Origin of the sequence: Kitasatospora sp. NPDC088160 (genome assembly GCF_044741445.1) — a bacterium.
Classification (GTDB): Bacteria; Actinomycetota; Actinomycetes; order Streptomycetales; family Streptomycetaceae; genus Kitasatospora.
Genome location: NZ_JBIUSS010000003.1, coordinates 406,936 through 461,626, shown reverse-complemented (window position 1 = coordinate 461,626; position 54,691 = coordinate 406,936). Strand labels below are relative to the sequence as shown.

Here is a 54,691-nt window from a genome sequence, read left to right as displayed (position 1 = left end):
GCGAAGGTCACCCGGCCGATCTTGGTGCTGTCCGCCAGGACCACCGACCGCGCGCTGGCGTGCAGGAACGCGCGGTCGGTCTGGGCCTCCATCTCGTCGTGCGTCGTGCAGCCGTCCTGCGCGGTCAGGCCGTCCACCCCGATGAACGCGAGGTCCAGGTGGTACTGGGCGAGCATCCGGTCGGCGGCCGGCCCCACCAGCTCGTAACTCGTGGTCCGGGCCAGGCCGCCGACCACCACCAGGCGGACCTCCGGCCGGACGATGAGGTCCGCCGCGATGTTGACCGCGTTGGTCACGATGGTGATCCCGCCGCGCTCGGCCAGCACCCGGGCCAGCTCGCTCGTCGTCGTGCCGCCCGTCAGGCCCACCACGGCGCCGTCCGGCACCAGCCGGTCGGCCGCCAGCGCGATCCGCCGCTTCTCCGCCTGCCGCGTCCCGTGCTTGTGGCGCAGCGGCAGTTCGAGGTTGACGGCACCGGTGACCGCCCCGCCACGGGTGCGGTGCAGCAGGCCCTGGTCGTGCAGTTCCTGGAGGTCCCGGCGGACGGTGGCCGGTGACACCTGGAGGAGGCCGGCCAGCTCGTGCACATCGGCGCTGCCCGCCTCGGTGATGTGGGTGAGGATCCGGGCGGTACGGTCGGCTTTGAGCATGGCCGAAGTCTAGGGCGTGTCCGTTGGATCACGTCGGGCCCGTGCGGCGGCGGCCTGTGCGCAGAACCGAACACCGGGCGGGCCGGAGCCGGCCGGGGCAGCCCGGAGCGGGGGCGTCACCGGGTGGCGAAGACCCAGCGGTTGGCGGCGAAGGCGTCGTGGGGTTCGGGCCGGGGGCCGCGGCCGTAGTGGCGGGTGAAGTCGAACGGGGTGTGGACGGTGGTGGACCAGCCGCGCGCGGTGAGATCGGCGGTGGTGTCGGGGCGGGGCCCGGCGTCGAACAGGGCGAGCAGGTCGACCCCGAGCCGCTCGCGAGCGGTCGTGTAGACGGGGTTGTCGCGGACCGCCGCGGACTCCGGTCCGAGCTTGGCCTCGTACGCCAAGGTGCTTCCTGCGGCGCCGAGTCGGTCGACGGCGGCCGCGAGTCGCTGTTCGGCGGCGGCGGGCAGGTAGGGCAGCAGGCCCTCGGCGAGCCAGGCGGTCGGCTCGGCGGGCTGGAAGCCGGCCGCGGTGAGGGCGTCGGCCCAGTCGCCGCGCAGGTCGGCGGCCACCGGTACGCGGCGCGCCGCCGGCCGGGCGTCGACCCGGTCGAGGACGCGCTGCTTGAAGGCGAGGACCTCGGGCCGGTCGACCTCGAAGACGGCGAGGTCGGCGGGCCAGTCGAGCCGGAAGGCCCGGGTGTCCAGGCCGGCGCCGAGCAGGACGACCTGGCGGACGCCCAGGTGGGCGGACCACAGCAGCTGGTCGTCCAGCGCCCTCGTCCGCAGGGCGAGGTAGCGGCCGAGCCGCCCCCAGAGCGGATCGGCCTCGCCGCCCGGGACGTCCCGGGGGTGCACCGGCCAGTGCGCGGAAGACCGGGCGGCGCGTACGAAGTGCTCGGCGTGGGCGTCCCGGGCGAGGGCGTCGGGGCGGTGGGTCTCGATCGCGCGGGCGGCGGCGACCATCAGGGCGGTCGGTCCGACGCCCTCGTCGACGCCGGCACGGGGGCGGGCGGCGGTGGCCATGATCCCTCCTGGTGTTCGGACTTCGGGAAGCCGCGACCAGGTCCTGTCCGGCAGGATCGGCCGGACAGGACCTGCCCGGCGGACCGGTCGTGGGTGGTGGCGCGGGCGGCCGTGGGCCCGGTGCGCGAAGCGCGGGACGGCGCCGCCGGGCAGGTGCGGGGCGGCGGCGCCGTCGCTCAGCCGATCCGGGGCGGGCGCGCCCCGGGGAGATCAGGCGGCCGGTTGGCCCACCAGCAGGTCGCCGGGGATGCCGACCTTGTCCGGGGCGTAGTAGTCGCGGATCCCGGCGGCCCAGACGGCCACCGTGATGCGGTCCTCGGGGGTGGGGCCGAAGGCGTCGAAGAGGGCGTGGACGTTGGCGTGCTCGAAGCCGATCGCGGACATCAGCGCCACGAACAGCGGGCGCTCGATCAGGCCGTCGCCGTCCGGGTCGCCGAGCGCGGCCAGGGCGTCGGCGAACTCGCCGGCGGTGGGGCCGAAGCGCTCGGGCGAGAGGACGAAGCCGCCGAACTCCTCGCGGCTGATCACGCCGTCGCCGTCGGTGTCCAACTCGCTGACCAGGGTGGTCCAGTAGCGCCGGAAGGCGGCGCGGATCGCGGCCTTCGCGGCGTCGTCCGAATCGGCGGCGGCCGCGACCACGCGGGCCGTCATCAGGTTGAAGTCGTCGACCTCGACGACGCCGTTGCGGTTGGCGTCGAACAGGGAGAAGACGAGGTCGATCCGCCGGGTGGCCTCGGTGGGCATGTGTCGCTACCTCTTTCCGTGGGTTCACGCGTGTCCGCGGGTCCACGCGTTCCGGTGGGACCGGATGGTGTGCGTCCGATCGGTCTCCCCACTATCGGCCACCCGGGTCGGGGCGGATGAGTCATGATCGAGTTCTTCACCTGATGGAGTGAACTATCAGCGTTCGAAAGCCAGTTGGCGCGCAAACGGCCCTGCTCGGGCCGCCGGGGCGGCCGGCCGCCAGTCGGCGGGGCCGGTGGGCGGGAGGTGCCGGGGCAGGCCGGGCGTCCAGCGCTTGGTCCCGTCGGGCAGGACGGCGAGGGCCTCGACGCCGGGCTGCCGGGCGGCCCAGACGAGCGCGCGGTCGGGGCCCATCGCGAAGGCGCCGGTGGCCCAGGCGTCGGTGCGGGCGATCCCGGTGCCGGGGGCGCCGACCAGGGTCAGCGAGGCGAGGCCGAGCGCCGGCCGGCCGGTGTGCGGATCGAGGATGTGCGCGCCGCGCTCGGCGGTGCCGGAGGTGGCCACCGCGAGGTCGTCGCCGCCCAGGACGGCGGCCAGCGCGTCCGGCCGCAGCGGGTGGGCGACCCCGATCCGCCACGGCCCGCCGGCGGTCTGCACGTCCCCGCCGCCGCTGACGCAGTACTGCCGGGCCCCGGCGGCGCGCAGCAGCCCCGCCGCCTCCTCGACCGCCCACCCCTTGACCCAGCCGCTCGGGTCGAGCCGGCCGCCGGGCCGCTCGGTGAAGAAGCCGTCGGTCTGCGCGGCGACCTCGCGGCAGGCGGCCAGGACGGCGCGGACCTGCGGATCGCAGTCGGCGAGGGCGAGTTCGCCCCGGTCGAGGCGGCTGATGTCGCTGTCCGGCCGGTAGGGCGAGAACACCGCGTCGATCCGGTGCAGCCGGTCGGCGATCCGGCGGAGCGCGGCGGGCGTGTCCGGGCCGGGATCGCGGACGGCGATCGAGAAGACGGTGCCCATGACGGGTTCGGCGTGGCGGAGCACCGTGCCTCACCGCCCGGCGCGGTCGAGCGCGCTCTGTAGGGAGCGGACGTAGCCGTCGCTGGTGAAGGTCGCGCCGCTGACCACGTCGATCCCGGCGCTCTGCGCGGCGATCGCCTCCTGGTTGAGCAGGGGCAGCGCGGAACTGTTGATCTCGCGGTCCCGGCGGTCCTCGGTGGGGTACTTGACGACGTCGACGGCGGTGATCCGGCTGCCAGCGAGGGTGACCTCGACCTGGACGGGGCCGTAGCGGGTGTTCACGGCGTCGCCGGTGACCTTCCGGGTGCCGCCGGTGCCGCCAGAGCCACCGGCGGCCGGTGCGGTGGGGGAGCCCGACGGCCCGGCGGTGGCGTCGGAGGCCCCGGCGGCGGTGCCGGACGAACCGGTGCCGGACGAACCGGTGCCGGACGAGCCCGTGGCACCGGACGAGCCCGTGCCGCCGGAGCTGATCACCGGCGCGGGCCCGGTGGCCCCGTGCGGTTTGAGGGAGAGCAGCAGGACGACTCCGGCCGCGGTGGCGGCACCGGTGACGACGGCTCGGCGCATGGGCGGGGCTCCTCGGGGTGTGGTGGAGGTGGCGTGGTGGGACGGGCTCGGCAGGTCCGGCGGGCTCGGCGATCGGGCTCAGAAGTCGAAGGACTCCCGGTGGATGCGCCCCGCCCGCACCCCGGCGGCCCGCAGCGAACGGACGGCCTCCTCGGCCAGCGCGTCCGGCCCGCACAGGTAGACCTCGTGCTCGGCGAGGTCGGGGACGAGCCGGGCGAGCGCGCGGCCGAGGTCGCCGATCCGCGCCCGCGGGCCGACCAGTTCGTGCACTGCGGCGCCCCGCCGCCGGGCCACCTCCGCCAGCTCCGCCCGGAACAGCACGTCCTCCGGGCGTCCGGCCCGCTGGACCAGGGTCAGCTCGCCCGGCAGCGTCTCGAACAGCGCCCGCAGCGGGGTGATCCCCACCCCAGCCCCGAGCAGCAGCACCCGGCGCCGCCGTTGCAGCCGCCCCGTGAACGCCCCGTACGGGCCCTCGGCGCGCACCGGGGTGCCCGGGCGCAGCGCGGCCACCGCGGCGCTGTGCCCGCCGAGGTCCTTGACGGTGAAGCGCAGGAAGTCCGGGCGCGGCGGCGCGGACAGCGAGTACGGGTTGGCGGCCCACCGCAGGCCGGGAGTCTGGAACTGGAGGCGGAAGAACTGGCCCGGCTCGGCCCGGAGTTCGTCCAGCCGCCGACCGGTCAGGAACAGCGACACCACGCCCGGCCCCTCCCGGCGGACCTCCGCCACCCGCAGCCGGTGCCGGCGGTCGAGCCGCCAGGGCCGGGCCAGCCGGTACCAGCCCAGCAGGGCGGCGGTGCCGAGGTAGAGCGCGTACCAGGCGGCGCGGGCCGGGCCGTCGCCGAGGTCGGCGCCGGTGGCCAGCTGGTGGCCGAAGGCGAGCGCCACCGCGAGGTAGGTGGCCAGGTGCAGGTAGTACCAGGCCTCGTACGGGAGGCGGCGCCGGGCGGCCCGGGCGGAGACGGCGCCGGTGCCCAGCATCAGCAGGGTGCCCAGCGCGGCCTTGAGCATCTCGGAGTAGTGGAGGACGATCTCCACGCCCTCGCCGAACAGGCCGCGCCCGTCCGTCAGCGCGTACCCCCAGACGACCGACAGCACGTGCACCGTCACCACGGCGACCAGCCAGCGCCCGCCGAACGCGTGCCAGCGGGCCAGCCGGTCGGCGCCGACCCCGCGCTCCACCGGCGGCAGCCGGGCCATCAGCAGGAGCAGCACCGGCGCCGCGTACCCGGCGAGCAGGCCGGTGATCCGGCCCGCCCCGGTCAGCCAGCCGGCCGCGCCGGCGACCGCCGGGGTGTCGGACCACCACAGCGCGAGGACGCCGAGCGCCCCGGCGGCGATCAGGCCCAGCACCGCGTCCGGCCGGGCGGCGGCCGGGCGGCGCGGGGCCGCCCGGCGGGTGCGGGCGGCGGGTCTCGGCGGGGCGGCGGTGGCCATCGGGGATCCTCCTTCGGGCCCGGCGGGCGAGCACCGCCGGGGCGCACCACGATCGCACCGCAACCTCTGAGCCGGCTCTGAACCGGGGCCGTCGCCCCCGTCGCCTCCGGCGATGTCGCCGCAGGTCAGGGTGGGTGGATCGGGTTTCCCGGGCGACTGCCGGTCTCACGGCTTTCTCATCGCGGTGGGCCAGGATGAAGGCGGCCGACCGCCTGCACCCAGGGAGCACCATGGACGACACCGCCGAGCGGGGCGCCGACCGGCAGGACTGGCGGGTCCTCGTCGTCGACGACGAACCGGACCTGGTGGAGGTGGTCTGCGGCGCGGTCCGCTACGAGGGCTGGCAGGCACGGGGCGAGACCACCGGTCTGGCCGCCGTCCGGGCGGCGGCGCACTGGCGCCCGGACGCCGTGGTGCTCGACATGATGCTCCCCGACCTCGACGGCATGGAGGTGCTGCGCCGCATCCACGCCGAGCGGCCCGAGGTGCGGGTGCTCTTCCTCACCGCCCGGGACGCCGTCGAGGACCGGATCGCGGGCATCGCGGCGGGTGGCGACGACTACGTGACCAAGCCGTTCAGCCTGGCCGAGGTGGTGGTCCGGCTGCGCGGGCTGCTGCGCCGCGCCACCCCGCCGGGGGCCGCGGGGCAACCGCCCGCGCACGCCCTGGTGCTCGGCGACCTCGTCCTCGACGAGCGGGCCCGCGAGGTCACCCGCGCCGGTGAGGTGGTCGACCTCAGCCCGACCGAGTACGCGCTGCTCGCCCACCTGATGCACCACCCGCGGCAGGTGCTCAGCAAGGCGCAGATCCTGGACGCCGTCTGGTCGTACGACTTCGGCGGGCAGGCGCACGTCGTCGAGCTGTACATCAGCTATCTGCGCAAGAAGCTGGACGCGGGCCGGACGCCGATGATCCACACGGTGCGCGGCGCCGGCTACCTGATCAAGGCGGCCCCGTGACCGGCCGGCCCACGACGGGCGGCCCCGTGACCGGCGGCCCCGTGACGGGCGCCGCCAGGGCGCGCCGCCGGGCCGCCCGGCTGGTGCCGCGGACGCTGCGGGCCCGGCTGATCGCCGGCCTGCTGGTGCTGCTGGTGGTGACCTGCGCCGCGGTCGGCCTCGCCACCACGGCGGCGCTGCGCCACTTCCTGGTGGACCGCCTGGACCAGCAGCTCGCCGACGCCGGCGGGCGCTACGCCGCCAGCCTGGAGCACGCCGGCCAGGGCGGCGGCACCGACACCCGGGCGCAGACCCCCGGCACCCTGGGCGCCCGGCTGCTGGATGGCCGGGTCACCGCGGCGGGCGTGGTCGACGGGGACGCCGACGACGCCAACGGCCCCAGCGCCGACGACCGGCTGGTGTTCTCGCCGGCCGAGCAGCGGGCCCTGGCCGCCCTGCCGGTCGGCGGGCCGGCCCGCACCGTCGACCTGGGCCGCGCGCAGGGCCACTACCGGGTGCGCGCGGTGGCCGGCCGGGACGGCGACGTGCTGGTCAGCGGACTGCCGCTGCGCCCGGCCGAGGACACCGTGGACCGGCTGGCGACCCTGGAGCTGACCGTCTTCGCGATCGCCGTCGCCGGGGCGGGGGCGGCCGGGGCGGTCTGGGTCGGCTGGTCGCTGCGTCCGCTGCGGCGGGTGGTGGGCACGGCCGAGCGGGTCGCCGCGCTGCCGCTCGCCAGCGGCGCCGTCACGCTGGCCGAACGCGTCCCGGACGACGATCCGCGGACGGAGGTCGGCCGGGTCGGCGCGGCGCTCAACCGGATGCTCGGGCACGTGGGCGACGCGCTGGCCCGCCGGCACGCGGTGGAGGAGCGGCTGCGGGCGTTCGCGGCCGACGCCAGCCACGAGCTGCGCACCCCCGTGGCGGCGGTCCGCGGCCACGCCGAACTCGCGCTGCGCCACCCGGGCGCGGTGCCCGGGCCGGTCCGGCACTCGCTGGAGCGGATCGACGCCGAAGCGGTGCGGATGGGCGCGATCGTCGAGGACCTGCTGCTGCTCGCCCGGCTGGACGCCGGCCGGCCGCTGGCCGACGCCGAGGTCGACCTGACCCGGATCGCGCTGAACGCGGTGGCCGACGCCCGGGCGGCCGGGCCCGGGCACCGCTGGCGCCTGGCGCTGCCCGAGGAACCGGTGCTGGTGCGCGGGGACGCGGACCGGCTCAGCCAGGTGGTGGTCAACCTGCTGGCGAACGCCCGGACCCACACCCCGCCCGGCACCGAGGTCGAGCTGAGCCTGGAGCCGGCCGGGGCGGGGGTGCGGCTGGCCGTCGCCGACGACGGCCCGGGGATCGCGCCGGAGCTGGCGGGCCGGATGTTCGAGCGGTTCGTCCGGGGGGACCGCGCCCGCTCGCGCTCGACCGGGTCGACGGGGCTCGGCCTGTCGATCGTGCGGGCGGTGGTCCGGGCGCACGGCGGCACGGTGGACGCGGCGAGCCGGCCGGGGCGCACCGTGTTCACGGTCCGGCTGCCGCTCTGACCGGGGGCGGCCCCCAGGGCGTGGGCGTGGCGGTGCGGAAGCGGTGGCGGTACTCGGTCGGGGTGGTGTCGAGCCGGCGGCGGAAGGCCCGGACCAGGGTGTCGGTGGTGCCGAACCCGCAGTCGGCGGCGACGCGGTCGAGCGTGGCATCGGTGGATTCGAGCTGGTGGCGGGCGAGTTCGACCCGGGCCGACTCGATGTAGGCGCTGGGCGTGGTGCCCAGTTCGGTCTTGAAGATCCGGGTCAACTGCCTTTCGCTGACGTGGGCGTGGGCGGCGAGATCGGGGACGGTGAGCCGGCCGGTGAGGTTGCGCAGGACGTGGTGGCGCAGCTCCTCGACCCGCCGGGTGGTGGAGACGGGTTCCAGCGGGACACTGAACTGGCTCTGGCCGCCGGGGCGTTTGAGGTACATCACGAGCTGGCGGGCGACCCTCAGCGCGAGCTCCTCGCCGAAGTCCTCGGCGACCAGGGCGAGGGAGAGGTCGAGGCAGGCGCTGATGCCCGCGCCGGTCCAGACGTCGCCCTCGCGGATGAAGATCGGGTCGGCGTCCACCTCGATCTCCGGGTACTCGGCGGCCAGTTGCGCGGCGGTCGACCAGTGGGTGGTGGCGCGCTTGCCGTCGAGGAGCCCGGCGGCGGCGAGCAGGTGCGCGCCGACGCAGACCGAGGCGATGCGGCGTGAGCGCCCGGCGAGGGTGCGCACCCAGTCGACCACGGCCGGGTCGGTGCGCGGGCGGACCCGGCGCGGGCCGTCCACCTCGACGGCGCCGGGCACCAGCAGGGTGTCGATGGCGCTCGCGGCGGCCTCGTCGAAGGTGAGGTCGGGCAGGATCCGCACGCCGGCGGCGGTGGTGACCGGGTCCGCGGTCGCGGCGGCGAGGACGACGCGGTAGCCGGTCGCGTCGCCGGTCTCCCGCCGGACGAGGGAGAACACCTCGGGCGGTCCGGTGACGTCGAGCAGGTCGACGCCCTCGAACAGGACGATGACGATCAGTCGTTGTACGGCGCCCACGGCCCCCACCTTGCTCTCTCGATGCTCTCTCGATGTCGGAATCTGCAGGTTAGACGGCATTGCCGACATCCGGTGGCCGGTCGTAGCGTTCCGGAGGCGGGCCGCCGCGGCCGTCGCAGCCGCCGCCCGCCCTTACCCGTGTACCGAACCGAAGGTGGTCCCCCCATGCCCACGACGACCCTGCGCGCCCTGAACGGCCTCGACGAGACGCCCGCCACGCTCGCCGCGTCCACGCTGATCCTGATCGACTACCAGAACACCTACGTGCGCGGCGTGATGGAGCTGGAGGGCTGGCGGGAGGCGCTCGACGCGGCCGCGGCCCTGCTCGCCCGGGCGCGTGCGGCGGGCGCCACGGTCATCCACGTGATCAACGACGGCGGCGCGGGCACCCCGTACGACGTCCGTGCCGAGATCGGGCAGATCCACCCCGCCGTGGCGCCGGCCGAGGGCGAGGCCGTGGTCGTCAAGCAGGCCCCGGACGCCTTCGTCGGCACCGGCCTGGGCGCCCTGCTCGACGAGGCCGGCCACCAGGACGTGGTGGTCGCCGGCTTCATGACCCACATGTGCGTGGCCTTCACCACCGCGGGCGCCTTCCTGCGCGGCAACCGGCCGACCGTCGTCGCCGACGCCTGCGCGACCCGCCCGCTCGCCTCGGCGGGTACCCGGGTGAGCGCCGCCCAGCTGCACCGCAGCGCCCTGGCGACCATCGGCGACCTGTACGGCGTGGTCGTGGAGTCCCAGGCCGCGCTGAGCTGAACCGTTCCCGCCGGGGCCCGGCCCGTCGGCCGGGCCCCGGCAGCGGCGGTGTCAGGCCAGCGGACGGCAGAGCAGCGCGTCCGGGACGCCGGCGTGCAGCCAGCGCCAGGTGAAGGCGACTCCCGCGACGTACTCGTTCGAGGCGCACTGCCCCTTGTAGGCCCCGGGAGCCCAGTCGCTGGCCGCCGAGTCGGCGCCGGTGGTGACCGGGGGCCGGTTGTCGCCGTGGTCGAACCAGAGCACCCGGTCGGTCGCGGCGGGCGGCGCGGCCGCGGCCGGGGCGCAGAGCAGGGCGGCCATCGCGTCGGCGCGGACGCTGTAGCCGACCGCGAACCGGCCGTCCGGGCACTGGAGTTTGTCGTAGCCGGGCGCCCAGTCGCCGCCGGTGACGTAGCGCTCGTCCGTGACGGTCGTCCAGGCGTCGGGCCCGGTGGCGGGCTGCCCGGCGTCGGTGCACAGGCCACGGCCGTCACCGCGGCCGAGGCCGATCAGGCGCTGGCCGTCCGGGCAGTTCCCCTTGCGGTTGCCGCTGCTCCAGTCGGGCAGGGCCAGCATCCGCCGGGAGGCGTTCTGGTCGGCGTGGTCGAGGTCGAGCAGGTTCCAGCGGGCGGGGACCGGGACCGGGCCGGTGTACCCGGGGGCGGCGACCAGTCGGTTCCAGTACGCGGCGCGCCAGTCGCCCGGGTCCTCGACGCTCAGCCGCCGGCCCGCCCGGTCGTAGTGGAGAAGTGCCCAACTGTCCTGTGGTACACCGTCGTTGTGCCACCCGACCAGCGGCCAGACGGCGAAGTCGGTGTCGTGCTCGGCCAGGATCGCGGTGAAGCGGTCGAACCAGGCCTGCTCCTTGGCGTCGGTCGAGCCCCGCCCGCCCGCACCGAACTCGCTGATCCAGACCGGGGCGGTGAAGTGCTGCCCGGCGCGGGTGACGAAGAGCGCCTCCTCGTCGACCACCGCAGCGAGTTGACCGGGCGTCAGGTCCTGGTAGCGCGGATCGCCGGTGGCGCCCGGCCCGCTGCCCGCGCCGGTGTTGGCCGAGCCGGTGTACCCGTAGAAGTGCGCCGAGTAGACCAGCTTGCCCGAGTCGATCAGGGTGTGGGAGAGCGTGGCCACCGGCTTGAGCATCGGACGGCCGTGCGGCAGGCCCGCCAGCGGGACGCCCTGCCAGTTGATGCCCTCCATGATGATCAGCAGGTCGGGGGCGGCCCGGAGGATCCGGTTGCCCGCCTCCTCGAAGGCGGCGTACGCGTCGTGGCCGTCGCCCAGGCCCCAGTTGGGGTCGTCCCAGGTGTCGCGGCGGACCTCGTTGCGCAGGTCGGCGCCGACCACGCGCTTGTTGGCCCGGTACCGGTTCACCATGAACAGCCAGTCCTGCTCCCAGGTCTCGGTGGACTGGCCGCTGTTCCACCGCTCGTTGCCGTCCAGGCCGCAGCAGAACCGGTACCTGGTGGTGTGGTTGTTGAGGATCACCGCGAACCCGTCGGCGGTGAGCGCCGCCACCACCGCGTCGTACACCTGGAGCGGGGTGCTGCCGCGCAGCCCGGGGTTGGCGGCGACGGCGGCGTCCGGGACGGCGGCGGTGTCCCGGATCATCGCGTCCGCGAACGGCAGCCGGACGCTGTTCAGCCCGAGGCTGTGGAAGCCCGCCATGATCTCGGACAGCGGCGCCCGGTCGAGGCCGAGCGGCAGGTTGTACGAGACCTGGCCGGCCTGGTTGTTCGCCGGATCGGTGGTCGAGCCGCTGCCCTGCCACGTGCCCTGCGCGCCGGACCAGTTGCCGGACTTCAGCTTGAACCGGTCGCCCGACGCGTCGACGACGTACCGCCCCCGGGTGCTGAGCGGCCCCGCCCAGGAGGCCGCCAACTGCGCGCCGCTGAGCGGCACCGGGGCGGCGGCGTCGGTGGCGGCGGCCGGGGCGGGGGCCCTCGCGGGGATGGTCGCCGCAGTGCCGGTCGCCGCAGTGGCCGCCAGCGCAACGAGCAACGTGGACAGCGCCGTTGCCGCGGACAGCGCGCGGAGCGCGAGTCTTCTCATGATGGTCCCCAGCGGTGAGGGTGGGTGGGTGTCCGTACACGGTCACCCGGGATCCTGGCACAGTCGCGCCTCGCCCGGCAGCCCTCCGGTCCACCCCGTCCGTCCTCTGGACGAATACCTCTCACTGAGAGCTAAAATCGGGGGTATGAGTGCGACACCGGAAACGCTCGCCCCCGCACCGGCCGCCGACCTCCCGGCGACCCCCGATCCCGACGTGGCCGACGAACTCTCCGCCCTGCTGGTCGGCATCCAGCGCCTGGTCCGCCGCCGGCTGCGGCAGGGACTCACCGAGCCGAGGCTGCGCGGGGCGCAGATCGAACTGCTCCGCCTGGTGATGGACACCCCCGGGCTGCGGGTGTCCGACGCGGCCGAGGAGCTGTGCCTCGCCGGCAACTCGGTCTCCACCCTGGTCAACCAGCTGGTCGCGCTGCGGCTGCTGCGCCGGGAGGTGGACCCGGCCGACCGCCGGGCCGCCCTGCTGTACGCCACCGACGAGGCCGTCGAACGCCTCGCGGTCTGGCGGGCCCGGCGCGCCGCGCTGGTGGGGGAGGTGGTGGCCGGGCTGCCCGCCGACTCCCGGGCGGCCCTGGCCGCCGCGGTGCCCGCGCTGCGCGAGGTGGCGACGGGCCTGCGCACCCGGCCCGGTGAGCCGGGGGAGGAGGAGCGATGACGTTCCCGGAGGACGGCGGTGACGCGGCGGTGGCCTGCCGCGGTCTGGAGTACACCTTCCACCACGGGCGCGGGAAGGGTGCCGGCACCAAGGCCGTCGACGGTGTCGACCTGACGGTGCGCACCGGCGAGGTGTTCGGCCTGCTCGGCCCCAACGGCGCGGGCAAGACCACCACGATCCGGGCGATCACCACCCTGCTGCCGGTCCGCGCCGGCATGGTGCGGGTCTTCGGCCACGACCCCGCCCGGCAGCGGATGGAGGTCCGCCGGCTGCTCGGCTACGTGCCGCAGCAGCTCTCCGCGGACGGCGGGCTGACCGGTCGGGAGAACGTCGCGCTGTTCGCCCGCGTCTTCGACGTGTCGCACGGCGAGCGCCGCGAGCGGGTCGCCCAGGCGCTGGCCGCCGTCGGCCTCGCCGAGGCGGCCGACCGGATGGCCGGCACCTACTCCGGCGGCATGGTCCGCCGGCTGGAGCTCGCCCAGGCCCTGGTCAGCGCCCCGTGCCTGCTGGTGATGGACGAGCCCACCATCGGCCTGGACCCGATCGCCCGCACCGGCGTCTGGGAGTGCGTCGAGGCGGTCCGGCAGGCCACCGGGATGACCGTGCTGGTCACCACCCACTACATGGACGAGGCCGACCGCTACTGCGACCGGATCGCCCTGATGGACCGTGGCCGGATCCGGGCGCTCGGCACCACCGAGGAGCTGAAGACCGTGGTCCGCGCGCAGGATCCGCAGCTCGCCGACCCCAGTCTGGACGACGTGTTCCGCCACTTCGCGGGCCGCGAGCTGGCCCCCGGCGAGGCTCCGGAAGGAGAGTTCAGCGATGTCCGCCGTACCCGCCGCACCGCCTCCCGCGTCGGCTGAGCCCCCGGGCCCCGCCACTGCCGCTGCCACTGCCGCCGCGACCGCCGCCCGTCCCGACCTCGGCCTGCTGCTGGTCCCCCCGCGCGCCCGCACCGGCTGGCGGCTGGTGCCCGCCCGGACGCTGGCGATGTGCACCGTCGAACTGCAGAAGCTGCGCCACGACCGCACCGAGCTCTACACCCGGGCCGTGCAACCCGCGCTGTGGCTGCTGATCTTCGGGGAGACCTTCACCCGGCTCAAGGCCATCCCCACCGGCGGCATCCCCTACCTGGACTTCCTGGCCCCCGGGATCATCGCCCAGTCCGCCATGTTCATCGCGATCTTCTACGGCATCATGATCATCTGGGAGCGGGACTCCGGGGTGCTCACCAAACTGCTGGTCACCCCCACCCCGCGCGCCGCGCTGGTGACCGGCAAGGCCTTCGCCGCCGGGGTGAAGGCGGTGATCCAGGCCGTCGTCGTGGTGGTGATCGCCGCTCTGCTCGGAGTCGCGATGACCTGGAACCCGCTGCGGCTGCTCGGGGTCGTGGTCGCCGTGCTGCTCGGCTCGGCGTTCTTCTCCTGCCTCTCGATGACCATCGCCGGCATCGTGCTCACCCGTGACCGCCTGATGGGCATCGGCCAGGCGATCACGATGCCGCTCTTCTTCGGCTCCAACGCCCTCTACCCGGTGGACCTGATGCCGGGCTGGCTCCAGGTGGTCAGCCGGGCCAACCCGCTCAGCTACCAGGTCGACGCCCTGCGCGGGCTGCTGATCGGCACCCGCGCCCACCTCCCGCTCGACTTCGCCGTCCTGACCCTGGCCACCGTGCTCGGCATCACCGCGGCCTCCGCGCTCCTCGGCCGCCTGGCCCGCTGACCCCGCGCGCCCGCCGGTCCGCGCCGGGTCAGTCGCGCGGCTGGCGGGGCAGGGCGAGGGTGAGGGCCTCGGGGGAGGCGGGCGGGAGGGCGAGGGCGGAGGCGGTCTCGGCGGGGAGCGGGCGCAGGCCGAGCAGGGCGGTGGCCAGGCGGGTGGTGGCCCGGTGCCAGTCGGGGATGCGCTGGAGCATGGCGTGGCCGCTGCCGGTGACGGTGTAGCCGCAGACGCGGGCGCCGGCGGCCCGGCTGCGGGCGGCGAAGGCCCGGGTCTCGGCGGGCGGGGTGACCTTGTCGCGGTCGCCGTGCAGCAGGAGCACGTCCCGTCCGGCCAGTTGCTCGCACGGGTCCTCGGCCGGGCACCAGGGGGCGAGGGCGACCAGGCCGGTGACGGCCGGGTGGCCGCCGGCCCGCAGGGCCGCGCGCCCGCCCATCGAGTGCCCGATCAGGACGGTCGGCACCTCGCCCAGCTCCCGGGCCAGCTCGTCGAGGGCGGCGAGGGCGTCCAGCGCGGCATCGGCGCGCTGCCCGTTCCAGCCCCGGTGGCGGTAGCGGACGGTGCCGACGGCCACGTCGGCGCCGGCGGTGTCCTTGGCGAGGGAGCGCAGGAAGCCGTGCATCCGCAGCAGCGGCAGGTTGACCGGACCGGGCCGGGAGAGGTTGTGCTCCTCGCCGCCGTGCAGCACCAGGACGGCGGCGCGCGCCGCCTCGGGCCGCACCCGCCAGCGCAGTGCCGGGTGCCCGGCCGTGCTGCCGGTCGTCGTGCCGCCGTCCACCGTGTCGCTGCTCACACCCGCACCGTCCCGTCCCGTCCCGCCCCCGTCCCGTGCCCTTGAACATCACTTTACGCGGGGCGTCTACGGGCCCGTTTCACCCGGGGGGAGCAGCCCGGGGACCAGGCGCGCGCGGGCCGGGCGGGGTGCTGCTATCCACGAAGGGTGGGGGGTCGCACGCGCCGCTCGTGGCGCCGTGTCACCGAGTGGAGGACTCCGTGGCTCAGCAGCTCGCACTCTCCGTGGACTTCGGATCGGGTTTCACCGACGCCTGGTCCAAGATCGCGAAATTCATCCCGCAGTTCATCGCCTTCCTGGCGATCCTGGTCATCGGCTGGATCGTGGCGAAGGCGATCGCCAAGGTCCTGGACCGTGTGCTGCGCAAGGTCGGCTCGGAGCGGGTCGCCGAGCGGGCCGGGATGGCCCGCCACCTGAGCGGGTCGAACTACGACATGACCGGCATCATCTGCAAGATCGTCTACTACGCGATCCTGCTGATGGTGCTGCAACTGGCGTTCGGTGTCTTCGGCCCGAACCCGATCAGCGTGATGATCCACAGCATCGTCGCCTGGCTGCCCAGGGGCATCGTGGCGGTCGCGATCGTGGTGGTCGCGATGGCCATCGCCAACGGCGTCCGCGACATCGTGCGCAACGCGCTCGCCGGCGCCTCGTACGGCCGGACGGTCGCCACGATCGCCTGGGCGTTCATCGTCGCGCTGGGCGTGATCGCGGCGCTCGGCCAGGCCGGGATCGCCACCGCGATCACCGGACCGGTGCTGATCGCGGCGCTCGCCACGATCGCCGGTGTGCTGGTGGTGGGTGTCGGCGGCGGCCTGATCCTGCCGATGCGCCAGCGCTGGGAGCGCTGGCTGGACCACGCCGAGCAGGAGAGCGCCAAACTGCGCGGCAGCGCCTACCAGGCGGGCCGGGCGGACGTGCTGGCCAACCAGCCGGCCCGGCCGACCACCCAGGCCGCTCCGGGCACCACCCCGCCGCCGCCGCCCGGCATCGACCCGGGCCGCCCGGGCGACCGGCCGAGCTAGGGCGTGTTTCATAATTCCCGCCGGGCGCGCGACGCCGGGCATCCCGCCTGGACGCACCGGCGAAACGTCCAAGTACGGCCCAGTACGAGGACGCTTCGCCGGCACGCCCAGCCGGGCGCCCAACGCCGCGCGCTGATCCGACGCGAATTATGAAACACGCCCTAGGCAGCGACCCGCGGCGGGTTCAGGCCCGCAGCAGGCCCTGCTCGCGCACCAGCCAGCAGATCGCGGTCAGCCGGTGCACCGCGTAGTCGTACCCCACCGGCTCCCGCCAGCCGATCTCGGTGAGCGCGTCCAGGAAGCCGAGCGCGTAGTCCGACAGTTCCTCACGGTCCAGGGGCCGGGGCGCCAGCTCCGGCCCCTGTGCGTACAGCAGTTCGCGCAGCATCGCGACGTGCTGGTCGACCATCGCGACGAAGCCGGGCTCGAAGGCGAACTCGGCCAGCCGTGGCGTGAACGCGGCGACGATGCCGGGCAGCGGGCAGCCGGCCGGCTCGTCGGGGGAGCGCCGGAAGGACTCGTCGGGGGTGGCGAACATCCGTCCACGGTAGGCGAGCGGGTCGGCCGGACCGGCGGCTCGTGACGGTTCCGTGCTGAGACCTTGGCCACCTTCGGGAGCTTCGGCGGCTTGGCCGGTTCTCTGCGCCGATCCGCGGGTGGTCTGTACCAGAATGGTCCGCATGGATCTCCGCATCTTCACCGAACCGCAGCAGGGCGCGAGCTACGACACCCTCCTGGCGGTCGCCCGGGCCGCCGAGGACCTGGGCGTCTTCAGTGCCTTCTTCCGCTCCGACCACTACCTGAAGATGGGCGACGTCGACGGCCTGCCCGGGCCGACCGACGCCTGGATCACCCTGGCCGGCCTCGCCCGCGACACCCGCACCATCCGCCTCGGCACCCTGATGACCGCCGCCACCTTCCGCCTGCCCGGCGTCACCGCGATCCAGGTCGCCCAGGTGGACGCGATGAGCGGCGGCCGGGTCGAGTTCGGCCTCGGCGCCGGCTGGTACGAGGCCGAGCACGCCGCCTACGGCATCCCCTTCCCGAAGGAGAAGTTCGGGAGGCTGGAGGAGCAGCTGGCGATCATCACCGGCCTGTGGAACACCAAGCTCGGCGACACCTTCGACTTCGCCGGCGAGTACTACACGCTGACCGGCTCGCCGGCGCTGCCCAAGCCGGCCCAGGACCGGATCCCGGTGCTGGTCGGCGGGCTCGGCCCGAAGCGGACCCCGGCGCTGGCCGCCCGCTTCGCCGACGAGTTCAACCTGCCGTTCGCCTCGGTGGAGGACAGCGCCGCCCAGTTCGGCCGGGTCAAGGCCGCCGTCGAGCAGGCCGGGCGCTCGGTCGGCGACCTGGTGTACTCCAACGCCCTGGTGGCCTGCGTCGGCCGCGACGACGCCGAGGTGGCCCGCCGGGCGGCCGTGATCGGCCGGGACGTGGACGAGCTGAAGGCCAACGGCCTGGCCGGTACCCCGGACGAGGTCGCCGAGAAGATCGGCCGGTACGCGGACGTCGGCAGCGAGCGGGTCTACCTGCAGATCCTGGACCTGGACGACCTCGACCACCTGGAGCTCATCGCCTCCCGGGTCGCCCCCCAGCTCGGCTGACCCGCCCGCACGGCACGCCCTGATCCGGCACCGGCCGGCCGGGCCCGGCGACCACCGCTCTTTACTCGCTCTTGGGAATGCGTAATGCTCCGAGGGAGGGAACGGCGCGGGGAGGACCGGTGACCAGGACGAGAACGGCGGAGGCGGCGGCACCCCGGGTGCCGCCGCCCCCTGGACGGGGCCTCGCCGCCGCCCGGCAGGCCTTACGGGTGCAGCCCGGCCTGCACGACCTGCGGGCCGGCCCCGCCCCCGTGGCGTTGCACTACCCCGCCGGCGACCTGCTGGTCGTCTCCGGGCTGCCCGGCAGCGGCAAGAGCACCCTGATGCGCCGCTGCGTGCGCGCCCCGCTGGTCGACTCCCAACTGGTCCGCGAGGAGTACGCGGCCAGGCTGCCCGGCCGCCTCCCGTACGCCCTCTACCGCCCGCTGGCGCGGATCGCGCACTACCGGCGGCTGCGGCGCGCGGTGCTGGCCGGCGGGCCGCTCGCCGTCCACGACTGCGGCTCGCTGTCCTGGGTGCGGTTCTGGCTGACCCGCACCGCCGCCCGGCAGGGCCGCCGGGTGCACCTGCTGCTGCTGGACGCCGAACCGGCCGAGGCGCGGGAGGGTCAGCAGAGCCGGGGGCAGGGCGTCTCCCGCTACGCCTTCCTCCGGCACCGGGCCGCCGTCGACAGGCTGCGGCGCCGGCTCACCGGGGCCGGGCGGCCGCCGGAGGGCTGTGCGTCGGCCGTGGTACTCGACCGGGCCGCCGCGCGCGCCCTGCGGGAGATCGTCTTCGCCGCGTCGTAGTCTCGGCGGGTCCGCGCCGAGCCGGGCGGGCCCGGGGCGCGGCCGACACTCCGTCAACTCCCTTGTCAGGAGCGCAGATGCGCCGTACTGCCCGGGTGCGCTCGCGTGCCCCCCGTTTGTTCCCCTGGGCCGCCGCGCTGGTCGCGGCCACCGGTCTCAGCCAGCTCGCCGCCCCGGCCCCGCACTCCGCCGCCGTGACCGCCGCGGCCGCCGTGACCGCGGCCTGTGCGGGCTCCGACTCCGACGCCGCCGCCCGCAAGCCGGCCGGCGGCCAGGCGGGGCAGGACCCGAACGCCGTCACCGCCGCCGAGGCCCGGGCGATGCAGGCGGACCTCGACGACCGGCTCGCCCAGCTCTCCTCCGCCCACGCCCGGATCGGCGCCCCGACGACGGTGCCGGTCTTCGTCCACGTGATCCACGCCGGTGACGCCGGCCGGCTCGACGGGGGCGTCGTCGCCGCCCAGATCGACCACCTCAACGCGACCTACGGCGGCCAGGGCGACGGCAACACCCCCAGCCAGTTCCACTTCGAGCTGGCTGGCACCGACTACACCGACAACGCCTCCTGGTACGACGGCATCACTCCCGGCTCCGGGGCCGAGGCGGCGATGAAGAGTGCGCTGCGCAAGGGCGACGCGGGCACCCTCAACCTCTACACCGCCAAGCTCGGCCAGTCCCTGCTCGGCTGGTCGACCTTCCCGGGCGCCTTCCGCTCGAACCCCGCCGACGACGGCGTGGTCGTCCTCGACGCCTCCCTGCCCGGCGGCGCCGCCGCCCACTACAACGAGGGCAGCAGCGCCACCCACGAGATCGGCCACTGGCTCGGCCTGTTCCACACCTTCCAGGGCGGCTGCCTGCCCCCGGGCGACTACGTGGACGACACCCCGCCCGAGCGCACCCCCGCCTACGGCTGCCCCGAGGGCCGCCACACCTGCACCGGGCCCGGCCTGGACCCGATCCACAACTTCATGGACTACAGCTACGACTCCTGCATGAGCCAGTTCACCCCTGGCCAGGTCCAGCGGATGGCCGACTCCTGGGCCGCTTACCGGAGTTGAGCCGTCAGGGATGGTCCGGTAAGCGGGCATCCTCGCAGAACCGCAGAACCGCAGATCGGCCAGGCCTATTGCCATCGATCTGAATGCAAAACGCCGATCACGGCGTGGCAAATATCGACCACACGCCCGATTTGATCTATGTTCGGGGTGTCGGGACCGAGCAGGAACTGAGCGCCAAGGAGTAACGCCATGAGTGCCAACCCCCGGATCGTCGTCGGCGTGGACGGCTCGCCCGCCTCGGAGCAGGCGCTGCGCTGGGCGGTCGACTACGCACGGGCCGTCGGCGGGACCATCACCGCGATCGCCGCCTGGGAGTACCCGGCGTTCTACGGCTGGGCCGCGCCGAGCGTGCCGTCCGCCGAGGTCTTCAACCCCGAGGAACTGGCCGGCAAGACCCTCTCCGACACCGTCGTCAGGGTCGTCGGCGACGACCCGGGCGTGCGGATCAGCGAGAGCGTGATGCCCGGCAACGCCGCCCAGGCCCTGCTGGAGGCCGCCAAGGGCGCCGCGCTGCTCGTCGTCGGCAGCCGCGGCCTCGGCGGCTTCTCCGGCGTGCTGCTCGGCTCGGTCAGCCGCCACCTCACCGAGCACGCGTCCTGCCCGGTCGTCGTCGTCCGGGAGGGCCAGGTGGCCGAGGCCGAGTAGCGCGCCGCCCCGCCGGGCCGCCGCGCGGTGGAGGATGGAGGCATGCCAGAAGGTGACTCCGTCTACCGCGCGGCGGCCCGGCTGCACGAGGCCCTCGCCGGGCAGGTGCTGACCAGCGCCGACCTGCGGGTGCCCGCGCACGCCACCGCCGTCCTCGCCGGCCGCCGGGTGCTGGAGGTCGCCCCGCGCGGCAAGCACCTGCTCACCCGCCTCGAAGGCGGCCTCACCCTGCACACCCACCTGCGGATGGACGGCCGCTGGGAGGTCTACCGGCCTGGCGAGCGCTGGTCCGGCGGCCCCGCCTGGCAGATCCGCGCCGTCCTCGGCACCGAGCGGGGCACCGCCGTCGGCTACCGGCTGCCCGTCGTCGACCTGCTGCGCACCGCCGACGAGCAACGCGCCGTCGGCCACCTCGGCCCCGACCTGCTCGGCCCCGACTGGGACCCGGTGGAGGCCGTCCGCCGGCTGCTCGCCCACCCCGGCCGCCCGCTCGCCGAGGCGCTGCTCGACCAGCGGAACCTCGCCGGCATCGGCAACGTCTACGCCGCCGAACTCTGCTACCTGGCCGGCGTCACCCCGTGGACCGAGGTCGGCCAACTCCCGCGCCCCGACCGGCTGGTGGAGCGGGCCCGGGAGATCCTCGACGCCAACCGGCTGCGCCCCGGCCACGTCACCACCGGCGACACCCGGCGCGGCCACCAGCACTGGGTCTACGGCCGGGCCGGCCGCCCCTGCCCGCGCTGCGGCACCCTCGTGCGGACCGCCCGCCAGGGCACGCCCCCGCAGGACCGGGTGGCGTACTGGTGCCCCTACTGCCAGCGCGGCCCGGCCCCGGCCGGTACGGGTGTCAGGTCCGCTCGACCAGGGCCGGATGACGCGGGTCGTCCACCCGGACGGTGACGTCGGCGGCCTCGGCCGGGCCGGTCTCCGCCTCGTAGCGGGCGAAGGCGGGCAGCGTCCACTGCTGGTCGGCGGGCGTGCGGCGGGCCAGGGCGGTCGGGGTGAGCGCGAGGTGGACGGCCAGCTCCAGCGGCAGCCAGCGGCCGAGCAGCAGCGCGCCGTCCAGCAACAGCACGCCGCCGGGCGGCAGTTCGGCGTACGCGGCGCGGGTCGAGCGGTCCGTCACCGGGTCGCGCAGCGAGGGCAGGACGCGGCCGCTGGCACCGGGCTCCAGCGGGTCCAGTACCTCGCGCAGCAGGGCGCGGTCGTCCAGCCAGAGGTCGTGGAAGGCGTCCGCGTCCTGGTGGCCGTACTCCAGCCGGATCGAGGCCGGGCGCAGGAAGCCCGCCGCCGACACCCGCAGCGCGGGGCGGCCGCGCAACCGCAGCGGCTCCACCAGGGCGTCGGCGAGCACGTCGGGGCGGGCGGCGGGCGCGCCGTCCACCGCGACCCGCAGCCACCGGCCGCCGGGGTCGGACAGCGCGGCGATGCGGTCGGCGAGCACGTCGGCCAGCCGGTCGGGGGAGATCGGGTGCACCTGCATCAGGCCATCCTGTCGTGCTGTCGTGCCGTCGTGGCTGTGGTGCCGGGCGGTCAGGTGAGCGGGAGGGCGTGCAGGACGTCGTCGTGGCCGACGTAGAGGTGGTTCGCGTCGATGGCGAGCGACCAGACGTCCTTGCCGGGGCCCGAGTCGAGGAACGTCCAGCGCGGCGTGCCGCTCGCGGTGTCGATCGCGCACACCCCGGCGGCCGCCGGGCCGGGGACGAACAGCGTGCCGCCGACCACCAGCGGATGGCTGCGGCGGTCCAGCAGGAACGGCAGCCGGTAGGCCCACTGCCGTGCGCCGGTGACCGCGTCGTGCCCGGTGACCAGGCCGTTGTCGCGGGTCAGGTAGACCCGCGGGCCGTCGGAGACCAGGGCCATCGCCCGCCACGACTCGCCCCGGGCGGGAGAGACCGTCCAGGCCGGCTCGCCGCCGGGGCGCAGCGCACGGACGCCGTCGGCGCCGTCGGGGACGTAGAGGTGCACCGGGCCGCAGACGCACCAGCTCAGGCCGCCGGTGTTGGGGGCCGTCCACAGCTCCCGGCCGTCGGCGGCGTCCCGGACCACCAGCTCGCTGCCGTCGCCCAGGTTGCGCAGGCACGGGAGGCGGCCGCCGGGCGCGGTGACCGGGGTGAACGGCCGCTCGTTGCGGTCGATGGAGAGGTGCCACAGCACCGAGCGGTCCGCGACCCGGACGGCGAAGAGCCGGCCGTTCGGCGTCGAGCTCTCCCGCGACCAGTCCCAGACGTACCCGTACAGGGTGCCGTCGTCGAAGCCGGACAACTGGACGGAGCCCTGTAGGTCGTCGGGCAGCGGCAGGCTCCAGTCGGCGGCGGGGTCGCCGAGGTGGCGGGCGTCCAGGTGGCCCGGGGAGGTGGTGAAGACCCGGTCCGGCCCGAGCACCACCTGGCCCAGCACCTCCAGGTCGCTCGGCCAGTTCCCGCGCGGTGGGTCGACGGTGAGCAGCCGCGCCGCCTCGCCGGTGGCCGGGTCCAGGACCTGGAGCCCGGCCCGGGACAGGAACACCGGCCGGGTCGGCGGGCCGGTCAGCCGCTCCGGGGTCATCGCCTCCGGCCCCCGGTACGTCCACAGCGGGGTCGGCCCGGACAACGCGGTCGGCTGCGGCTTCGGCGGCGGAGCCGGCTGGTCCGCACCCGAACGGCCGAACGCCCACACCGCCGCGCCCGCCGCCAGCACCCCGGCCCCCGCCAGCAGCCCGCGCCGGCTCAGCCGCGGCCCGTCCCCGCCCCCGCCGACCACGTCCACGGGCTCCCGCGCGGCGCCGTCCGCCTCCCCGTCCCACTGCCACGAGGCCTCGCGCACGGGCCCCTCGGACGACGGCGACTGCATACCGGCTCCCACCTCCCCCATGGCGCCCCACGCGCCACCACTCGCCCGGAGGATATCGAACAGCCCCCGAACCACCCGAAACCCCGACCGGGGCGTACTGGGCTGAGGCCCACAGCACAGGCCCGCCCAGCAGCCCCGGGGGAGGTACGGCGTGACGGCCGAGATGATCGCACCCGAGTGGATGCACCGGCAGATCACCAGCGAGCAGTACGACTCCTGGACCGTGGAGCAGTGCGAGGGCATCGAGATCGTCGACGGGACGGTGGTCGTGAGCCCGAGCGCCTCCAAACGGCACAACCGGCTCGCGCGGTTCCTGGCGAACGCCCTGGACGCGGCCGGCGGCGCCGAGTGGAATGCCGACACGGACTTCGACGTCAGGCTCCAGGACGTGCCGCTGAACAACCGTCGCCCGGACGTGGTGGTCTACCGGGCGGACACGATCGACGAGTCGCCCACCAGACCCGCGGACGTGCTGCTGCTCGTCGAGGTCGTCCCACCGGGTTCGGAGACCACCGACCGGGTGGTCAAGCCGGGCCAGTACGCCAAGGCGGGCATCCCGTTCCACTGGCGGGTCGAGCAGGTCTCCGGCGGCGTCCCGATCGTCCACACCTACGTGCTGGACGCGGCGAGCGGTTCGTACCGGGTGGGCGAGTTGTTCACCGGTCAGGTCGAGGGCGTGGTGCCGTACGCGGTGGAGGCCGATCTCTCCGGGCTGTGAGGCGCGCGCCCGTCAGTGCTGCGGTGGGTGGTCGGCCAGGTCGGCGAGGACGTCGGCGTGGCAGGGGAGCGGGGCGCACCAGCAGCCGAGGCGGTGGCCCCGCAGGGGCGGGACGAGGGCGAGCAGGTCGGGGCGGGCGAGGAGGTAGGCGCGGTAGTCGGCGACCATCTGCTCGCGGGTGAGGTCGGGGCCGGGGCGGTAGGGGCAGTGCAGCGGGGATTCGGACAGGTGCCAGCCGCCGCGGTGCATGGCGCGGCCGACGTAGACGACGTCGGCGCAGGAGGGGTCGTCGCGGTGGCCCTTGAGGTTGACCACGGTGGTGCGGCCGGAGGTGGTCGGCATGCCGTCCATGCTGGCGCAACCGGGGCCGACGGGCATCCGGGGTCCCGGAGGGCTCGCCTTGACACGCCCCGGGGCCCGGCGTAGCAAAAGAGCATGCGCCATCCGCACGCGGGCGGCCGTGACCGGGCGGCGCCGCCCGGCCCGCACCGGCCGCTGGAGCCCCACGCCGCCCCGGCGGCGGCCGAGCGGGACGACCTGCTGGCGGGCGCCGTCCGCCGGGCGCTCGGCGGCACCGGGGCGTACGGGGCGATGGTGTACCTGCGCTCGCGGGACGGCCGCTCGCTGGTGCTCTGCACGATCGCGGGCGTACCGCTGTCGATCATGAGCCCGTTCCGGCGGATCGCCGCCGCCGGCCCGCTGCCCGTCGCCGTCAGCTTCCGCACCGGGCGGACCGTCACCCTCGCCGACACCGAGGACACCATGCGGCGCTTCCCGCAGCTCGCGGTCGGCATGCCGTACGACTTCGCCTCCGCCTGCGTGCCGGTGGCGGGCGGCGAGGAGCGGTTCGGGGTGCTCAGCGTGTTCTGGCCGGCCTCCGACGACGGCGTCCCGGAGGACGCCCCGTCGCGGCTGGCGGAGGTGGCCGAGCGGCTGGCCGCAGGGCTGGCGGGCCTGGCGGCGGCCGGGCACCCCGTGGAGCCGGGCGGCGACGCGGCCGTGGTCGAGCTGCCGCCGCCGTCCGCGCCGACCTGCCGGGTCGGGATGTTCGACTGGAACGTCGCCACCGGGGCGCTGGCCGCCGACGAGCAGTTCCTCGCGATCTTCGGCCTCGAACCCGACGAGTTCGACGGCACGGTGGCCGCCCTCGGCAGCCGGATCGCCCCCGGTGACCTGCCCGAGTTCCGGGCCGCCGCCCGGACCGCCCTGGCCCGGGGCGAGGTGCTGGCGGCCAGGGTCCGGGTGCTCGGGCCGGACGGCCACCCGTACCCGGTGGAGCTCTGGGCGCGGGTGCCCGCGGCGATCTCGGACGGCCGCACCCATCTGGTCGGCGCCGTGCTGGACGCCCGCACCCTCACCGCGGCCGCGGCCGCCGTCGAGCGACTGCGCGAGGGCGTCTTCTCACTCGACCCGGACGGCCGGGTCAGCTACGCCAACCGCGCCACCGAGCCACTGCTCCAGGCGCGCCGCGAGGACCTGGTCGGCCACCACCTGTGGGACGTGCTGCCCTGGCTCGCCGACCCCTTCTTCGAGAACCGCTACCGGGCCGCCCTGCTCTCCCAGCAGCCCACCGCCTTCCTGGCCGCCCGCCCGCCGGACGGCTGGCTCGCCTTCTCGCTCTACCCCGACACGCACGGCGTCACCGGCCGGGTGGTGGCCGCGGAAGCCCCGCCGGGCGCGGCCGAACCGAGGGCCGCGCCCCCGCCGTCCGCGGCCCGCGGCGCCACCCCGACCGGTGCCCCCGCCGGCATCGGCGGCACCTACCACCTGCTCCAGCTCGCCAGCGCGCTCACCGAGGCGGTCAGCGTGCGCGAGGTCTGCCGGGCCGTGGCCGAGGAGATCCTGCCGGCCTTCGGCGGCCAGGAGCTCGCCATCTACGGGGTGCGCGACAAACACCTGCACCTGATCTCGCAGACCGGCTACCCGGACGGCTTCCTGGACGGCTTCGAGGGCACCCCGGTCGCCGCCCGCATCCCCGGCGCGGAGACGCTCAGCACCGGCACCCCGATCTTCTTCGAATCGGTCCGCGAACTCGCCGCCGCCTACCCCGGCATCGCGCTCGACGACATGGGCGCCTGGGCCTTCCTGCCGCTGATCGCCTCCGGCCACCCCGTCGGCAGCTGCATCCTCGGCTTCGACCGGCCGCGCCCCTTCACCGCGGAGGACCGCGGCCTGCTCACCGCCCTCGGCGGCTTCATCGCCCAGGCCCTGGAACGGGCCCGGCTGTACGACGCCGAGTTCGCCCTGGCCCGCGGCCTCCAGCAGGCGCTGCTGCCGCACCGCCTCCCGGACGTGCCCGGCATCCGGATCGCCGCCCGCTACCTGCCCGGCACCCAGGGCATGGAGATCGGCGGCGACTGGTACGACGCGATCGTCACCGGCGGGGACGTCACCCTGGTGATCGGCGACGTCGAGGGCCACAGCGTCGGCGCGGCCGCCACCATGGGCCAGCTGCGCAGCGCCGTCCGCGCCTTCGCCACCGGCGGCGACCCGCCCGACCAGGTGCTCGCCCGCACCAACCGGCTCCTCCTCGACCTCGACCCCGGACTGCTCGCCAGCTGCTGCCTCGTCCGCCTCACCCCCGCCGACGGCCGCGCCCGGATCGCCCGGGCCGGGCACCTGCCACCGGTGCTGCGCTTCCCGGACGGGTGGGCCGAGGCGCTGTACGTGCCGGGCGGGCCGCTGCTGGGCGTGGAGGAACAGGCCGAGTACCCGGTCAGCGAGCTGCGCCTGGCGCCCGGCACGGTGGTCGCGCTGTACACGGACGGGCTGGTGGAGGATCCGGCGATGGCGATCGACCAGGGGGTGGACCTGCTGCGGGCCGCGCTCGGGCGCGGCGGGGCGCAGGGGCCGGACGGCCTGGAGCTGCTGGCGGAACGGATCCTGCGCGAGGTCGGCTCCTCGCACCGGGTGGACGACGTGGCGCTGCTGCTCATGGCCTTCGGTGAGGATGACTCCACGGGCGTGTCCACGGGCGTGCCCACGGGCGTGCCCACGGAGGTGCCCCGAACGCCGTGAGCGGCGACTTTTGTCGGGGGCGGGGGCGACGAACGGTGGCGGCGGCCGGGTGGCGCGGCCCGATAGCCTCGACGGGTGGATGCGATGGCGCGGGCCTGGAAGAAGGCGGTACGGACGGCGTTTCCCGGGCCCTGGCCGCCCCGGCGGGTGGTGGGCCAGGGCGCGCTGGCCCTGCTGATGGGCGGGGTCGCGGCCCTGCTGGAGGTGGCCGCCGGTGCCGGCCACCCCGTCCTGGTGGGGCTGGGGGTCGCGCTGCTGTGGGTGCTGCGGCCGGCCTTCCCGGCGACCGTGCTGCTGCTCACCTCGGCCGCGGCCGGCTGGGCCGTCGGCCCGATGCTGCTGCTGGTCTGCGCCGGCTGGTCGGCCGGGGCGAGGCTGCGCCGGGTCACCGCGCTGGTCGGCACCTTCGTGCTGAGCTGGGTGCTGTTCATGGTGACCGGGGTGCTGAAGGACGCCGGCTCGGCCTCGCCCAAGCTGATCGTCGGGCTCTCGCTCGGCGGCTTCCTGCTGGTCGCCGTGCTGCCCGCGCTGTGGGGCCGCTACCGGGCCCAGCGCCGCGCCCTGCTGGACGCGCTGCGCGAGCGCAACGACCAGCTGGTGCGCGAGCGGGTCATGGTGGTGCACCAGGCCCGGCTGCGTGAGCGGCACCGGATCGCCCAGGACATGCACGACAGCCTGGGCCACCAGCTGGCGCTGATCTCCGTGCACTCCGGCGCGCTGGAGGTGGACCGTACGCTCAACGACCGGCAGCGCGAGGCGGTCGGGGTGCTGCGGCAGGCGGCGGTCGCGGCGATGCGGGAGCTGCGCGAGGTGGTCGGCGTCCTGCACGACGAGTCGACGGCGGTGCGGCCGGCGACGGACGCGTCCCCGGCCCGGGGCGGGGTGGACGGGATCGAGGGGCTGGTCGACTCCTCGCGGGCGGCCGGGGCGCGGGTCTCCTTCTCCCGGGAGGGCGAGCCGCGTCCGCTGGCCGCCGCGGTGGACCACGCGGCGTACCGGATGGTGCAGGAGGCGCTCACCAACGCGCACAAGCACGCCCCCGGCGCGCCGATCACCGTCGCGCTCCGGTACGAGCCGGACGCGCTGGTGGTGGAGGTGGTCAACCCGTGCGCCCCGGAGCCCGTGGGCGTGCGCGCCGGCGCGGGCCCGGCGGTCAGCGGCGGCCAGGGGCTGACCGGCCTGCGGGAGCGGGCCCGGCTGGTCGGTGGCATGGTGCACGCCGGGCCGACGCCGGACCAGGGGTTCCGGCTGGCCGGCGTGCTGCCGTACGAGGGGGCGGAGGGCACGGGCGACGGGGCCGCGGCGATCGCCGGGGTCGACGACTGGGTGCTGGACGGCCTGCCGCCGGTCGTCGGGGCGGAGGAGGGGCGGCGCAGTCCGGCGATCGGCTGCGCGGTCGGGGTGGGGGCGGTCGGCCTGACCGTGCTGGGGCTGCTGATCTGGGGCGTGGTGGCCTTCGTCCAGGGCACCGACGACGCGACGGTGCCGAAGTCGGTGTACGACGGGCTGGAGACCGGCACGCCCGAGGCCGACGTGCTGCACCGGCTGCCGCCGGGGAACACCTTCTTCACCGACGACTACCGGGGCAGCGGGCCGAAGCCCCCGGAGGGCGCGCACTGCCGCTGGTACCTGTCCGGTGACCTCAGCGACGCCTGGGGCCAGGACAATGTGATGCGGTTCTGCTTCAAGGACGGGGTGCTGGTGGAGAAGGAGCACTACCTCACGAAGTCCTGACCGCCCTGACCGCCCTGACCGCCCTGATCGCTCTGACCGTCCTGACCGCTCTGACCGGGTGGGGCGCGGGGTTCGGCCGGATGTGAGGATGGTGTTCCTGCCGCAGCACCGTTCGAGGGGAATGACCAGCCGTGATCCGAGTCCTCGTCGCCGACGACGAGCCGCTCATCCGCGCCGGGATCAGGATGATCCTGGGCTCTGCCGCCGACATCGAGGTGGTCGCCGAGGCCGCCGACGGGCGGGAGGCGCTGGAGCTGGCCCGGGCGCACGGGGTGGACGTGGTGCTGCTGGACATTCAGATGCCGGTGATGGACGGGCTGACGGCGCTCGCGGAGCTGCCGAGGGTCGCACCCGGCGCGCGGGCGCTGATCCTCACCACCTTCGGGGAGCGCGAGAACGTCCTGCGCGCCGTGACCGAGGGCGGCGCCGGATTCCTGCTCAAGGACACGGCGCCGCACGAGCTGATCCAGGCGGTGCGCGCGGCGGCCGGCGGGTACGCCTTCCTGTCCCCGGCCGCCACCCGGCACATCGTCGACTCGCTGGCCTCCGGGCGCAGCGGTTCGGCGGCCGCCCGGGGTGCGGAGGCCCGGCGCCGGCTGGAGGTGCTGACGCCGCGCGAGTTGGAGGTGCTGGCGCTGCTCGGCGAGGGGCTGTCCAACGCGGACGCGGGGGCGCGGATCCACATGAGCGAGGCGACGGTGAAGACGTACGTCAGCCGGATCCTGGCCAAGTTGGGCTGTGAGAACCGGGTGCAGGCGGCGCTGTTGGCGCGGGACGCGGAGCTCGGCGCCCGGGACTGAACGCGTCCGATCGGTCGCGGAGCGTGTCGGGTGTGGCGGATGCCACCAGATGGCCCGACGGAACGGGGAACTCCGGCTTCAGTGGTGACGGTGCGTCGGCTCGTCGTCGCGGCGGGTGGATGGTGTGCTCGGGCTCACAGGTGGACAGAGGTGAAGGGGGGCGTGAAAGTTGATCAGTTGATCTTGAAAATGTGGTCAAACCTGGTCGAACTGGGCACGGCACCTTGATCAATACCGCCGGTAACAGTCAACTGACCTGCGGAGACCAAGAATTGCTTGCTGCACCCCGAGGTGGCCCGTAGCTTCATTGGCGGTGCAACGAGCACCACCCGGGTTCACCCCGACGCATGGCCCGCCGACCTGACCCCCGGCGCGAGGGCCGTGCCCGCCGACGCAACCAGCTCGAACAGGTCGTCGGCGAGTGGAGGTGGCCGGGGCGGCACGGCGCGTCCCAGACGCGTCCGGCCGCCCGTCGAGCGAGGTGAGCGCGACTATCGGCCCGTCATGGGTCTGGTTCCGCCTGCCCGCCCGGGGCTTGCCGAGAGGACTTATATGACTTCCCGTCACGAGACCGCCGCTGCCACCGACACCACCGCCACCAAGCGCAACCGCGTGCGGATGGCGGTCGTCGCGGGCGCCGCCGTCGCGGCCCTGCCGGTGGCCGGCCTCGTCACGGCCACCTCGGCCTCCGCCGCGCCCACCTCCAGCTGGGACGCCGTCGCCCAGTGCGAGAGCGGCGGCAACTGGAGCATCAGCACCGGCAACGGCTTCTCCGGCGGACTGCAGTTCACCCCCAGCACCTGGAGGGCGTACGGCGGCACCGCCTACGCCCCCCAGGCCCACCAGGCCAGCAAGGCGGAGCAGATCACGGTCGCCGAGAAGGTCCTCGCCTCGCAGGGGCCCGGGGCGTGGCCGGTCTGCTCGGCCAAGGCGGGCCTGAGCAAGGGCGGCGCCCCGGCCGCCGTCGACACCGCCGACACCGCACCCTCGAAGCCGGCTGCCAAGCCGGCGCCCAAGGCCAAGACGCCCAAGACCCAGGCGCCGCAGGCCCCGCAGGCGCCGAAGAGCAAGCCGGCGCCGAAGCAGCAGGAGGCGTCGAAGCCGCAGCAGTCGGCCAAGCCGGCGCAGTCGGCGCCGTCCTCGGAGAAGAACACCTCCGGTGGCGGCTACACCGTCAGGAGCGGCGACACGCTGAGCGGCATCGCGGCCAAGTTCGGCACCGACACCGGCAACCTGTACGGCAAGAACGCCCGCACCATCGGCGGCGACCCGGATCTCATCTTCCCGGGCCAGACCCTGACCGTCTGACACCTCCGCACACCCGCGCCGAGCGGCCGCCCCTCCCCGGGGCCGGCCGTTCGGCCCGGCGCGTTTCCGGGGTCGGGTGCGAGAGAGGGCCAGGCACGAGGGGAGGGGGCGTGCGAGCGGGCGTGAGGCCGTGTGCGCGGGCGCTTCGGGAGATAGTTGAAGGTTGAACGCGACGTCTGAATACCGCCGGAGCTTTCCGGCGCCGAGGCCCAGGATCGAGTCATGTCCGAGATCGGAACCGGGGGTTCTGATCGGAACGAGTCGGATCACATCCGAATGAGGAGTTCTGGAGATATGACGATGAACGGTGCGGCGAAGCTCGACGGCAAGGTGGCCCTGGTGACCGGCGGCAGCCGGGGGATCGGGGCGGCGGTCGCGCTACGGTTGGCCGAGGAGGGTGCCGACGTCGCCCTGACCTATCAGGGCGGGGCCGAGCGGGCCGAGGAGGTCGCGGCGAAGATCACCGCGATGGGGCGCCGCGGTTGGGCGGTCCGCGCGGACTGCGCCGACCCGCAGGCGGTGCAGTCCGTGGTCGCGGAGGTCGCGGAGCGGTTCGGGCGGCTGGACGTCCTGGTGAACAACGCGGGCGTCGGTGTCCTCGGCCCGATCGGTGACCTGGCGCTCGACGACGTCGACCGGGTCCTGGAGGTGAACGTCCGGGCGCCGTTCCTGTTCGCCCAGGCCGCCTCCGCGCACCTGGCCGACGGCGGGCGGATCGTCACCATCGGCAGCTGCATCGCCAAGCGGGTCGCCTTCCCCGGCGCCACCGTCTACTCGCTCAGCAAGGCGGCGATGATCGGCCTGACCAAGGCGCTGGCCAGGGAACTCGGCCCGCGCGGGATCACCGCGAACGTGGTCCACCCCGGCCCGATCGACACCGACATGAACCCGGCGGACGGTGAGGCCGCCGAGCTCCAGAACAGCCTGACCGCACTCGGCCGCTTCGGCGCGGGCGCGGACGTCGCCGCCGCCGTCGCCTACCTGGCGGGCGAGGACGGCCAGTACGTCACGGGCGCGGAGCTCGCGGTGGACGGCGGGTTCGCGGCCTGACAGTTCGGGCCTGACAGTTCAGGCCTGACAGCTCGCGGCACGTCGCAGTACGGAGACCGGCCCGGTGGTGCGACCACCGGGCCGGTGTCGTGGCGGGCGGTCGTCGACGGACGCGTTTACGATCGCCCGGTCCGAGCGGTGCTCCCGACCGCACCCGGCCACGCCGGCGACGCGCTCCCGACCGAGAGGTGTGCCATGACCGCAGCGGAAGACCCGATCGACCTGCTCGCCCGGGCGCTCGCGCAGACCGCCGGGCTGATCGACGGTGTCGGCGTCGAGCTGGCTGGGCACCCGACGGCCTGCCGCTCCTGGGACGTCGGCGACCTGGTCAGCCATCTGCTGTTCGACCTGCGGCAGTTCACCGTCCGGGCCGGGGGCGGGCAGCCGGACTGGTCGCAGCCCTTCGAGCGGGTGGAGGAGGACTGGCTGCACGCCTTCGAGGCCGGCGCCGAGGAACTGGTCGACGCCTGGCGGGCGGCGGGCGACCTCACCGGCACGCTGGAGGTCCCCGGCGTCGGCGCCCTGCCGGCCCGCTTCCCGGTGGACCAGCAGATCGCCGAATTCGCCGTCCACGACTGGGACTTGGCCCATGCCACCGACCAGTCCACCGAGGGGCTGGACCATGAGGTGGCTCTCGCCGCCCTGGCCTGGGCCCGCGGCGCCCTCACGCCCGGGTACCGCGGCGCCGAGGAGGAGCAGCACGCCTTCGGTCCCGAGGTCGCCGTTCCGGAGGACGCCCCGCCGTACGACCGGCTCGCCGGCTTCTTCGGCCGCGACCCGGAGGCCGTGCGGTCCTGAGTCCCACGGAGCCGGCGGGCTCCACAGGCTCCACATCAGCCGCCTAGCGGACCGCATCCGGGCAGGTCGGAGGCCCGGTCGGCGCGGTCGGACCGGGGTTGACGGCGGTGTGCCCTTCCACCACCCTTCCACTAATCGAATAGTGAAAGGGTACTTTGCCGATGCGTCTGTTCCGTCCGCCGCGTCGACCTGCCGTCCTGGCCTGGGGCCTGGCCGCGGGGTTCGCCGCGCTCTACACCTGCGTCGCCGTCAACCGCTACCGGCGCGGCCTGAGCAAGGCCTACGACCTGGGCATCTTCGAGCAGGCCATCCGCGCGTACGCGCACGGGCAGGCGCCGATCGTGCCGCTCAAGGGGCCCGGTTACCACCTGCTCGGGGACCACTTCCACCCGCTGATCGCCGTGCTCGCTCCGGTCTACCGGTTGTTCCCGGGGGCCGTCACCCTGCTGGTCGCCCAGGCGCTGCTGATGGCGCTGGCGGTCGTGCCGCTCACCCGGTGGGCGTACGAGGCGGGCGGGCCGCGGGTCGCCCTGGTGATCGGATGCGTGACCGGGGCGTCCTGGGGGATCGTCCGGGCCGTCAGTGACGACTTCCATGAAATCGCCTTCGCCGTACCGCTGTTGGCCTTCGCAGCCGCCGCGCTCGGTCGGCGCCGCCACCTGGCCGCGGCGCTGTGGTCGCTGCCGCTGCTGCTGGTCAAGGAGGACCTGGGCCTGACCGTGGCCACCTTCGGCCTGCTGATCGCCTGGCGGGCCCGCCAGGGCGGGTGCGGCCGGCGCGGCCCGCTGCCGGGGCTCGTGCTCGCGGGCGTCGGGGTCGCGGCCACCGTGCTCACCGTGACGGTGGTGCTGCCCTCGTTCAACCCGCACGGCGGGTTCGACTACTGGCAGCAGTTGGACGGCGGCGGGCGGCCCTCGCCCTGGTCCCTGGCGGCCCGGATCGGCTGGCCCCCGATCAAGTGGCTGCTGCTCTTCCTGCTCGCCGCCACCGCGGGCTTCCTCGGGCTGCGCTCGCCGCTGGTCCTGCTCTGCGTGCCCACCCTGGGCTGGCGGCTGCTCTCGGCCAACCCGCACTACTGGGGCGTCAGTTACCACTACAGCGCGGTGCTGATGCCGCTGGTGATCGCCGCGCTGGTGGACGCCCTGACCCGCACCGACCCGCGCCGGGCGCGGCACGCGCTCGCCGTCAGCGCCCTGGTGGCGGCCGTGACGGTGCCGGTCTATCCGCTGCACGAGGTGGTGATGCCCGAGGCGTGGCGCACCTCGCCCCGGCTCGCGTACACCCGGGCGCTGCTCGGCTCGATACCCGACGGCGCGGCCGTCGCCGCCTCCAACCGCCTCGCCGCGCAGCTGACCGGCCGGGCCACCGTCACCCTGGTCTGCCAGGCGCCGACCGGGCCGGGGCCCGAGTGGGTGGTCGTGGACCGGACGGACCCGAGCGTGCAGGCCCCGTGTGCGACCGCCGACACCGCCCGGATGCTGGTCGAGTACGAGCAGCTCGGCTACCGGCGGGTCGTCGACCAGGACTCCCTCCTGCTGCTGCGACGGCCCTGATCGTCCGCATCGCCGGGCCCCCGGTCCGGCTTGACCCGGGTGCCGCAGTGGGTCACTATTCCACTATTGGACTAGTGAAAGGTCGAATCGCGTGTGATCGAGTACCGCATCGAGCGGCGCAGCGGCGTCTCCACCTACCAGCAGATCGTTCAGCAGACCAAGCAGGCCTTGCGGCTCGGGCTGCTCCAGCCCGGGGACAAGCTACCGACCGCGCGGGAGGTCGTCGAGCTGACCGCGATCAACCCGAACACCGTGCTGAAGGCCTACCGCGAACTGGAACGCGAGGGCCTGGTCGAGCCCCGGCCGGGGCTCGGCACCTTCGTCCGGCGCTCGCTCGCCCGGCCGGAGGCGGCCGCCGACGGGCCGTTGCGCGCGGACCTGGTCGGCTGGGTGGACCGGGCCCGCGAGGTCGGACTGGAGCGTGAGGACATCGCCGCGCTGATGGCCTCCGTTCTGGAGCAGCGATTCGACACCGGGGTCTCCCCGGAAACACCGAGTTAGAGGACAGTGGGGGGACCGGGTGGACGACCCGATGAACACAGCACCGGCACCGGCAGCGGCAGCGGCGGCGGCGGCGCCGGAGGCCCCGGCGGCGCTCGCGGCCGACGCCCTGGGCAAGCGCTACCGGGGCGAGTGGGCGCTGCGTGACTGCACGTTCGCCGTCCCGGCCGGGCGGATCTGCGGGGTGGCCGGCCCCAACGGTGCGGGCAAGAGCACCCTGCTCGGCATCGCCGCCCGTCTGCTCACCCCCACTGAGGGCGAGCTGCGGGTGTTCGGTCAGCCCGCCACCACCGAGGACCTGCGCGCCCGGGTCGCGTACGTGGCCCAGGACAAGCCGCTCTACCCCGGCTTCACGGTGGCCGAGACCCTGCGGCTCGGCCGGGAGCTGAACCCGTCCTGGGACCAGGACCTCGCTCAACGGGTCATAGATCAGGGCGAGTTGAGGATGAGGGTGAAGATCGGTTCGCTCTCCGGCGGCCAGCGCACCCGGGTCGCCCTGGCGCTCGCCCTCGGCAAGCGCCCCGACCTGCTGCTGCTCGACGAGCCGATGTCCGACCTCGACCCGCTGGCCCGGCACCAGCTGATGGGCACCCTGATGGCCGAGGCCGCCGAGCGCGGCACCACCATCGTGGTCTCCTCGCACATCATCCCCGAGCTGGACGGCGTCATCGACTACCTGCTGCTGGTGCAGTCCGGGCGGATCCGGCTCTGCGGCGACGTGGAGGACCTGCTGGACGGACACCAGCTGCTCACCGGCCCGGCCGGCAGCGCGCTCCCCGAGGGCGTCCTGGTCGAACAGCGCTCCACCGGCCGCCGGATCGACGCGCTGGTCCGCACCGGCGATCCGGTGGACGGCCCGTGGGAGAGCGGCCGGCCGAGCCTGGAGGAGCTGCTGCTCGGCTACCTCCGGACCCCGGCCGGCACCGCCCGGGCCGCCACCGGACCGGGCACGCAGGCCCAGACGACCGAGAACGGGATCGCCGCATGAGCACCAACGTCCTGGCCGACCGCGCCACCACCGCGGCGCCACCGCGCGAGCCGCGGACCGCGCCCCGCCCGGGCGGCCTGATCTGGCTGAGCTGGCGCCAGAGCCGCACCGCGCTCTGGGCGATCGCCGCCCTGGTCGTCACCGCGTCGGCCACCCTGCTGTGGCTGCACTTCTCCCTCCAGCCGCTGATGGCGGATCTGCGCCGGGCCGAGTGCTCCGAGATCGTCAGCTGGTCCAACGCCGGCTGCCAGGGCATGGTCGCGCCCATCACCCGCCGCACCTACCTGTACACGATGTGGCTCCAGCCGGCCCTGGCCGCCGTCCCCCTGCTGATCGGCATGTTCCTCGGCGCCCCGATGCTCGCCCAGGAGTACGAGCGCGGAACCGTCCGCCTCGCCTGGACCCAGTCCGTCAGCCCGCTGCGCTGGCTCACCGCGCGGATCGCCCTGCCCGCACTGGCGGTGCTGACCGCCGGTGCGGTGCTCGCCGTCCTGGCGACCTGGGTGTGGCGCGCGGACATCGGCGGCCGCCCGTTCACCTTCGATCCGCCGTTCCAGGGCCTCACCTACCCCGTCCTCGGGGTGGTGCCGGTCGCCTGGTCGCTGTTCGCGCTGGTGCTGGGCCTGCTGGTCGGGCAGCTGCTGCGCCGCACGGTGGCCTCGGTCCTGGCCACCGGCGTGCTGCTGGCGGTCGTCCACGGCCTGCTCCGGTGGAACCGCGCCTCCTTCTACCCGTCGGTCAGGGAGCTGGCCCCGCGCGGCGTTTATTTCGGGCAGCCCAACAACGCGTGGCTGATCGACCGCGGGGTCGTGCTCCAGGACGGCCGGTGGGCCTCGAACGAGTTCTGCTGGGACGGCGATCGGACGAAGGGCTGCGAGGATGCCACGAGCAACTGGATCGAGTACCACCCCGTCGGGCACTTCGTGCCGATCCAGCTCGTCGAGACCGGGATCCTGGTGACGCTCACCGTCGTGGCGCTGACGGTGCTCTTCCTCCGGGTTCGGCGGGACGGCAACTCGCTGCGGGCGACCCGGCGGGCCTGACGTCCGAGGTCGCGGCCCCGGCCGGGCGTCAGTCGCGGCTCCAGCGGAGTTCGACCTCCGGGAAGCGCGGTGACGGGCCGTCGAGGAGGGGCGCGGGGCGGCCGCGGAGGAAGTGGTCGGCGAACGCCCGGGTGTAGGCGCGGGTGAGCGCGGTCGCCCGGGCGGGGGCGATGGTGCCGAGCAGGGCGGCGTAGGTGTCGGCGGGGAGGTGGCCCGGCAGGTTGCCGGGGAGGGCGGCGTGCGGCAGGTCGGTGAAGCTGAGGTGGCCGGCGCCGAAGGTGTGCAACTGCCTCCCCCAGGCGTGCTGGTGGCTGCGCCAGCGCTGCCAGGTCTCGTGGTCGGCGAGGGAGGTGAGCAGGAGGAAGGGCCGGTCCAGGCCGAGGTCAGGAACGGGCGAGCCGAACAGGCCGCCGTCGAGGTTGAGGCCGATCCGGAACCGCTCGTCCTGACGCATCGCCTCGGCGGCAGCCGAGCCGCCCATCGAGTGGCCGAGCGCGCCGATCCGGCCCCCGTCGACGCGGAAACGGTCCTGGCGCTCGGTCAGTTCGGTGGTGACGAAGCGGAGGTCGGCGACCCGGGCGGCGATCTCGCGGCGCTCGGAGGCCTCCCAGTCGGCCGGCTCGTCCTCCAGCACGGTGCGCACCAGCCGGCCGTCCGGGAACTCGACGGCGAGGGCGTCGTAGGTGTGGTCGACCGACGCGACGAGGTAGCCGTGGGCGGCCAGTTCCTCGGCCAGCGCGGTGCAGTTGCTGCGCAAGCCGGTGCGGCCGTGGCCGAGCAGCAGCAGGGGGAGCGGGCCGGGGAGCGCGGGCGCGTCGGTACGGGCGGTGGGGCGGACGGCCGCGATGGTGCCCGGATCCAGCGGCAGGCGCTGATCGATGGCGGCGGCGACCCGGGGCGTGGTGTACGGCGCGCGGGGGCGGCCGGCGGTGGCGCGTGCCGGGTACCAGAGCTGCACCATCAGCTCACGCGGGCCGGCGGCGGGCACGAACGGGTCCGGGCGATCGCGGTCGACCAGGTGCAGGGTGGTCGTGCCGACCGGGCGACCGGTGGTGGGGGCGGGCAGGTCGATGGTGCGCGGCCGGGCGGTCTGAGCGGTATTGGTCTGAGAGGCCTGGGCGGGCCCGGTGGGCAGCAGGGCTGCGGCGCCGCCCAGGCCCGCGAGTGCCAGCAGTGAACGGCGCCTGATCATTCAGCATCCCTCGGTGGTGGGGTGGTTGAGGTGCGGTCAGCCTAAGTGGTCCGGACCGGCCGGGCCAGGGGTGGCGGAGCGGTGGGGGCGGTCAGCGCAGGACGGCGAGGACGGCGCCCCACTGCGAGGTGGTCTGCCCGGTGGCGGCGCAGTGGTCCGGATCCGTCGCGATCCGGTGGGCGGTGGTGAGGCGGTAGGAGGAGAGCCGCAGGGCGGGCAAGTTGGTCCAACTGGTGCCGAACTCGGGGGCGCTGCCGCTGTTGCTGCCGACCGTGCCCACCAGGAGGTCGCCCGGCGCGCAGGCGGCGGCGTTGGCCGCGGTGGAGAAGGTCGTCCCGCCGGCGTCACCGGAGGCGCGGCCGACCGACCGGACGGCGGAGACGCCGCGGAACTCGTCGACGGCGACGTGGTACTTGCTCGCCCGCGGGTGGGCGACGCGGATCGAGTCCTCCGCGGTCAGCGCGGACGCCCCGAAGGCCGCGAGGATCAGCACCCGGTGCCGGAGCGAGTCGGTGACGTCCCCGACGATCCGGAAGCGGTCGCCCCGGCTGTCGGTGACCGTGACCGCGCCGGGACAGGTGCTGGTCAGCATCATCGTGACCACCAGGGCGTCACCCGGGGTGACGGGGGAGAGCACCGGAAGGACGATCTCGGTACTGGAGACGGCCTGCTGGTCGAAGGCGATCCGAGAGGCCCAGGACGGTGCGCCGTCGTCGGCGGCCGTGCGTGCCGCCGCCGGCCGCGGGCCCGGCGCGGGGCGGGCGGCCGCTTCGGCGGGCGCGGACTCGGTGTCCCCGGACGGGCAGCCGTGCGCGGACGGGGGCTGGGCGTTCGGCGCGCGGAAGCCGACCACGCCGAGCGTGCTGCCGACGCCGAGCGCCACGCCGAGGAGCAGGCAGAACGCGTGGGTCCAGATCCGGCGGCGGCTCCGGCCCGGTGCGGCCGGGGGCTCGGCGGCGGAGGCGGCCGTGCGGTCGGCCCTGGCGTCGGCCGGGGTGTCGGCCGTGGTGTTCGCGGCGACCGGCAGCTCCGAGGGCTCGACCGGTGGGATCGGCGAGGCCGGTGGGGCCGCCCCCTCGTCGGCGGCGGCGGTCCACCGGCGGTGCCACTCGGCCTCGTCGCCGCCGCAGGCCCGGACGTAGGCCCTGGTCGTGGTCCAGGACGGGAGGCGCGAGCCGGAGGCCGCCTCGTGGAGCGTGGTGTGGGAGATGGAGCCGGCCGTCTTCGCCATCGTGCGGAACGAGGGCTGGCCCGCCCCCAGGCGCAGCCGGCGCAGGTCGGCGGCGAGGGCCTCCGCCGCGCTCGGGGCCTGTTCGCTCTCCGCGGGTTGTGACTCCTGTTCCGCCATGGCGTCCCCCTGTTGTCAGATGTCAGATCCAACGGCGACCGGTGTGTGCTTGTCGCGTACGGATCATAGTGACGCGTGGCTGCGGCGTTACGTGATCGACGGACTCCGGTTGGCAGGACGGGGTGTTCGGGGCGGGCGTCGGCCGGTGTCAGGTGTTGTCAGTTTCCGTCAGGCGGTACCGAACACCGTGGGAAGTCGGGTCAGCTGTCCCAGTCGCCGCGGCCAACGGGGCGGCGCAACGGTCCGACCGAACAGGGGAATCGACATGGCCAAGGGCATCCTCAAGAAGATCGGCCGCCGTGGCGCGACCGCGGCGGCCGTGGTGGCGCTGGCCGCCGGCGCGGTGGGCGTCTCGGAGGGCAGCGCGTTCGCCGACGGCTGGTACGCGCTCCGCTACCACGCGAGCGGCCACGGTGTGGGCGTCTACGCGCAGCAGTACTCCTGGACGGCCAAGGTCGCCGGCGACCTGGGGTCGTACACGTGGTCGTCCGACGAGATCTACATCGAGTGCTGGATCAGGGGCGAGGACATCAACAGCCAGGGCAACGTCTGGTACCAGGTGGGCGGGACGAACGGCAACTTCTTCGGACCGGCCTACGTCTACGGCGCGTACGCCGACGGCAACTGGTACTTCCACAACGGCCTGCGGGCGTGCTGACGACCGGCTGAACCCGTCCGCCCCGCCCGCGCCCCGGGCGGGGCGGCGTGCCGTCAGCCGGACACCTGCCGGGCCGCCGCCTGTTTGATGGCCTCGCGGATGCGCGGGTAGCTGCCGCAGCGGCAGATGTTCTGGATCTGGTCGATGTCCGCGTCGGTCGGGTTCGGGGTGCGGCGCAGCAGGGCGACGGCGGTCATGATCTGGCCCGGCTGGCAGAAGCCGCACTGGGCGACGTCGCAGCCGAGCCAGGCCTCCTGGACGGGGTGCAGGGTGTCGCCGTCGGCCAGGCCCTCGATGGTGGTGACGCGGTGGCCCTCGCAGTCCTTGACGGAGCGGGTGCAGGGCTGGAACTCCTCGCCGTCCAGGTGGCTGGTGCAGGCGCGACAGACGCCCACCCCGCAGCCGTACTTGGGGCCGGTGACGCCGAGCTTGTCGCGCAGCACCCAGAGCAGCGGCATGTCGTCCGGGGCCTCGACGGTGACGGGGTGCCCGTTGAGGGCGAAGGTGTGGGTGGGCATGGGGTGGTGGAGTTCCTTGGCTGGGGGAGTCAGAAGTTGATCGGGAAGGAGCGCGGGCTGGTGCCGGTCGCGCGCGCGTAGGCGTTGGCGACCGCGGCGGAGGCCGCCGGGACGCCCAGCTCGCCGGCGCCGCCGGGCGCTCCGCTCGGCGGCATGAGGTGGATCTCGACGGCCGGCGGGGTGTGCCGCTGCCGGGCGTACCGGAAGTCGGAGTAACTGCCCTCGCGCACGGCCCCGTTGTCGATGTGGTTGCCGGCTTGCAGGATGACCGAGATGCCGTCGATCAGGGCTCCGGTCAGCTGGGCTTCCAGGCCCCGGGGGTTGATGACCCGGCCGACGTCGGCGGCGATCACGGCCTTGGTGACCCGGGGGTCGGCCGGGTCGGTGGCGTCGAGCTCGACGAGGTAGGCGGCGCACCCGCTGTTCTCGTCGTGGTAGCCGATGCCCTGGGCGTGGCCGGGGGGCATCGGGCGGCCCCAGCCGCCGGCCTTGGCGACGGTGTCGAGGACGGCCCGGCCGACGGCGCTGCGCAGCCGGGCGCGGCGGAACGCGACGGCGTCCTGGCCCATCCGGCGGGCGAGTTCGTCCATCATGATCTCGTCGGCGACCCGGACGGTGCCGGAGTAGACCGACCGCCAGCTGCCGGTGGGAACGTCCAGCGGCACTTCGGCGAGCAGCTGGGTGGGGATGCCGACGTTGTACGGGTTCTTCTCGCTGAGCAGGAAGAAGGCCTGGGCGAGGCTGAGCCCGGCGAGCGAGAGGTTGAAGCCGGCGGCGGTGAGCATCTCGCCGAGGCCGTGCCGGAAGTCGGTCTTGACGGTGGCGACGCGGTGCTCGTAGCTGAGCACCTGGCCGAGCGCGTAGGTGGCCCGGATCCGGTGGTGGCTGGCCGGGCGCATCCGGCCGTGGCGCATGTCGTCGTTGCGCGTCCACATGAGTTTGACCGGTCGGCCCGCGGCCTTGGAGATCTGGGCGGCCTCCAGGGCGGCGTCGAAGAACAGCCGCCGGCCGAACGAGCCGCCGCCGCGCACCACGTGGACGGTCACGGCGTCCTGCGGGAGGCCGAGTTCGGCGGCGATGGCCTGCTGGGCGACGATCGGCGTCTGCGCGGCGAACCACAGCTCGGCCCGGTTCGGCCGTACGTCGGCGATGGCGGTCAGCACCTCCATCGGCGCGTGGTTGACGAAGGCGAAGTCGAATTCGCCGTCCAGGTACTGGGTGAGCAGCGGGGGGATGAGGAACGGCGCGTGGGCGGCGCGCAGTTGGGCGCGGATGTCGGAGGTGGAGAGGTTGGCGACCGGGCCCGGGTTCCAGGAGGTGCGCAGCGCGTCGCGGGCCTTGAGCGCCTGGTCGAAGGTCTCGGCGAGGACGGCGACGCCGCTGGGGATCCGGACCACGCCGAGCACGCCGGGCATGGTGCGGGCGGCCGAGGCGTCCAGGGTCCTGAGCGTGCCGTTGATGGTGGTCGGGCGGGCGACGACGGTGGGGACGGCGCCCGGGATCGCGAGGTCCCCGGCGTACTTGGCGCGGCCGGTGACGATGTCGCGGGCGTCGATCCGGCCGGTGGGCCGGCCGACCAGGCGCAACCGGTCGGCGGTCTTGGGGGAGCTGGACACGGCGGGGAGGGCGACGGCGGCGGCCTCGGTGGCGAGGTCGCCGTAGCCGGCGCGGCGGCCGTCGGGGGCGAGGACGGCGGAGTCGGCGGTGCGCAGGGTGTCTGCCGGAACGTTCCAGCGCCGCGCTGCGGCGGTCACCAGCCGGGCGCGGGCGGCGGCGGCCGCGGCGCGCACCGGGTCGTACAGCGAGCGCACCGAGTTGGAGGCGCCGGTCAGCTGGTTGAAGAGCAGTTCGGGGCGGCCGTCGGAGAGCGGCACGTCCACGTCGCCGATCCGGGCGTCGAGTTCCTCGGCGACGAGCATCGCGATGGCCGTGGTGAGACCCTGGCCGACCTCCAGCCGGGGCAGGTGCAGCAGGGCGCGCCCGGCGGCGGTGAGTTCCAGGACGAGCAGGTGCGAGGTCGGCAGGCCGGCGACGATCAGCGCGTCGCCGAGGTCGAGGATGTCCGGGATGCCGGGCAGGCCGATCAACTGCGAGGGGGCGGCGGCGTCCTGGGCGGCCGCGGCGGCGCGGACGGCGGCCCGCGCGGTGGCGGGCGCGGCGGCGTCGAGGCCGAGCCGGGCGCCGACGGTGAGGGTCGGGGCGGCCAGCAGGTAGGTGAGGAAACGGCGGCGGCGGGTGCCGGCGCCGTCCCGTGCGTCGCCCGGGTGGCCGGTGTCGTCCGAGCGGGCGATGGAGGTGCTGATGGGAAGAGCCCTTCGAGCCGATGACGGCGGCGGATCGGGCGGGCACGGCGGCGTCGGGCCCGGTGCCGGATCGCGAATGCCGTTGAGCATAGGAGGGCGTTACTGACCGGTCAATACGGCAAAACTTGGCCCTTCGGCGGGGTCGGTGACGCCCGAAGGCCGCTGGGCGAGGCGGATTCGGAGCGGGTACGGAGGGCGCGGCGGCGGTACGGCCGGGGCCGGTTCCGGGCCCGCGGGAGGAGCGATTCGCCGCCGTCGTACGGGGGTTCAGCGCTCGCCCGCCGGTGCGGTGGGGCCCGGAAGTGGACCAAGGAGTTCCGCGATCACTGGACCTTACCGCCGGTCCGCCTCCTGCCTAGGCTGGGCCGCGAACCGTTGCGAACACCCGGCCCGCGCGCCGCCCCCAGCCAGGAGACCCGTGTCGACCAGCAGCGCCCCGGCGCCCGCCCTCATCCCGCCCCCGGGGCCCCAACGGACCCTCGCCGCAGCCCAGTTGGCCAGCTCCGTCGGCGACGGCGCCTACTACACCTGCTCCGCGCTCTACTTCACCCACGTCGTCGGCATGTCGGCGACCGCCCTCGGTGCCGGCCTCGCCGTGGCCTGGGCGCTCGGCGCGCTGGCGGGCGTCCCGCTCGGCGCCCTCGCCGACCGCCGCGGCCCGCGCCGGACGGCCGTGGCGCTCGCCCTGGCCACGGCGGTGGTGGTCGCCGCCTTCCTGGTGGTCCGCTCCTACGGGCCGTTCCTGGTCGCGGTCTGCCTCTACGCCACGACGCAGTCCGGGCTCACCGCCGCCCGGCAGGCGCTGGTCGCCACCCTGGTGCCGCCCGCCCAGCGCACCGGGCTGCTCGCCCACCTCCAGTCGACCCTCAACGGGGGGCTGGCCGTCGGCGCCGCCATCGGCGGCATCGCGCTCACCGTCGGCACCCGGGCCGCGTTCCTCGGCGCCTTCGTGGTGACGGCGCTCGGCTTCCTGGCCGGTGCGCTGATCCTGCTGCGGCTGCCCGAAGCCCCGCCCGCCCCGGCCCGGTCGGGCGCCGGGCCCCGGCTGGCCGTCCTGCGCGACCGCCGGTACGCCGCCGTCGCGCTGGTCAACACCGTGCTGCTGCTGCGGATGCCGCTGCTCAGCCTGGTCATCCCGCTCTGGATCGCCGACCGGGCGCCCGGGATCGGCTGGCTCGGTTCGGCCCTGTTCGTCCTCAACACCCTGGCCGTGCTGGCCTTCCAGGTCCGGGCGGCGCGCGGCGTCACCGGCCTGGGCCCGGCCGCACGGGCCGTCCGCTCGGCCGGGCTGGTGCTGCTCGCCTCCTGCGCGGTGTTCGGCCTGTCGGCCCTGGACGTCCCGGTGTGGGCGGTCGCCGCGCTGCTGGTGGCGGCGTCCTCCAGGTGATCGGCGAGATGCGGCAGTCGGCGGGCTCCTGGCAGATCAGCTTCGACCTCGCCCCGCCCGAGCGGATCGGCCAGTACCAGGGCTTCTTCGGCACCGGCGTGGCCGTCGCCCGCACCCTCGGGCCGCTGCTGCTGACCACCCTGCTGCTGGACGGCGGGCTCGCGGGCTGGCTCGTCCTGGGCGGCCTCTTCCTGGCGGCCGGGTACGCGATGGGGCCGGTCGTCCGCTGGGCCGAGCGTGACCGCGACCGGGGCTGCCCGGCGCCGGTCACCTCCGCTGTCGCAGTCCCGTAGCGGCCCCCCCGCACCGGCCTTCTCCGCCGGCCCGGTGCCCTTCGCACCGGCTTTCCCGTCGACCCGGCGCCCTCCTCGACGCCCCTCCTCGACGCCCCTCCTCGACGCCCCTCCTCGACGCCCCTGCGCGCCGCCCCTGCGCGCCGCCCCGAACCGGCTGCTCAGCCCCGGTCGGGGCCCGCGCCGGCCGCCGCCGCCGCGAGCCCGCCCGAGAATGCTCCGACGGCTGACCGGAAACCGGTGGCCCGGGCCGCCGCCCGCTGGCATGCTGGCCGCGTGGACCGACCCCAGATCTGGCTCGACTTCGCCCCCGAGCTGCACCTCTTCGTCTCCGGGCCCCGGCGGGCCGGCCGCTCGGCGCTGCGCACCGACGGCACCTCGACGCTCGGCCATGTCGTCGAGTCCCTGGGCGTCCCGCTCACCGAGGTCGGCACCCTGCTGGTGGACGGCCGGCCGGTGCCCGGGTCGCACGTGCCGGTCGACGAGGAACACGTCACCGTCCGGGCCGTGGACCGGCCGCAGCCCTCGCCCGCCCCGCCGCGCTTCCTGCTGGACGTCCACCTCGGCACCCTCACCCGCCGACTGCGCCTGCTCGGCGTCGACGCCGCCTACGAGAACCCGGACATCGGCGACGCCGCGCTCGCCGCCCGCTCCGCCGCCGAGCAGCGCGTCCTGCTCTCGCGCGACCGGGGGCTGCTGCGCCGCCGCGAACTGTGGGCCGGCGCCTACGTCTACAGCCACCGCCCCAACGAGCAGCTGCGCGACGTGCTCTCCCGCTTCGCGCCCCCGCTCGATCCGTGGAGCCGCTGCACCACCTGCAACGGCACGCTGCGCGAGGCCGACAAGACCTCGGTGCGCGAGCAGCTGCGGGACGGCACCGAGCGCTCCTACGACGTCTTCGCCCAGTGCGTCGACTGCGGCCAGGCCTACTGGCGCGGCGCCCACCACGCCCGGCTGGACGCGATCGTCACCGACGCCCTCCGCGAGTTCGGCACGTCCGCCGGCGGCTGAGACCGGCGCGGGGCCACCGTCGGACCGGCGCGGGACCGGCGCGTCGAACTACGGGACATCTCAGGGTGGCGGCCGGGCGCCGAGGCGTGTTCTCATCGGCGGTGGGGGGCGGGACCAAGGTACTCCGTGACGTGAGAGAGGCCGGGTCGGATGAGCAGTCAGCCAGTGCAGCAACCGTTCCAGACAGCGGACGTCGGTGACGTCCAGGTGGTGACCGCACCGGACGGGGCCGCGGTGTTCCCGCTGCTGGTCCTGGACGGACAGGGGAGCCTCGCGGTGTTCGAGCTCGCCCCCGGGCAGGTGTCGCACGCGGTGTCGCACGCCACCGTGCAGGAGCTGTGGCAGGTCGTCGAGGGCGCCGGGGAGCTGTGGCGCCGCCAGGGCGGGCGGGAGGAGACCGTCCGGCTCGTGCCCGGGACGGCGGCCTCGATCCCGCTCGGTACGGCGTTCCAGTTCCGGGCCGACGAGGACGCCGGCCGGCCGCTGCGGATCGCCGCCGTCACCATGCCGCCCTGGCCCGGCACCGACACCGAGGCCAGGCCCGAGGACGGCCCCTGGAAGGCGACCTCCCGGTGAGCCGGGCAGGGGGGATCCCGCGCCGCCCGCTGGCGGCGCTGGTCGCGGCCGCGGCCGTGCTCGGACTCGCCGTGGCGCCCGCCGCGGCCGCCCCGGCCGCCGAGCCGCACCTCCAGTCGCGCTACGTGACGATGCCCGACGGCGTCCGCCTCGCCGTCGACGTCTGGCTGCCCGAGGGCACCAGGGACGGTGCGAACCTGCCCACCGTCCTGGTCACCCAGCGCTACTGGCGGGCCCGGGTCTACCCCGGCGCACCCGGCAACGGCGGCCGCAGCAGCGACGCCGACGGCTGGAACGCCCATGGCTACGCCTACGTGGTCGCCGACCTGCGCGGCACCGGCGCCTCCTTCGGCACCCTGAGCTCCGAACTCGGCGCCGACACCGTCGCCGACAGCGGCCCGCTCAGCGACTGGATCGCCGCCCAGCCCTGGTCCAACGGCCGGGTCGGCACCACCGGCGTCTCCTACGGCGGCGACACCGCGATGCTCGCCACCGCCCTCGGCAACCACCACATCACCGCCGCAGCCCCGATCTCCTACGACTTCGACCCGTACGAGGACCTGGTACGCCCCGGCGGCCTGCTCATCGAGCCCCGGATCGCCCCGTACGCGCTGCTGCTGCGCATCCTCGACCAGGCCGGCGGCACCACCTGCGACACCGACGAGCAGACCCGGCAGGCCTGCGCGGCCACCGGCCTGACCGGCGCCGTGCCCCGGCCGGTCGACGGCCCGGACGGACCGGCCCTGCTCGCCGCCGCGCGCGCCGAGCACACGGGCAACGCCAACCTGGTCGACATGGCCGAGGCCGGCGTGTACCGCGACTACCAGGACGGCCCGAAGAGCTGGACGGTCGGCAGCGTCGGCGAGAAGGCCGACGCCGTCGAGGCCGGCGGCGTCCCCGTGCTCACCGACGCCGGCTGGCTCGACGCGGGCACCGCCAACGGCGTGCTCTCCCAGTTCACCGGCCTCTCCAACACCCAGGACGCCTGGATCGGCCCGTGGAGCCACGGCCAGGGCTACCTCGCCGACCCCTTCCAGCCCGCCCGCCACCTCACCGACCAGGAACGCGCCCAGATCGCCCAGCGGACGTTCGACTTCTTCGACCGCTACGTACGGGCCGACGGCCGCCCCGACGGCACCCGGCACCTGCACTACTACACCTTCAACGAGGGCGTCTGGCGCACCACCACCCGCTGGCCGCTGCCCGGCACCCGCCCGCAGCGGCTCTACCTCGGCGAGGACACCACGCTCAGCCGCCGACGGCCCGATCCGGACGACCGCCCCGGCGCCGACCTGCTGCGCCTCGACCCCACCGCCGGTACCGGCCCGCTGGACCGCTGGAACACCAACCTCACCGGCAACCAGGTCAGTTACCCCGACCGGGCCGCCGTGGACGCCAAGCTCCTCAGCTACACCACCCCGCCGCTGACCGGCGACACCCGGGTGACCGGCAACGGCCGCGTCACGCTCGACGTCACCGGCCTCGACGGCACCGCCCAGGGCGCCCTGCACGTCTACCTGGAGGACGTCGCCCCCGACGGCCGGGTCACCTACCTGACCGAGGGCCAACTCGCCCTCGCCGACCGGGCCGTGGCCGACCGGGACGACAACCCCGACTGGCGCCGGCTGCGCACGCCCCGCAGCTACGCGGCCACCGACGCGGCGCCCTTCCCGCAGGGCCGGGCCCGTCGGGTCACCATCGACCTGCAACCCGTCGCGGTGCTCTTCCGGGCCGGCGAGCGGATCCGGCTCACGGTCGCCGCCGCCAACCCGGACTCCTTCCAACTGCTCCCGGCCGACGGCCGGGCGAGCTACCGGATCGGGCACGGCGGAGCCGACCCGTCCTTCCTGGAGCTGCCGGTGGTGCGCGGCACCCCGTAGCGCCGCCGAACGCGCCCGGGCCCGGGAGGCCGATGCCGCCTCCCGGGCCCGGGCCGCTCAGTCCCTGACCCCGGACAGCGCGAGCGGCAGGTGCCGGGGCCCGCGCAGGACGGGGCTGCGCCGGTACTCGGGCGGGTCCTGGAGCAGCCGGGGGCCGTCCAGGCGGTGGATGAGCGCGGTGAGCGCGAGCTGCGCCTCGACTCTGGCGAGCGGTGCGCCGAAGCAGCTGTGCACGCCGCTGCCGAATCCGAGGTGCTGGTTGTCCGGGCGGGTCGGGTCGAAGCGGTCGGGCTCCTGGAACCGCAGAGGGTCCCGGTTGGCGGCGGCGAGCACCAGGATCAGCGGCGCGCCCTTGGGGATGGTGACCCCGGCGACCTCGATGTCGGTGAGCGCGGTGCGCTGCGGCAACAGCTGGACCGGGGGTTCGTAGCGCAGCAGCTCCTCCACCGCGCGCGGCATCAACTCCGGCTTTTCGCGCAGCAGTTCCAGGCTTTCCGGCTGGCGCAGCAGGGTGAGCACGCCGTTGGTGATCAGGTTGACGGTCGTCTCGTGCCCGGCGATGAGCAGCAGGACCGCGGTGGCCATCAGCTCCGTCTGGGTGAAGCCGCCCGACGGGCCGGGGTCGTTGACGAAGGCGGAGAGCATGTCGTCGGACGGCTTGCCCCGGCGGCTCTCGGCGAGTTCGCCGAGGTACAGCCCCATCTCCATCCGGGCCTGCGTGGCCGCGCGCTGGCGCTCGGCCGGATCGCTGTCGGGAGTGGGGTCGAAGCCCGCGATCAGCGTCTCGGACCAGGCGTGGAACCGCGGCTCGTCCTCGCGCGGCACGCCGAGCAGCCGGCAGATGACGGTGACCGGCAGCGGGTAGGCGAAGTCCTCGACCAGGTCGATCCGGTCGCGGCCCCGGAGCCCGTCGACCAGTTCCCCGGTGATCCGCGCGATCTCGTCGTGCATGGCGTCGACCCGGTCGGGCGCGTGGGGCGGGCCGAAGGGCCGCATGGCGATGTTGCGCAGCCGTTCGTGCTCGGGGTCGTCCCGGCCGATGAAGGCGACCGGGACGCTGCCCTGCATCTCGTCCGGGACGGTGCGGTTGCGGCGGTCCGAGCTGATCCTCGGGTCGTGCAGCAGCGCGGCGACCTCGTGGTAGGTGCCGACCAGGTAGCTGCCGTCGTCCTGGCGGGCCACGCCGTGGTCGCGGAGCTCGGCGTACAGGGGGTAGGGGTCGGCGCGGTTGGCGTAGTCGGTGATCCGGCGGAACAGGGTGTCGGCGGCGGCCATGCGCGGTGGCTCCTCGGAGGTGGCGGAGGTGGTGGTCCTCGACGGGCGGCGGGGCCCGGTGGGCGTGCGCCCGTCGAGCGGTGGCGGGTGGGCTCAGCCGCCCCAGCGCCGCAGGGTCAGCCGCCGGTCGGGCAGGTGGCCGGTGAGGGCGACGGTCGGGCCGTGCGAGAGCACCTTCGGGTCGGGCACGTCGGAGGGGACCGGGATGCGGGAGGCGGGCGGCTCCACGCCAGCCCAGTCGGGCGGGAACGGCGCGGCGGCCTCGATCAGCCGCTGGTAGTGCTCCAGCCACTTGGCCCGGTTCACGCTGACGGCGGCCGTGATCCGGCCCCGGTACCCGTAGACCGCGACGAGCCGGCGCTCCTCGACCGAGCCCTGGGCGAGGACCACGTGGTCGGAGAAGGTGGGCACGCCGACGGACTTGATGTTGAGCCCGAACTGGCTGGACCAGAAGGAGGGGACGCTCAGGTGCGGCCGCCGTTGCGGCCCCGGGCTGACCATGTTGTGCGCCGCCACCTCGGCCTGCGCGACCGCGTTGCCCCAGTGTTCGAGGGAGAGCAGCTGGTACTCGAAGAGGGGGTGCGGGAAGCGGGCGACGTCGCCCGCGACGAAGACGTCGTCGGTGACGATCCCGTACATGTTGAAGGCGCGGCAGCCCGCGTCGCAGGCCACCCCGCGCGGACCGGCGGCGAGCCCCGACTCGGCCAGCCATTCGGTGTTGCGGACGGCGCCCAGGGCGACCACGGCGACGTCCGCCTCGATCCGGGTGCCGTCGGAGAGCTCGGCGCCGGTGAGCCGGCCCGCTCGGCCGGTCAGCGCGGAGACGGTCACCCCGCAGCGCAGGTCGACGCCGTGGGCGAGCTGGACCTTGGCCGCGAGGGCGCCGAAGGCCCCGCCGAGGGCCCCGACCAGCGGGGCGGGGCCGCGCTCGGCGACGGTCACCGCCAGGCCGCGCTCCCGGCAGGCGGAGGCGATCTCGGAGCCGGTGAACCCGGCGCCGATCACCAGCACCCGCTTCGGGCCGGCGTCCAGCCGCTCGGCCAGGCCGGCCGCGTCCTCGGCGGTGCGCAGGGTGAACACCCCGTCGAGTGCGGCCTGCTCGGCCTTCGGCCAGGGCCTGGCCCGGGTGCCGGTGGCGATCAGCAGCCGGTCGTAGGGCAGCTGCTCGCCGTTCGCGAGCAGGACCTGCCTGCCGGCCCCGTCCACACCGGTGGCGCGGACGCCGAGCTTCCACTGGGCGTCCACTTCGCGGCGCCGGGGCAGCGCGGTCTCCTCGGCGCGCACCCGCCCGAGCAGCACCTGTTTGGACAGGGGCGGCCGGTCGTACGGGGGAAGGCGTTCCTCGCCGACCACGGTCAGCTGCCCGGCGAAGCCCTCGTCCCGTAGCGTCTCGGCGGCGCGCAGGCCGGCCAGCGAGGCGCCGACGATGACGATCCGGCCGTTCTTGAGGTCATCGGACATCGGACCGGCCCTCCTCCTCGACCAGGATGGCCTGCACCGGGCAGGCCGCGACGGCCCGCCGGACGCGGTCACGCTGGTCCTCGGCGGCCTGCGGGGTGTAGAGCAGGGCCTCCTCCCCGTGCAGCTCGAACACTCGGGGAGCGAGGAACGCGCATTGCGCGTAGCCCTGGCAGCGGTTGAGGTCGACGACGATCTTCACGGTCTCTCCTCCCGGGCACGTCTGTGTCCGTCCTACCGCCGCCGGAGCGGCCGCGCGCCCGGTACTGCTCCGTGGGAGCGGTCGCGGAGAGTGGCCGCCGGGGAACGCCGGGGGCCAGGAGAGCAGTTCGCCCGGCCGGACACGGCCTAGTTCGGCGACTCCAGCCCGAGGGCCCAGCGGTGGGTGGTGTAGCCGCCCATCCGGGTCGGGTGGCGCTCCACGAGCGTCACGGTCAGGCCGTCGGCCGTGCGGCGCAGCGTGCCGGTGAACCGGCGCAGGTCGTCGCCGGACAGCGGGAGCAACTCGGCGAGCACGGTGGCGTCGAGGTCGCGCCCGACGGCGCGCAGCACCCCCGCGTCCAGCACCAGGACGGTGCCGTCGGCCAGCACCACCGGCGCGGGGGCCTGCGGGTCGGCGAGCAGCGGGCCGTTCTCGATCCCCCCGCCGGGCAGCAGCCGCACCACCCGGCTCCCGGTCGGCCGGCGGCGGTCGGTCTCGACGACGCGCAGGCCGCCGCCGACCACGTAGTGGCCGTAGCTGCGCCAGGAGTCGACCAGGGTGGCGTCCCGGTCGTAGGCCCAGGTGTCGAAGGCGCCGTAGCCCTCCAGGCCGAGCACGAAGCGGCCGCCGCCCAGGGCCGTGCCGCGCTCGCCGCGCAGTTCGGCGACCAGGGCGCCGTCGTCGAGGTCCAACAGCAGGGCCGGGCCGAGGTGGCCCCAGGCGGTGTACTCGAAGGAGTCGGTGGTGACCAGCGCCCGGCCGCCGGAGAGGTGGGCCGCGTTCGGGCGCCCCGCGCAGGGGCGGCGCCAGCGGACCAGGCCCTCGGTGTCGACACAGCTGATCTCGCCGTCCCGGCCGTACAGCGCCAGGCCGCCGTGGCGGGCCAGCGGCCCCTGCGGGCGCCCCTGTGGCCGCCCGCCGCTGCGGCGGTGGTGGTCCTGGACGGTGACACGCCAACTCCCCATGATCCGGATGCTAACGGACCCCAGCGGGCCGTGGAGGGCGTTTGCGGAGGGTGCCCGGACGGCCGGGACGGCGGACAATCTCCCCAGGCGCAGAGGAGGAGGCCGCGGTGGAGTTCGAGGTGTTGATCGAGACCCCGCAGGGGTCGCGGAACAAGTACGTGATGGACTTCGCGGCGGGCCGGATCCGCCTCGACCGCACCCTGTTCACCGCCACCCGCTACCCCGCGGACTACGGCTACGTCGAGGGCACCCTCGGCGGCGACGCGGAGCCGCTGGATGCGCTGGTGCTCGGCGGCGAACCGGCCGTGCCGGGGTGCGTGATCACCTGCCGGGCGGTCGGCATGTGGGTGATGCGGGACGAACGCGGGCCGGACCAGAAGGTGCTGTGCGTCCCCGCCCACGACCCGCGCTACGGAGACCTGCGCGACATCGGCGACCTGCGCGAGTTCGACCTGCTGGAGATCACCCACTTCTTCCAGGTCTACAAGGACCTGGAGCGCGGCAAGTTGGTCGAGGGCTCGCACTGGGCGGACCGGGAGGCCGCGTACGCGCAGATCGCCGAGTCCCGGGAGCGCGCGGCGGGGACGCGCTTCGCCCGGCCGGTGTAGGCGTCCCCGCCGCGCGCCCGGGGCTCAAGAACCGGGCGCGGCACCGGGGCTCAGAACCGGGCGTGGCGCAGGATCTCGCGGACCTGGTCGGCGATGGCGGCCTCGTTCTGCTCGAACTCCGGGGCGGTGAGGCGGTCCTGCTGGGCGGGCAGGCCGGTGAGCACGGGGGTGTGCAGGTGGCCGCCGGGGAGGTCGGGGGCGAGGTCGAGGCGCAGGCGGTTGGAGCGGTAGGCGACCTCGTTGGAGAGGTACCCGCCGCCGCCACCGGCGACGGCGCGGGAGCCGGGGGTGGGGCCGTCCGCGCGGTCGACGGGGTCGACGCCGCCCTCGGGGATCTCGGTGACGGTGGTGTTGAGGCGGACGGGGTAGGGCTGCTGGACGGCCGTCATGGCGTCGGTGGGCAGGGTGGTGCGGATGAACTCCGGGCCGTCGTCCAGGCCCGGGGCGGTGACCGGGTGCTGCCGGGTGCCGCCGGAGAGGGTGCCGGTGTTGTCGGTGGCGGGATCGGCGGAGCGGGCCCGCCCGGCCCAGGCCTCCAGGGTGAACAGGCCCGGGTAGCCCTGGCTGATGCTGGTGATCAGGTCGGCGGCCTGCGGGCCGGGGGTGAGGTGCGGGCCGAAGGCGCGCTCGACGACGCCGTCGTCGAAGTCGCCGTAGCGGACCGGCAGCAGGACGGCCCGGACTTCGGCGGGGCTGCCGTCGGCGAGGGTGATCCGCCGTCCGTGCAGTTGCAGCACGGCCGCGCCGGAGGGGTTGGCGCGGCGCGGCTCGGTGTCGAGGCCGTACGGGTCGAAGCCGCTGACGAAGATCCGCCGGACGCCGGGGGCGGCGGTGAAGCCGTCGTCGAGGCCCCGGGAGGCGTCCTCGAAGCGGGCCCGGAGGTCGGCCGGGTCGACGTCGAACCCGGGCTGCCAGCGGGCCAGTTGGACGGTCATCGCGAGCCTGGTCCAGTACAGCGGGCGGTCGTCGCGGGCGGGGAGTTCGCCGCTGGGCCGCCGGCCCTGGGCCCGGTCCACCCCGGCCTGCCAGAGCGCCCGGCCCCAGGCGCCCGCCACCCGTTCCGCCTGCCGGGTGTTCCGGGCGGCGCACAGGGCGGCGGGGAAGCCCCGGAGCAGGTCGCGCAGGCCGGAGCGCTCGGTGAAGGCGGTCGTCCGCTGGTCCTGGAGCCGGGCCTGTTCGGTGTCCACCGCGGCGGTGCCGACGACCTGGCAGGCGGCCGGGCCGGCCTGGGCGGCGGCCGGGGCGAGCAGGGCGGCGAGGGTGCCGGTGAGGGCAGCGGCCAGGGTGGCGGCGCGACGAAGGCGTGTCATGTTGCCTGACAATAGGTCGGGAGCCGACACCCCGCCAGGGCACCCCGCCCGAGCGCCCCGGCCGGCAAGGCCGCGCCGCGGGCCTGTGGCCTGCTGGAACGTCCCGTCCAGTACTGACGGGAAGTCGGGAACCGGCGCGAGCTCTACAGCGTTGTCGTGGTCGAACAGCGGAAACAGCGGTAATTCGAACGGTTGCGGAGGAGTCCCATGAGTGTGGCCCTGACGAAGGGCGGCAACGTCTCCCTGGGCAAGCAGGCCCCCGGGCTGCGGGTCGTACGGGTCGGCCTCGGCTGGACGGCCGGCGCCGGGTACGACCTGGACGCCAGCGCCCTGCTCTGTGACGCCTCCGGGAAGGTCGTCTCGGACCAGCACTTCGTCTTCTTCAACAACCTGCAGAGCCCGGACGGTTCGGTCCGCCACCAGGGCGGCGCCGGTGGCGGCGACGACCAGGAGCGGATCGACGTCCGGCTCGCGGACGTCCCGGCCGGGGTGGAGAAGATCGTCTTCGCGGTCGCGGTCTACGACGCGGTGCAGCGGCGCCAGAGCTTCGGCCAGGTCCGCGGCGCGTACATCCGGCTCACCGACCCGGAGGGCGGCGCCGAGACGGCCCGCTACGACGTGGCGGCCGAGGCGGGCAGCGAGACGGCGATGGTGTTCGGCGAGCTGTACCGGCACGGTGCGGACTGGAAGTTCCGGGCCGTCGGGCAGGGGTACGCGTCGGGGCTCGCGGGCATCGCCGCCGACTTCGGGGTGGACGTCCTGCAACCGGCGCCCGCCGCCCCCGCGCCCGCCGCGCCTCCGCCGGCTCCGGTCGTGCCCGCCACGCCGGCCATGGCGCCCGCCGTGCCTGCCGTGGCGCCCGCTGTCCCGATGACCCAGCCAGGACCAGGGAGTTCCCCCGTGACGTGTTTCTTCGACCCCTCGCACGGCCTCGGCTCGACGGCGGTGCTGTGGTCGCCGCAGTGGGGCGTGCCGCGCCAGATCGAGACCTGCGCCGCCTGCGCCCAGCGGGTGCAGACCACCGTGCCGCCGTTCTACACCCCGCAGCAGGGCTACCCGCAGCCGGTCCAGCAGGGCTATCCGCAGCCGGTCCAGGGCCAGCCCGCTCAGGGCCAGCCGGGCCAGGGCGGGCGTCGCTTCGGCACCGGCGCGCTGATCGGCGCGGGCGCGGCCGGCCTGGTCGGCGGCGCGCTGCTCAACGAGGCGTTCAGCGACGACACGCCCGAGGTGGTTGTGAACAACTACTACGAGGGCGACGACGACAGCTTCTTCTAGGCCGCTCCCCGGGTCGCCCCCGGACCGCCCGCCCTCCCGCCGGGGGGGGGCCGGGGCCGCCCCCCCCCCCGCCCGGGGGGGCGGGGGGGCGGGGGGGGGGGGGGGGCGGGGGCCGGCGGGGGGCGGCCCCCCCGCCGCGGGGGGGCGGGGGGGGGCGGG

The 54,691-nt window shown here is 75.1% G+C and carries 53 protein-coding genes (1 of these 53 cut by a window edge); 31 read left to right on the top strand and 22 right to left on the bottom strand.

Annotated elements, in window-relative coordinates; genetic code table 11:
* The 6 genes from ACIOGZ_RS06760 to ACIOGZ_RS06735 all read right to left on the bottom strand — a co-directional run.
* Positions 1 to 650, bottom strand: partial view of a DeoR/GlpR family DNA-binding transcription regulator gene (locus tag ACIOGZ_RS06760; protein ID WP_363586604.1) — the 5' portion only. Its footprint begins 109 nt before the window's first position; the window shows 650 of its 759 coding nt (coding positions 1-650); the start codon lies at positions 648 to 650; the stop codon falls past the left edge of the window.
* A gap of 116 nt (positions 651 to 766) precedes the next feature.
* Positions 767 to 1,654 (bottom strand): SAM-dependent methyltransferase, encoded by an 888-nt coding sequence (locus ACIOGZ_RS06755; RefSeq protein ID WP_363617593.1) that lies wholly within the window; start codon positions 1,652 to 1,654, stop codon positions 767 to 769.
* Positions 1,655 to 1,864: 210 nt separating this feature from the next.
* Entirely contained in the window at positions 1,865 to 2,398 is a 534-nt protein-coding gene (locus ACIOGZ_RS06750; RefSeq protein ID WP_363617591.1) for an EF-hand domain-containing protein, read from the bottom strand.
* Between the two features lie 156 nt (positions 2,399 to 2,554).
* On the bottom strand, positions 2,555 to 3,352 hold the full coding sequence (locus ACIOGZ_RS06745) for an FAD:protein FMN transferase (protein WP_400806166.1): 798 nt from the start codon (positions 3,350 to 3,352) through the stop codon (positions 2,555 to 2,557).
* Between the two features lie 30 nt (positions 3,353 to 3,382).
* Positions 3,383 to 3,919: an FMN-binding protein gene (locus ACIOGZ_RS06740; protein WP_400806119.1), complete on the bottom strand. Its 537-nt coding sequence runs from the start codon at positions 3,917 to 3,919 to the stop codon at positions 3,383 to 3,385.
* A gap of 78 nt (positions 3,920 to 3,997) precedes the next feature.
* On the bottom strand, positions 3,998 to 5,353 hold the full coding sequence (locus tag ACIOGZ_RS06735; RefSeq protein ID WP_400985105.1) for a ferric reductase-like transmembrane domain-containing protein: 1,356 nt from the start codon (positions 5,351 to 5,353) through the stop codon (positions 3,998 to 4,000).
* 230 nt (positions 5,354 to 5,583) lie between these two features.
* On the opposite strand from ACIOGZ_RS06735, the gene ACIOGZ_RS06730 reads away from it, so the two are divergent.
* Together ACIOGZ_RS06730 and ACIOGZ_RS06725 are read left to right on the top strand one after the other, a co-directional pair.
* The gene (locus ACIOGZ_RS06730; RefSeq protein WP_363586599.1) at positions 5,584 to 6,312 is read left to right on the top strand and encodes a response regulator transcription factor; all 729 of its coding nucleotides are present in this window, start codon (positions 5,584 to 5,586) and stop codon (positions 6,310 to 6,312) included.
* A gap of 41 nt (positions 6,313 to 6,353) precedes the next feature.
* A complete protein-coding gene (locus ACIOGZ_RS06725; protein WP_363617625.1) occupies positions 6,354 to 7,826 on the top strand; it encodes a HAMP domain-containing sensor histidine kinase in 1,473 nt (490 codons plus the stop codon).
* Here ACIOGZ_RS06725 and ACIOGZ_RS06720 read toward each other — a convergent pair.
* A complete protein-coding gene (locus tag ACIOGZ_RS06720; RefSeq protein WP_363617583.1) occupies positions 7,804 to 8,838 on the bottom strand; it encodes a DJ-1/PfpI family protein in 1,035 nt (344 codons plus the stop codon). The genes ACIOGZ_RS06725 and ACIOGZ_RS06720 overlap by 23 nt on opposite strands.
* A gap of 165 nt (positions 8,839 to 9,003) precedes the next feature.
* Here ACIOGZ_RS06720 and ACIOGZ_RS06715 point away from each other — a divergent pair, with 165 nt between their 5' ends.
* On the top strand, positions 9,004 to 9,594 hold the full coding sequence (locus ACIOGZ_RS06715) for an isochorismatase family protein (protein WP_363617581.1): 591 nt from the start codon (positions 9,004 to 9,006) through the stop codon (positions 9,592 to 9,594).
* 51 nt (positions 9,595 to 9,645) lie between these two features.
* Here the strand turns inward: ACIOGZ_RS06715 and ACIOGZ_RS06710 are convergent, their stop codons facing one another.
* Positions 9,646 to 11,625: a glycoside hydrolase family 5 protein gene (locus ACIOGZ_RS06710; protein WP_400985103.1), complete on the bottom strand. Its 1,980-nt coding sequence runs from the start codon at positions 11,623 to 11,625 to the stop codon at positions 9,646 to 9,648.
* 145 nt (positions 11,626 to 11,770) lie between these two features.
* On the opposite strand from ACIOGZ_RS06710, the gene ACIOGZ_RS06705 reads away from it, so the two are divergent.
* Genes ACIOGZ_RS06705 through ACIOGZ_RS06695 form a run of 3 tightly spaced genes read left to right on the top strand, consistent with a single transcriptional unit; the run spans position 11,771 to position 14,020 of the window.
* Positions 11,771 to 12,295 carry a MarR family winged helix-turn-helix transcriptional regulator gene (locus ACIOGZ_RS06705; protein WP_400985101.1) on the top strand — a complete coding sequence of 175 codons (525 nt, stop codon included), beginning with the start codon at positions 11,771 to 11,773 and terminating at the stop codon, positions 12,293 to 12,295.
* The gene (locus tag ACIOGZ_RS06700) at positions 12,292 to 13,161 is read left to right on the top strand and encodes an ABC transporter ATP-binding protein (protein WP_400985099.1); all 870 of its coding nucleotides are present in this window, start codon (positions 12,292 to 12,294) and stop codon (positions 13,159 to 13,161) included. Before ACIOGZ_RS06705 ends, ACIOGZ_RS06700 begins: the two co-directional genes overlap by 4 nt.
* A complete protein-coding gene (locus ACIOGZ_RS06695; RefSeq protein WP_363617575.1) occupies positions 13,121 to 14,020 on the top strand; it encodes an ABC transporter permease in 900 nt (299 codons plus the stop codon). The genes ACIOGZ_RS06700 and ACIOGZ_RS06695 overlap by 41 nt, the downstream gene beginning before the upstream one ends.
* 28 nt (positions 14,021 to 14,048) lie before the next feature.
* Here ACIOGZ_RS06695 and ACIOGZ_RS06690 read toward each other — a convergent pair whose 3' ends face one another.
* Positions 14,049 to 14,807 (bottom strand): alpha/beta fold hydrolase, encoded by a 759-nt coding sequence (locus tag ACIOGZ_RS06690; RefSeq protein ID WP_363617573.1) that lies wholly within the window; start codon positions 14,805 to 14,807, stop codon positions 14,049 to 14,051.
* A gap of 200 nt (positions 14,808 to 15,007) precedes the next feature.
* On the opposite strand from ACIOGZ_RS06690, the gene ACIOGZ_RS06685 reads away from it, so the two are divergent.
* The gene (locus tag ACIOGZ_RS06685) at positions 15,008 to 15,832 is read left to right on the top strand and encodes a hypothetical protein (RefSeq protein WP_400985097.1); all 825 of its coding nucleotides are present in this window, start codon (positions 15,008 to 15,010) and stop codon (positions 15,830 to 15,832) included.
* Positions 15,833 to 16,016: 184 nt separating this feature from the next.
* Here ACIOGZ_RS06685 and ACIOGZ_RS06680 read toward each other — a convergent pair whose 3' ends face one another.
* A complete protein-coding gene (locus ACIOGZ_RS06680) occupies positions 16,017 to 16,370 on the bottom strand; it encodes a DUF6401 family natural product biosynthesis protein (protein WP_363588504.1) in 354 nt (117 codons plus the stop codon).
* 142 nt (positions 16,371 to 16,512) lie between these two features.
* Here ACIOGZ_RS06680 and ACIOGZ_RS06675 point away from each other — a divergent pair, with 142 nt between their 5' ends.
* The 5 genes from ACIOGZ_RS06675 to ACIOGZ_RS06655 all read left to right on the top strand — a co-directional run bounded on the left by ACIOGZ_RS06675 (position 16,513) and on the right by ACIOGZ_RS06655 (position 20,830).
* On the top strand, positions 16,513 to 17,439 hold the full coding sequence (locus tag ACIOGZ_RS06675) for an LLM class F420-dependent oxidoreductase (RefSeq protein WP_363588502.1): 927 nt from the start codon (positions 16,513 to 16,515) through the stop codon (positions 17,437 to 17,439).
* A 77-nt stretch (positions 17,440 to 17,516) separates the two neighbouring features.
* Positions 17,517 to 18,227, top strand: a complete 711-nt coding sequence (locus ACIOGZ_RS06670; RefSeq protein WP_400985095.1) for an AAA family ATPase — start codon at positions 17,517 to 17,519, stop codon at positions 18,225 to 18,227.
* Positions 18,228 to 18,304: 77 nt separating this feature from the next.
* Positions 18,305 to 19,285, top strand: a complete 981-nt coding sequence (locus ACIOGZ_RS06665) for a zinc metalloprotease (protein ID WP_363588498.1) — start codon at positions 18,305 to 18,307, stop codon at positions 19,283 to 19,285.
* Positions 19,286 to 19,474: 189 nt separating this feature from the next.
* Positions 19,475 to 19,930 carry a universal stress protein gene (locus ACIOGZ_RS06660; protein WP_363588496.1) on the top strand — a complete coding sequence of 152 codons (456 nt, stop codon included), beginning with the start codon at positions 19,475 to 19,477 and terminating at the stop codon, positions 19,928 to 19,930.
* A 42-nt stretch (positions 19,931 to 19,972) separates the two neighbouring features.
* Positions 19,973 to 20,830, top strand: coding sequence for a DNA-formamidopyrimidine glycosylase family protein (locus ACIOGZ_RS06655; RefSeq protein WP_363588494.1), 858 nt, complete (start codon positions 19,973 to 19,975; stop codon positions 20,828 to 20,830).
* On the opposite strand, the gene ACIOGZ_RS06650 is transcribed toward ACIOGZ_RS06655, so the two are convergent.
* Complete coding sequence (locus tag ACIOGZ_RS06650; protein ID WP_363588492.1) at positions 20,778 to 21,413, bottom strand: uridine kinase; 636 nt, start codon at positions 21,411 to 21,413, stop codon at positions 20,778 to 20,780. The genes ACIOGZ_RS06655 and ACIOGZ_RS06650 overlap by 53 nt on opposite strands.
* 50 nt (positions 21,414 to 21,463) lie before the next feature.
* Positions 21,464 to 22,762: a PQQ-binding-like beta-propeller repeat protein gene (locus tag ACIOGZ_RS06645; RefSeq protein ID WP_400985093.1), complete on the bottom strand. Its 1,299-nt coding sequence runs from the start codon at positions 22,760 to 22,762 to the stop codon at positions 21,464 to 21,466.
* A 151-nt stretch (positions 22,763 to 22,913) separates the two neighbouring features.
* On the opposite strand from ACIOGZ_RS06645, the gene ACIOGZ_RS06640 reads away from it, so the two are divergent.
* The gene (locus ACIOGZ_RS06640; protein WP_400985091.1) at positions 22,914 to 23,480 is read left to right on the top strand and encodes a Uma2 family endonuclease; all 567 of its coding nucleotides are present in this window, start codon (positions 22,914 to 22,916) and stop codon (positions 23,478 to 23,480) included.
* A 12-nt stretch (positions 23,481 to 23,492) separates the two neighbouring features.
* Here ACIOGZ_RS06640 and ACIOGZ_RS06635 read toward each other — a convergent pair whose 3' ends face one another.
* Positions 23,493 to 23,822 (bottom strand): DUF4326 domain-containing protein, encoded by a 330-nt coding sequence (locus tag ACIOGZ_RS06635; RefSeq protein WP_063351637.1) that lies wholly within the window; start codon positions 23,820 to 23,822, stop codon positions 23,493 to 23,495.
* A 93-nt stretch (positions 23,823 to 23,915) separates the two neighbouring features.
* Here ACIOGZ_RS06635 and ACIOGZ_RS06630 point away from each other — a divergent pair, with 93 nt between their 5' ends.
* The 10 genes from ACIOGZ_RS06630 to ACIOGZ_RS06585 all read left to right on the top strand — a co-directional run bounded on the left by ACIOGZ_RS06630 (position 23,916) and on the right by ACIOGZ_RS06585 (position 36,273).
* The gene (locus ACIOGZ_RS06630; RefSeq protein WP_400985089.1) at positions 23,916 to 26,498 is read left to right on the top strand and encodes a SpoIIE family protein phosphatase; all 2,583 of its coding nucleotides are present in this window, start codon (positions 23,916 to 23,918) and stop codon (positions 26,496 to 26,498) included.
* Between the two features lie 84 nt (positions 26,499 to 26,582).
* Entirely contained in the window at positions 26,583 to 28,232 is a 1,650-nt protein-coding gene (locus ACIOGZ_RS06625; RefSeq protein ID WP_363588510.1) for a sensor histidine kinase, read from the top strand.
* 131 nt (positions 28,233 to 28,363) lie between these two features.
* Positions 28,364 to 29,032, top strand: a complete 669-nt coding sequence (locus tag ACIOGZ_RS06620; protein ID WP_363588483.1) for a response regulator transcription factor — start codon at positions 28,364 to 28,366, stop codon at positions 29,030 to 29,032.
* A 552-nt stretch (positions 29,033 to 29,584) separates the two neighbouring features.
* Complete coding sequence (locus ACIOGZ_RS06615; RefSeq protein WP_400985088.1) at positions 29,585 to 30,340, top strand: transglycosylase family protein; 756 nt, start codon at positions 29,585 to 29,587, stop codon at positions 30,338 to 30,340.
* 294 nt (positions 30,341 to 30,634) lie between these two features.
* Positions 30,635 to 31,390 carry an SDR family NAD(P)-dependent oxidoreductase gene (locus tag ACIOGZ_RS06610; protein WP_400985087.1) on the top strand — a complete coding sequence of 252 codons (756 nt, stop codon included), beginning with the start codon at positions 30,635 to 30,637 and terminating at the stop codon, positions 31,388 to 31,390.
* A 195-nt stretch (positions 31,391 to 31,585) separates the two neighbouring features.
* Positions 31,586 to 32,188: a TIGR03086 family metal-binding protein gene (locus tag ACIOGZ_RS06605; protein WP_363588479.1), complete on the top strand. Its 603-nt coding sequence runs from the start codon at positions 31,586 to 31,588 to the stop codon at positions 32,186 to 32,188.
* Positions 32,189 to 32,349: 161 nt separating this feature from the next.
* Positions 32,350 to 33,741 (top strand): DUF2079 domain-containing protein, encoded by a 1,392-nt coding sequence (locus ACIOGZ_RS06600; protein ID WP_363630584.1) that lies wholly within the window; start codon positions 32,350 to 32,352, stop codon positions 33,739 to 33,741.
* A gap of 93 nt (positions 33,742 to 33,834) precedes the next feature.
* Entirely contained in the window at positions 33,835 to 34,242 is a 408-nt protein-coding gene (locus ACIOGZ_RS06595) for a GntR family transcriptional regulator (RefSeq protein WP_063350485.1), read from the top strand.
* Positions 34,243 to 34,273: 31 nt separating this feature from the next.
* The gene (locus ACIOGZ_RS06590) at positions 34,274 to 35,230 is read left to right on the top strand and encodes an ABC transporter ATP-binding protein (protein ID WP_363588475.1); all 957 of its coding nucleotides are present in this window, start codon (positions 34,274 to 34,276) and stop codon (positions 35,228 to 35,230) included.
* Entirely contained in the window at positions 35,227 to 36,273 is a 1,047-nt protein-coding gene (locus tag ACIOGZ_RS06585; protein ID WP_363588473.1) for a hypothetical protein, read from the top strand. The genes ACIOGZ_RS06590 and ACIOGZ_RS06585 overlap by 4 nt, the downstream gene beginning before the upstream one ends.
* Before the next feature lie 28 nt (positions 36,274 to 36,301).
* Here ACIOGZ_RS06585 and ACIOGZ_RS06580 read toward each other — a convergent pair whose 3' ends face one another.
* Positions 36,302 to 37,465: an alpha/beta hydrolase gene (locus ACIOGZ_RS06580; RefSeq protein ID WP_363588471.1), complete on the bottom strand. Its 1,164-nt coding sequence runs from the start codon at positions 37,463 to 37,465 to the stop codon at positions 36,302 to 36,304.
* A 91-nt stretch (positions 37,466 to 37,556) separates the two neighbouring features.
* Positions 37,557 to 38,813 carry a hypothetical protein gene (locus ACIOGZ_RS06575; protein ID WP_363588469.1) on the bottom strand — a complete coding sequence of 419 codons (1,257 nt, stop codon included), beginning with the start codon at positions 38,811 to 38,813 and terminating at the stop codon, positions 37,557 to 37,559.
* A gap of 265 nt (positions 38,814 to 39,078) precedes the next feature.
* On the opposite strand from ACIOGZ_RS06575, the gene ACIOGZ_RS06570 reads away from it, so the two are divergent.
* Complete coding sequence (locus tag ACIOGZ_RS06570; protein ID WP_363588467.1) at positions 39,079 to 39,471, top strand: hypothetical protein; 393 nt, start codon at positions 39,079 to 39,081, stop codon at positions 39,469 to 39,471.
* 53 nt (positions 39,472 to 39,524) lie between these two features.
* Here the strand turns inward: ACIOGZ_RS06570 and ACIOGZ_RS06565 are convergent, their stop codons facing one another.
* Together ACIOGZ_RS06565 and ACIOGZ_RS06560 are read right to left on the bottom strand one after the other, a co-directional pair.
* Positions 39,525 to 39,989, bottom strand: coding sequence for a (2Fe-2S)-binding protein (locus tag ACIOGZ_RS06565; RefSeq protein ID WP_363588465.1), 465 nt, complete (start codon positions 39,987 to 39,989; stop codon positions 39,525 to 39,527).
* A 29-nt stretch (positions 39,990 to 40,018) separates the two neighbouring features.
* Positions 40,019 to 42,382: a molybdopterin cofactor-binding domain-containing protein gene (locus ACIOGZ_RS06560; RefSeq protein ID WP_363588463.1), complete on the bottom strand. Its 2,364-nt coding sequence runs from the start codon at positions 42,380 to 42,382 to the stop codon at positions 40,019 to 40,021.
* 328 nt (positions 42,383 to 42,710) lie between these two features.
* Here ACIOGZ_RS06560 and ACIOGZ_RS06555 point away from each other — a divergent pair, with 328 nt between their 5' ends.
* From ACIOGZ_RS06555 to ACIOGZ_RS06535, 5 genes are all read left to right on the top strand, one after another.
* Positions 42,711 to 43,679, top strand: a complete 969-nt coding sequence (locus tag ACIOGZ_RS06555; RefSeq protein ID WP_400985084.1) for an MFS transporter — start codon at positions 42,711 to 42,713, stop codon at positions 43,677 to 43,679.
* Positions 43,637 to 43,972: a hypothetical protein gene (locus ACIOGZ_RS06550; RefSeq protein ID WP_400985122.1), complete on the top strand. Its 336-nt coding sequence runs from the start codon at positions 43,637 to 43,639 to the stop codon at positions 43,970 to 43,972. Before ACIOGZ_RS06555 ends, ACIOGZ_RS06550 begins: the two co-directional genes overlap by 43 nt.
* Positions 43,973 to 44,248: 276 nt before the next feature.
* A complete protein-coding gene (locus ACIOGZ_RS06545; RefSeq protein WP_363588460.1) occupies positions 44,249 to 44,983 on the top strand; it encodes a Mut7-C RNAse domain-containing protein in 735 nt (244 codons plus the stop codon).
* A 150-nt stretch (positions 44,984 to 45,133) separates the two neighbouring features.
* On the top strand, positions 45,134 to 45,559 hold the full coding sequence (locus ACIOGZ_RS06540) for a cupin domain-containing protein (protein WP_400985083.1): 426 nt from the start codon (positions 45,134 to 45,136) through the stop codon (positions 45,557 to 45,559).
* Positions 45,556 to 47,439: a CocE/NonD family hydrolase gene (locus tag ACIOGZ_RS06535; RefSeq protein WP_363630581.1), complete on the top strand. Its 1,884-nt coding sequence runs from the start codon at positions 45,556 to 45,558 to the stop codon at positions 47,437 to 47,439. The genes ACIOGZ_RS06540 and ACIOGZ_RS06535 overlap by 4 nt, the downstream gene beginning before the upstream one ends.
* A 57-nt stretch (positions 47,440 to 47,496) precedes the next feature.
* On the opposite strand, the gene ACIOGZ_RS06530 is transcribed toward ACIOGZ_RS06535, so the two are convergent.
* The 4 genes from ACIOGZ_RS06530 to ACIOGZ_RS06515 form a co-directional block, all read right to left on the bottom strand.
* On the bottom strand, positions 47,497 to 48,714 hold the full coding sequence (locus ACIOGZ_RS06530) for a cytochrome P450 (protein ID WP_363630580.1): 1,218 nt from the start codon (positions 48,712 to 48,714) through the stop codon (positions 47,497 to 47,499).
* A 93-nt stretch (positions 48,715 to 48,807) separates the two neighbouring features.
* Positions 48,808 to 50,175, bottom strand: coding sequence for an NAD(P)/FAD-dependent oxidoreductase (locus ACIOGZ_RS06525; RefSeq protein ID WP_400985081.1), 1,368 nt, complete (start codon positions 50,173 to 50,175; stop codon positions 48,808 to 48,810).
* Positions 50,165 to 50,374 carry a ferredoxin gene (locus tag ACIOGZ_RS06520; protein ID WP_363630578.1) on the bottom strand — a complete coding sequence of 70 codons (210 nt, stop codon included), beginning with the start codon at positions 50,372 to 50,374 and terminating at the stop codon, positions 50,165 to 50,167. Before ACIOGZ_RS06520 ends, ACIOGZ_RS06525 begins: the two co-directional genes overlap by 11 nt.
* A gap of 146 nt (positions 50,375 to 50,520) precedes the next feature.
* Positions 50,521 to 51,339 (bottom strand): hypothetical protein, encoded by an 819-nt coding sequence (locus tag ACIOGZ_RS06515; protein WP_363589616.1) that lies wholly within the window; start codon positions 51,337 to 51,339, stop codon positions 50,521 to 50,523.
* A 107-nt stretch (positions 51,340 to 51,446) separates the two neighbouring features.
* Here ACIOGZ_RS06515 and ACIOGZ_RS06510 point away from each other — a divergent pair, with 107 nt between their 5' ends.
* Positions 51,447 to 51,947, top strand: coding sequence for an inorganic diphosphatase (locus tag ACIOGZ_RS06510; protein ID WP_400985079.1), 501 nt, complete (start codon positions 51,447 to 51,449; stop codon positions 51,945 to 51,947).
* A gap of 50 nt (positions 51,948 to 51,997) precedes the next feature.
* Here the strand turns inward: ACIOGZ_RS06510 and ACIOGZ_RS06505 are convergent, their stop codons facing one another.
* Positions 51,998 to 53,257, bottom strand: coding sequence for a pyroglutamyl peptidase (locus ACIOGZ_RS06505; RefSeq protein ID WP_363589612.1), 1,260 nt, complete (start codon positions 53,255 to 53,257; stop codon positions 51,998 to 52,000).
* Positions 53,258 to 53,464: 207 nt separating this feature from the next.
* Here ACIOGZ_RS06505 and ACIOGZ_RS06500 point away from each other — a divergent pair, with 207 nt between their 5' ends.
* The gene (locus ACIOGZ_RS06500; RefSeq protein WP_400985077.1) at positions 53,465 to 54,532 is read left to right on the top strand and encodes a TerD family protein; all 1,068 of its coding nucleotides are present in this window, start codon (positions 53,465 to 53,467) and stop codon (positions 54,530 to 54,532) included.
* The last annotated feature ends 159 nt before the right edge of the window (positions 54,533 to 54,691 follow it).

Coding starts and splice junctions, on each gene's coding strand:
- ACIOGZ_RS06740 (WP_400806119.1), bottom strand. CDS start 3,919: ATGCGCCGAGCCGTCGTCACCGGTGCCGCCACCGCGGCCGGAGTCGTC.
- ACIOGZ_RS06745 (WP_400806166.1), bottom strand. CDS start 3,352: ATGGGCACCGTCTTCTCGATCGCCGTCCGCGATCCCGGCCCGGACACG.
- ACIOGZ_RS06525 (WP_400985081.1), bottom strand. CDS start 50,175: ATGTCCGATGACCTCAAGAACGGCCGGATCGTCATCGTCGGCGCCTCG.
- ACIOGZ_RS06605 (WP_363588479.1), top strand. CDS start 31,586: ATGACCGCAGCGGAAGACCCGATCGACCTGCTCGCCCGGGCGCTCGCG.
- ACIOGZ_RS06590 (WP_363588475.1), top strand. CDS start 34,274: ATGAACACAGCACCGGCACCGGCAGCGGCAGCGGCGGCGGCGGCGCCG.
- ACIOGZ_RS06580 (WP_363588471.1), bottom strand. CDS start 37,465: ATGATCAGGCGCCGTTCACTGCTGGCACTCGCGGGCCTGGGCGGCGCC.
- ACIOGZ_RS06585 (WP_363588473.1), top strand. CDS start 35,227: ATGAGCACCAACGTCCTGGCCGACCGCGCCACCACCGCGGCGCCACCG.
- ACIOGZ_RS06505 (WP_363589612.1), bottom strand. CDS start 53,257: ATGACACGCCTTCGTCGCGCCGCCACCCTGGCCGCTGCCCTCACCGGC.
- ACIOGZ_RS06695 (WP_363617575.1), top strand. CDS start 13,121: ATGTCCGCCGTACCCGCCGCACCGCCTCCCGCGTCGGCTGAGCCCCCG.
- ACIOGZ_RS06570 (WP_363588467.1), top strand. CDS start 39,079: ATGGCCAAGGGCATCCTCAAGAAGATCGGCCGCCGTGGCGCGACCGCG.
- ACIOGZ_RS06600 (WP_363630584.1), top strand. CDS start 32,350: ATGCGTCTGTTCCGTCCGCCGCGTCGACCTGCCGTCCTGGCCTGGGGC.
- ACIOGZ_RS06755 (WP_363617593.1), bottom strand. CDS start 1,654: ATGGCCACCGCCGCCCGCCCCCGTGCCGGCGTCGACGAGGGCGTCGGA.
- ACIOGZ_RS06680 (WP_363588504.1), bottom strand. CDS start 16,370: ATGTTCGCCACCCCCGACGAGTCCTTCCGGCGCTCCCCCGACGAGCCG.
- ACIOGZ_RS06710 (WP_400985103.1), bottom strand. CDS start 11,625: ATGAGAAGACTCGCGCTCCGCGCGCTGTCCGCGGCAACGGCGCTGTCC.
- ACIOGZ_RS06675 (WP_363588502.1), top strand. CDS start 16,513: ATGGATCTCCGCATCTTCACCGAACCGCAGCAGGGCGCGAGCTACGAC.
- ACIOGZ_RS06650 (WP_363588492.1), bottom strand. CDS start 21,413: ATGCAGGTGCACCCGATCTCCCCCGACCGGCTGGCCGACGTGCTCGCC.
- ACIOGZ_RS06670 (WP_400985095.1), top strand. CDS start 17,517: ATGCGTAATGCTCCGAGGGAGGGAACGGCGCGGGGAGGACCGGTGACC.
- ACIOGZ_RS06575 (WP_363588469.1), bottom strand. CDS start 38,813: ATGGCGGAACAGGAGTCACAACCCGCGGAGAGCGAACAGGCCCCGAGC.
- ACIOGZ_RS06715 (WP_363617581.1), top strand. CDS start 9,004: ATGCCCACGACGACCCTGCGCGCCCTGAACGGCCTCGACGAGACGCCC.
- ACIOGZ_RS06560 (WP_363588463.1), bottom strand. CDS start 42,382: ATGCTCAACGGCATTCGCGATCCGGCACCGGGCCCGACGCCGCCGTGC.
- ACIOGZ_RS06735 (WP_400985105.1), bottom strand. CDS start 5,353: ATGGCCACCGCCGCCCCGCCGAGACCCGCCGCCCGCACCCGCCGGGCG.
- ACIOGZ_RS06565 (WP_363588465.1), bottom strand. CDS start 39,989: ATGCCCACCCACACCTTCGCCCTCAACGGGCACCCCGTCACCGTCGAG.
- ACIOGZ_RS06630 (WP_400985089.1), top strand. CDS start 23,916: ATGCGCCATCCGCACGCGGGCGGCCGTGACCGGGCGGCGCCGCCCGGC.
- ACIOGZ_RS06730 (WP_363586599.1), top strand. CDS start 5,584: ATGGACGACACCGCCGAGCGGGGCGCCGACCGGCAGGACTGGCGGGTC.
- ACIOGZ_RS06655 (WP_363588494.1), top strand. CDS start 19,973: ATGCCAGAAGGTGACTCCGTCTACCGCGCGGCGGCCCGGCTGCACGAG.
- ACIOGZ_RS06700 (WP_400985099.1), top strand. CDS start 12,292: ATGACGTTCCCGGAGGACGGCGGTGACGCGGCGGTGGCCTGCCGCGGT.
- ACIOGZ_RS06530 (WP_363630580.1), bottom strand. CDS start 48,714: ATGGCCGCCGCCGACACCCTGTTCCGCCGGATCACCGACTACGCCAAC.
- ACIOGZ_RS06635 (WP_063351637.1), bottom strand. CDS start 23,822: ATGCCGACCACCTCCGGCCGCACCACCGTGGTCAACCTCAAGGGCCAC.
- ACIOGZ_RS06665 (WP_363588498.1), top strand. CDS start 18,305: ATGCGCCGTACTGCCCGGGTGCGCTCGCGTGCCCCCCGTTTGTTCCCC.
- ACIOGZ_RS06615 (WP_400985088.1), top strand. CDS start 29,585: ATGACTTCCCGTCACGAGACCGCCGCTGCCACCGACACCACCGCCACC.
- ACIOGZ_RS06705 (WP_400985101.1), top strand. CDS start 11,771: ATGAGTGCGACACCGGAAACGCTCGCCCCCGCACCGGCCGCCGACCTC.
- ACIOGZ_RS06515 (WP_363589616.1), bottom strand. CDS start 51,339: ATGGGGAGTTGGCGTGTCACCGTCCAGGACCACCACCGCCGCAGCGGC.
- ACIOGZ_RS06750 (WP_363617591.1), bottom strand. CDS start 2,398: ATGCCCACCGAGGCCACCCGGCGGATCGACCTCGTCTTCTCCCTGTTC.
- ACIOGZ_RS06500 (WP_400985077.1), top strand. CDS start 53,465: ATGAGTGTGGCCCTGACGAAGGGCGGCAACGTCTCCCTGGGCAAGCAG.
- ACIOGZ_RS06645 (WP_400985093.1), bottom strand. CDS start 22,762: ATGCAGTCGCCGTCGTCCGAGGGGCCCGTGCGCGAGGCCTCGTGGCAG.
- ACIOGZ_RS06610 (WP_400985087.1), top strand. CDS start 30,635: ATGACGATGAACGGTGCGGCGAAGCTCGACGGCAAGGTGGCCCTGGTG.
- ACIOGZ_RS06625 (WP_363588510.1), top strand. CDS start 26,583: ATGGCGCGGGCCTGGAAGAAGGCGGTACGGACGGCGTTTCCCGGGCCC.
- ACIOGZ_RS06540 (WP_400985083.1), top strand. CDS start 45,134: ATGAGCAGTCAGCCAGTGCAGCAACCGTTCCAGACAGCGGACGTCGGT.
- ACIOGZ_RS06660 (WP_363588496.1), top strand. CDS start 19,475: ATGAGTGCCAACCCCCGGATCGTCGTCGGCGTGGACGGCTCGCCCGCC.